This window comes from Variovorax raffinosi (genome assembly GCF_051216615.1).
In the GTDB taxonomy this organism is placed as follows: Bacteria; Pseudomonadota; Gammaproteobacteria; order Burkholderiales; family Burkholderiaceae_C; genus Variovorax.
Window position 1 is genome coordinate 168,559 of the sequence record NZ_JBPJZR010000002.1, and the last position, 54,896, is coordinate 223,454.

Annotated in this window: 53 protein-coding genes (2 of these 53 only partly in view); 27 read left to right on the forward strand and 26 right to left on the reverse strand. The window is 67.1% G+C overall.

Annotation, left to right across the window (positions count from 1 at the left end; all coding sequences use genetic code 11):
* The 7 genes in view from ACSFB7_RS06860 to ACSFB7_RS06890 are tightly spaced (at most 52 nt apart) and all read right to left on the reverse strand, a layout consistent with a single transcriptional unit that may run on beyond the window.
* Positions 1-437, reverse strand: the 5' portion of a protein-coding gene (locus ACSFB7_RS06860; protein WP_435468377.1) for an acetyl-CoA C-acyltransferase. The gene continues 766 nt to the left of window position 1, outside the view; 437 of the gene's 1,203 nt are visible here — the first part of the coding sequence; it begins with the start codon at positions 435-437; its stop codon lies off the left edge, out of view.
* Positions 430-1,512, reverse strand: a complete 1,083-nt coding sequence (locus ACSFB7_RS06865) for an acyl-CoA dehydrogenase family protein (RefSeq protein ID WP_435468379.1) — start codon at positions 1,510-1,512, stop codon at positions 430-432. The genes ACSFB7_RS06860 and ACSFB7_RS06865 overlap by 8 nt, the downstream gene beginning before the upstream one ends.
* Before the next feature lie 10 nt (positions 1,513-1,522).
* A complete protein-coding gene (locus ACSFB7_RS06870) occupies positions 1,523-2,689 on the reverse strand; it encodes an acyl-CoA dehydrogenase family protein (RefSeq protein WP_435468381.1) in 1,167 nt (388 codons plus the stop codon).
* Between the two features lie 8 nt (positions 2,690-2,697).
* Entirely contained in the window at positions 2,698-3,492 is a 795-nt protein-coding gene (locus ACSFB7_RS06875; protein ID WP_435468383.1) for an enoyl-CoA hydratase family protein, read from the reverse strand.
* Positions 3,489-4,580, reverse strand: a complete 1,092-nt coding sequence (locus tag ACSFB7_RS06880; RefSeq protein ID WP_435468385.1) for an NAD(P)H-dependent flavin oxidoreductase — start codon at positions 4,578-4,580, stop codon at positions 3,489-3,491. Before ACSFB7_RS06880 ends, ACSFB7_RS06875 begins: the two co-directional genes overlap by 4 nt.
* A gap of 52 nt (positions 4,581-4,632) precedes the next feature.
* On the reverse strand, positions 4,633-5,442 hold the full coding sequence (locus ACSFB7_RS06885; protein WP_435468387.1) for a CoA-transferase subunit beta: 810 nt from the start codon (positions 5,440-5,442) through the stop codon (positions 4,633-4,635).
* A 20-nt stretch (positions 5,443-5,462) separates the two neighbouring features.
* Positions 5,463-6,341, reverse strand: coding sequence for a CoA transferase subunit A (locus ACSFB7_RS06890; protein ID WP_435468389.1), 879 nt, complete (start codon positions 6,339-6,341; stop codon positions 5,463-5,465).
* A gap of 181 nt (positions 6,342-6,522) precedes the next feature.
* On the opposite strand from ACSFB7_RS06890, the gene ACSFB7_RS06895 reads away from it, so the two are divergent.
* From ACSFB7_RS06895 to ACSFB7_RS06955, 13 genes are all read left to right on the forward strand, one after another.
* The gene (locus tag ACSFB7_RS06895; protein WP_435468390.1) at positions 6,523-7,146 is read left to right on the forward strand and encodes a nuclear transport factor 2 family protein; all 624 of its coding nucleotides are present in this window, start codon (positions 6,523-6,525) and stop codon (positions 7,144-7,146) included.
* Positions 7,147-7,163: 17 nt separating this feature from the next.
* Positions 7,164-8,237 (forward strand): alkene reductase, encoded by a 1,074-nt coding sequence (locus ACSFB7_RS06900; RefSeq protein ID WP_435468393.1) that lies wholly within the window; start codon positions 7,164-7,166, stop codon positions 8,235-8,237.
* A 183-nt stretch (positions 8,238-8,420) separates the two neighbouring features.
* The gene (locus ACSFB7_RS06905; protein WP_435468395.1) at positions 8,421-10,001 is read left to right on the forward strand and encodes a FadD3 family acyl-CoA ligase; all 1,581 of its coding nucleotides are present in this window, start codon (positions 8,421-8,423) and stop codon (positions 9,999-10,001) included.
* 77 nt (positions 10,002-10,078) lie between these two features.
* The gene (locus ACSFB7_RS06910) at positions 10,079-10,852 is read left to right on the forward strand and encodes an SDR family NAD(P)-dependent oxidoreductase (protein ID WP_435468397.1); all 774 of its coding nucleotides are present in this window, start codon (positions 10,079-10,081) and stop codon (positions 10,850-10,852) included.
* Between the two features lie 67 nt (positions 10,853-10,919).
* Positions 10,920-11,699, forward strand: a complete 780-nt coding sequence (locus ACSFB7_RS06915; RefSeq protein ID WP_435468399.1) for an SDR family oxidoreductase — start codon at positions 10,920-10,922, stop codon at positions 11,697-11,699.
* 240 nt (positions 11,700-11,939) lie between these two features.
* Positions 11,940-13,094: an acetyl-CoA C-acetyltransferase gene (locus ACSFB7_RS06920; protein WP_435468401.1), complete on the forward strand. Its 1,155-nt coding sequence runs from the start codon at positions 11,940-11,942 to the stop codon at positions 13,092-13,094.
* A 13-nt stretch (positions 13,095-13,107) separates the two neighbouring features.
* Positions 13,108-13,992, forward strand: a complete 885-nt coding sequence (locus ACSFB7_RS06925; RefSeq protein ID WP_435468403.1) for an SDR family oxidoreductase — start codon at positions 13,108-13,110, stop codon at positions 13,990-13,992.
* A gap of 61 nt (positions 13,993-14,053) precedes the next feature.
* Positions 14,054-15,226: an acyl-CoA dehydrogenase family protein gene (locus ACSFB7_RS06930; protein WP_435468405.1), complete on the forward strand. Its 1,173-nt coding sequence runs from the start codon at positions 14,054-14,056 to the stop codon at positions 15,224-15,226.
* Positions 15,223-16,413 (forward strand): acyl-CoA dehydrogenase family protein, encoded by a 1,191-nt coding sequence (locus ACSFB7_RS06935; RefSeq protein ID WP_435468407.1) that lies wholly within the window; start codon positions 15,223-15,225, stop codon positions 16,411-16,413. The genes ACSFB7_RS06930 and ACSFB7_RS06935 overlap by 4 nt, the downstream gene beginning before the upstream one ends.
* Before the next feature lie 73 nt (positions 16,414-16,486).
* Complete coding sequence (locus tag ACSFB7_RS06940) at positions 16,487-17,281, forward strand: SDR family oxidoreductase (protein WP_435468409.1); 795 nt, start codon at positions 16,487-16,489, stop codon at positions 17,279-17,281.
* On the forward strand, positions 17,274-17,771 hold the full coding sequence (locus ACSFB7_RS06945; RefSeq protein WP_435468411.1) for a MaoC family dehydratase: 498 nt from the start codon (positions 17,274-17,276) through the stop codon (positions 17,769-17,771). Before ACSFB7_RS06940 ends, ACSFB7_RS06945 begins: the two co-directional genes overlap by 8 nt.
* 279 nt (positions 17,772-18,050) lie before the next feature.
* Entirely contained in the window at positions 18,051-19,262 is a 1,212-nt protein-coding gene (locus tag ACSFB7_RS06950; protein ID WP_435468412.1) for a helix-turn-helix transcriptional regulator, read from the forward strand.
* A 238-nt stretch (positions 19,263-19,500) separates the two neighbouring features.
* Positions 19,501-19,914, forward strand: coding sequence for a hypothetical protein (locus tag ACSFB7_RS06955; RefSeq protein WP_435468414.1), 414 nt, complete (start codon positions 19,501-19,503; stop codon positions 19,912-19,914).
* A gap of 264 nt (positions 19,915-20,178) precedes the next feature.
* Here ACSFB7_RS06955 and ACSFB7_RS06960 read toward each other — a convergent pair whose 3' ends face one another.
* Positions 20,179-20,778 carry a TetR/AcrR family transcriptional regulator gene (locus tag ACSFB7_RS06960; protein WP_435468416.1) on the reverse strand — a complete coding sequence of 200 codons (600 nt, stop codon included), beginning with the start codon at positions 20,776-20,778 and terminating at the stop codon, positions 20,179-20,181.
* A gap of 126 nt (positions 20,779-20,904) precedes the next feature.
* Here ACSFB7_RS06960 and ACSFB7_RS06965 point away from each other — a divergent pair, with 126 nt between their 5' ends.
* Positions 20,905-22,641 carry a CocE/NonD family hydrolase gene (locus tag ACSFB7_RS06965; RefSeq protein ID WP_435468418.1) on the forward strand — a complete coding sequence of 579 codons (1,737 nt, stop codon included), beginning with the start codon at positions 20,905-20,907 and terminating at the stop codon, positions 22,639-22,641.
* Between the two features lie 713 nt (positions 22,642-23,354).
* Here the strand turns inward: ACSFB7_RS06965 and ACSFB7_RS06970 are convergent.
* Positions 23,355-23,537: a hypothetical protein gene (locus ACSFB7_RS06970; protein WP_435468420.1), complete on the reverse strand. Its 183-nt coding sequence runs from the start codon at positions 23,535-23,537 to the stop codon at positions 23,355-23,357.
* Here ACSFB7_RS06970 and tuf point away from each other — a divergent pair.
* Positions 23,517-24,713 (forward strand): elongation factor Tu, encoded by a 1,197-nt coding sequence (gene tuf / locus ACSFB7_RS06975; protein ID WP_435468422.1) that lies wholly within the window; start codon positions 23,517-23,519, stop codon positions 24,711-24,713. The genes ACSFB7_RS06970 and tuf overlap by 21 nt on opposite strands.
* Before the next feature lie 300 nt (positions 24,714-25,013).
* On the opposite strand, the gene glmS is transcribed toward tuf, so the two are convergent.
* The gene (glmS, locus tag ACSFB7_RS06980) at positions 25,014-26,894 is read right to left on the reverse strand and encodes a glutamine--fructose-6-phosphate transaminase (isomerizing) (RefSeq protein WP_435468424.1); all 1,881 of its coding nucleotides are present in this window, start codon (positions 26,892-26,894) and stop codon (positions 25,014-25,016) included.
* A 137-nt stretch (positions 26,895-27,031) separates the two neighbouring features.
* Here glmS and ACSFB7_RS06985 point away from each other — a divergent pair, with 137 nt between their 5' ends.
* Positions 27,032-27,514, forward strand: a complete 483-nt coding sequence (locus ACSFB7_RS06985) for an Lrp/AsnC family transcriptional regulator (RefSeq protein ID WP_435468426.1) — start codon at positions 27,032-27,034, stop codon at positions 27,512-27,514.
* Between the two features lie 242 nt (positions 27,515-27,756).
* On the opposite strand, the gene glmU is transcribed toward ACSFB7_RS06985, so the two are convergent.
* Positions 27,757-29,184: a bifunctional UDP-N-acetylglucosamine diphosphorylase/glucosamine-1-phosphate N-acetyltransferase GlmU gene (gene glmU, locus ACSFB7_RS06990; protein WP_435468428.1), complete on the reverse strand. Its 1,428-nt coding sequence runs from the start codon at positions 29,182-29,184 to the stop codon at positions 27,757-27,759.
* On the opposite strand from glmU, the gene ACSFB7_RS06995 reads away from it, so the two are divergent.
* Positions 29,183-30,070 (forward strand): DUF6279 family lipoprotein, encoded by an 888-nt coding sequence (locus ACSFB7_RS06995; protein ID WP_435468430.1) that lies wholly within the window; start codon positions 29,183-29,185, stop codon positions 30,068-30,070. The two genes, glmU and ACSFB7_RS06995, sit on opposite strands and share 2 nt — an antisense overlap.
* Before the next feature lie 18 nt (positions 30,071-30,088).
* On the opposite strand, the gene ACSFB7_RS07000 is transcribed toward ACSFB7_RS06995, so the two are convergent.
* On the reverse strand, positions 30,089-30,832 hold the full coding sequence (locus tag ACSFB7_RS07000) for a Crp/Fnr family transcriptional regulator (RefSeq protein WP_435469937.1): 744 nt from the start codon (positions 30,830-30,832) through the stop codon (positions 30,089-30,091).
* A 119-nt stretch (positions 30,833-30,951) separates the two neighbouring features.
* Here ACSFB7_RS07000 and ACSFB7_RS07005 point away from each other — a divergent pair, with 119 nt between their 5' ends.
* Positions 30,952-31,359, forward strand: a complete 408-nt coding sequence (locus ACSFB7_RS07005; RefSeq protein WP_435468432.1) for a BLUF domain-containing protein — start codon at positions 30,952-30,954, stop codon at positions 31,357-31,359.
* Between the two features lie 54 nt (positions 31,360-31,413).
* Here the strand turns inward: ACSFB7_RS07005 and ACSFB7_RS07010 are convergent, their stop codons facing one another.
* Positions 31,414-31,734, reverse strand: coding sequence for a DUF2917 domain-containing protein (locus ACSFB7_RS07010; protein WP_093245110.1), 321 nt, complete (start codon positions 31,732-31,734; stop codon positions 31,414-31,416).
* 175 nt (positions 31,735-31,909) lie between these two features.
* Here ACSFB7_RS07010 and ACSFB7_RS07015 point away from each other — a divergent pair, with 175 nt between their 5' ends.
* Positions 31,910-32,893, forward strand: coding sequence for a LysR substrate-binding domain-containing protein (locus ACSFB7_RS07015; protein WP_435468434.1), 984 nt, complete (start codon positions 31,910-31,912; stop codon positions 32,891-32,893).
* A gap of 88 nt (positions 32,894-32,981) precedes the next feature.
* Here the strand turns inward: ACSFB7_RS07015 and ACSFB7_RS07020 are convergent, their stop codons facing one another.
* Positions 32,982-33,599, reverse strand: a complete 618-nt coding sequence (locus ACSFB7_RS07020; RefSeq protein WP_435468436.1) for a 5-formyltetrahydrofolate cyclo-ligase — start codon at positions 33,597-33,599, stop codon at positions 32,982-32,984.
* A gap of 9 nt (positions 33,600-33,608) precedes the next feature.
* Here ACSFB7_RS07020 and ACSFB7_RS07025 point away from each other — a divergent pair, with 9 nt between their 5' ends.
* The 3 genes from ACSFB7_RS07025 (at position 33,609) to ACSFB7_RS07035 (ending at position 37,027) form a co-directional block, all read left to right on the forward strand.
* Positions 33,609-35,639: a lytic transglycosylase domain-containing protein gene (locus ACSFB7_RS07025; protein ID WP_435468438.1), complete on the forward strand. Its 2,031-nt coding sequence runs from the start codon at positions 33,609-33,611 to the stop codon at positions 35,637-35,639.
* A gap of 14 nt (positions 35,640-35,653) precedes the next feature.
* Complete coding sequence (locus ACSFB7_RS07030) at positions 35,654-36,229, forward strand: MgtC/SapB family protein (RefSeq protein ID WP_435468440.1); 576 nt, start codon at positions 35,654-35,656, stop codon at positions 36,227-36,229.
* Positions 36,230-36,343: 114 nt separating this feature from the next.
* Positions 36,344-37,027: a glutathione S-transferase family protein gene (locus tag ACSFB7_RS07035; RefSeq protein ID WP_435468442.1), complete on the forward strand. Its 684-nt coding sequence runs from the start codon at positions 36,344-36,346 to the stop codon at positions 37,025-37,027.
* A 48-nt stretch (positions 37,028-37,075) separates the two neighbouring features.
* On the opposite strand, the gene ACSFB7_RS07040 is transcribed toward ACSFB7_RS07035, so the two are convergent.
* Positions 37,076-37,801 (reverse strand): OmpW/AlkL family protein, encoded by a 726-nt coding sequence (locus ACSFB7_RS07040; RefSeq protein ID WP_435468444.1) that lies wholly within the window; start codon positions 37,799-37,801, stop codon positions 37,076-37,078.
* Positions 37,802-38,000: 199 nt separating this feature from the next.
* On the opposite strand from ACSFB7_RS07040, the gene ACSFB7_RS07045 reads away from it, so the two are divergent.
* The 4 genes from ACSFB7_RS07045 to otsA all read left to right on the forward strand — a co-directional run bounded on the left by ACSFB7_RS07045 (position 38,001) and on the right by otsA (position 43,371).
* Complete coding sequence (locus tag ACSFB7_RS07045) at positions 38,001-39,170, forward strand: multifunctional CCA addition/repair protein (protein WP_435468446.1); 1,170 nt, start codon at positions 38,001-38,003, stop codon at positions 39,168-39,170.
* Between the two features lie 102 nt (positions 39,171-39,272).
* Positions 39,273-40,070, forward strand: coding sequence for a trehalose-phosphatase (otsB, locus tag ACSFB7_RS07050; RefSeq protein ID WP_435468448.1), 798 nt, complete (start codon positions 39,273-39,275; stop codon positions 40,068-40,070).
* On the forward strand, positions 40,067-41,989 hold the full coding sequence (locus ACSFB7_RS07055; RefSeq protein WP_435468450.1) for a glycoside hydrolase family 15 protein: 1,923 nt from the start codon (positions 40,067-40,069) through the stop codon (positions 41,987-41,989). The genes otsB and ACSFB7_RS07055 overlap by 4 nt, the downstream gene beginning before the upstream one ends.
* Positions 41,986-43,371 carry an alpha,alpha-trehalose-phosphate synthase (UDP-forming) gene (gene otsA / locus ACSFB7_RS07060; RefSeq protein ID WP_435468451.1) on the forward strand — a complete coding sequence of 462 codons (1,386 nt, stop codon included), beginning with the start codon at positions 41,986-41,988 and terminating at the stop codon, positions 43,369-43,371. Before ACSFB7_RS07055 ends, otsA begins: the two co-directional genes overlap by 4 nt.
* Positions 43,372-43,683: 312 nt before the next feature.
* On the opposite strand, the gene ACSFB7_RS07065 is transcribed toward otsA, so the two are convergent.
* Positions 43,684-44,019 carry a hypothetical protein gene (locus tag ACSFB7_RS07065; protein WP_435468453.1) on the reverse strand — a complete coding sequence of 112 codons (336 nt, stop codon included), beginning with the start codon at positions 44,017-44,019 and terminating at the stop codon, positions 43,684-43,686.
* Positions 44,020-44,190: 171 nt separating this feature from the next.
* Here ACSFB7_RS07065 and ACSFB7_RS07070 point away from each other — a divergent pair, with 171 nt between their 5' ends.
* Positions 44,191-45,648 carry an aminotransferase-like domain-containing protein gene (locus ACSFB7_RS07070; protein WP_435468455.1) on the forward strand — a complete coding sequence of 486 codons (1,458 nt, stop codon included), beginning with the start codon at positions 44,191-44,193 and terminating at the stop codon, positions 45,646-45,648.
* 13 nt (positions 45,649-45,661) lie between these two features.
* On the opposite strand, the gene ACSFB7_RS07075 is transcribed toward ACSFB7_RS07070, so the two are convergent.
* From ACSFB7_RS07075 to ACSFB7_RS07120, 10 genes are all read right to left on the reverse strand, one after another.
* Entirely contained in the window at positions 45,662-46,108 is a 447-nt protein-coding gene (locus ACSFB7_RS07075; protein WP_435468457.1) for a DUF1877 family protein, read from the reverse strand.
* The gene (locus ACSFB7_RS07080; protein ID WP_435468459.1) at positions 46,105-47,301 is read right to left on the reverse strand and encodes a tetratricopeptide repeat protein; all 1,197 of its coding nucleotides are present in this window, start codon (positions 47,299-47,301) and stop codon (positions 46,105-46,107) included. The genes ACSFB7_RS07075 and ACSFB7_RS07080 overlap by 4 nt, the downstream gene beginning before the upstream one ends.
* 36 nt (positions 47,302-47,337) lie before the next feature.
* The gene (locus ACSFB7_RS07085) at positions 47,338-48,264 is read right to left on the reverse strand and encodes an ROK family protein (protein WP_435468461.1); all 927 of its coding nucleotides are present in this window, start codon (positions 48,262-48,264) and stop codon (positions 47,338-47,340) included.
* 37 nt (positions 48,265-48,301) lie between these two features.
* Positions 48,302-48,496, reverse strand: coding sequence for a DUF2905 domain-containing protein (locus ACSFB7_RS07090; protein ID WP_093245072.1), 195 nt, complete (start codon positions 48,494-48,496; stop codon positions 48,302-48,304).
* Between the two features lie 9 nt (positions 48,497-48,505).
* A complete protein-coding gene (gene hisN / locus ACSFB7_RS07095) occupies positions 48,506-49,282 on the reverse strand; it encodes a histidinol-phosphatase (protein ID WP_435468463.1) in 777 nt (258 codons plus the stop codon).
* Between the two features lie 94 nt (positions 49,283-49,376).
* Complete coding sequence (locus ACSFB7_RS07100; protein ID WP_435468465.1) at positions 49,377-50,246, reverse strand: ABC transporter permease; 870 nt, start codon at positions 50,244-50,246, stop codon at positions 49,377-49,379.
* A 121-nt stretch (positions 50,247-50,367) separates the two neighbouring features.
* Positions 50,368-51,240: an ABC transporter ATP-binding protein gene (locus ACSFB7_RS07105; RefSeq protein WP_435468467.1), complete on the reverse strand. Its 873-nt coding sequence runs from the start codon at positions 51,238-51,240 to the stop codon at positions 50,368-50,370.
* Positions 51,241-51,303: 63 nt separating this feature from the next.
* A complete protein-coding gene (locus tag ACSFB7_RS07110; protein WP_435468468.1) occupies positions 51,304-52,323 on the reverse strand; it encodes an ABC transporter substrate-binding protein in 1,020 nt (339 codons plus the stop codon).
* Between the two features lie 32 nt (positions 52,324-52,355).
* On the reverse strand, positions 52,356-53,252 hold the full coding sequence (locus tag ACSFB7_RS07115; protein WP_435468470.1) for a TauD/TfdA dioxygenase family protein: 897 nt from the start codon (positions 53,250-53,252) through the stop codon (positions 52,356-52,358).
* A 708-nt stretch (positions 53,253-53,960) separates the two neighbouring features.
* Positions 53,961-54,896: the 3' portion of a class I SAM-dependent methyltransferase gene (locus ACSFB7_RS07120; protein ID WP_435468472.1), read on the reverse strand. Its footprint extends 177 nt past the window's final position; only the last 936 of its 1,113 coding nucleotides appear in the window; its start codon lies beyond the right edge, outside the window — the gene reads right to left on this strand; it ends in the stop codon at positions 53,961-53,963.

Here is a 54,896-nt window from a genome sequence, read left to right on the forward strand (position 1 = left end):
TAGGCCTCGGGCACCACGGCGCGCACGGCCTGCGACTGTGCGCGAAAGCTGTTCTTGTGCGCGTTCTGCGTGAGCGAGATCGACTCCAGTCCGCCGGCCACGGCGATGTCCAGCTCGCCGCACATCACGCCCTTGGCGGCGGTGGCGATGCTCATGAGGCCGGAGCCGCACATGCGCTCGATGGCCATGCCCGGCACGCTCAACGGCAGGCCGCCGGTGTAGGCGCACAGGCGGCCCAGGTTGTACGACTGCGTGCCCTGTTGCGCCGCAGCGCCCATCAGCACGTCGTCGACCTCGCCCGGCTCGATGCCGGCACGCGCGACCACGGCGCGCACCACATGGCCGCCGAGCACCGGTGCCTCGGTGTCGTTGAAGGCGCCCCGGAAGGCCTTGCCGATGGCGGTCCGGGCGGTGGCAACTATCACTGCTTCATGCATGTCTTGCTTGCTCCGTCGATTCAGAAAAGGTGTGGCCGGGTCCGAGCGCCGCATCGGGATCGAACACGAACTGCGCGACGCGGGCCTTGTGCAGGGCCTCGTCGCCCCATGTCGCGTCGAGTGCCCAGACGCGCTTGGCAAAGATCTGCAGGTCCATCTCCCACGTGTAGCCCATGGCGCCATGAACCTGGATGCCGTTGCGGCAGGCCAGGCGTGCCGCATCGGCCGCCACCAGCTTGGCGTGGGACACATGCACGTCGCGCAGGTCTTCTCGTTCGGCCTGCGCATAGGCGGCGCGGTAGGTCACCGGCTTGGCGAACTCCAGCTCGACCGCCACGTTGGCGATCAGGTGCTTGACGGCCTGGAAGCTGCCCACCGGCTTGCCGAACTGCTTGCGCTGCGCGGTGTAGTCGACCGACAGGTCGATCAGGCGCTGCGTCAATCCGTTCATCTGCCCGGCCACGGCCAGCGCGCCGCGATTCAGGGTGTCGGCCCACAGGCGCTGGCCGAGTTCGGCATCCGCAATGCGGCTGGCGCGGCTGGGCGTCCACTCGATGCGAAACAGGCGGCGCGAGGCGTCGATGCTGCGGCGCGGGCTCATGCGCACATCCTCGCGGCGCACCGCATGGACCTCGTCTTCGTGCGCCAGCAGCAGCAGGTCGGCCACGTGCGCATCGGCCACCAGCGGATTGACCGGATGCCCGATCGCCACGCGGGCCTCGCCCGCCGCGATGCGCGGGAGCCAGAGCGCGCGCTCGGGCGAATCGGGCCCCAGCGCATCGATCAGCGAGGCGGCCAGCCAGGCGGTCTCGAACAATCCGTCGGAGCCGCCGTAGTAGCCGATGACCTGCGTCATCAGCGACCAGGCATCGTCGCGGCAGCCCAGCCCGCCGAAAGCTTCGGGCACGGACATGCCCAGCATGCCCTGCGCGGTCACGCTCGCCCACATCTCGGACGAGCGCCCGGTCGGCGTGTCCCACAGCTCGCGCGCCAGCTCGGGCGTGGCCTCTTTCATGAAGAAGCTGCACATGGCTTCGCCGAACTCGCGCTGGTCATCGGTGAAATGAAAGTACATCGCTGTGTCCTCAGGAGCGCGGCATGCCGAGCATGCGTTCGGCAATGATGTTTCGCTGGATTTCGTTGGCGCCCGCGTAGATCGTTCCGGCCTGCGAATGCAGGAAGCCGTTGAGCCAGTGGCCCACCACGCCGGGCTCGGGCGCCGGCGGCAGCAGTTCGGCCTCGGGGCCGAGGATGCGCATGGCGGTCTCGTACATCCGCAGGTCCAGCTCGGACCAGAAGATCTTGTTGGTGCTCGACTCGGGGCCGATGCTGCCGCCGTTGTCCAGCCGGCTGGCGGTGCGGTAGGTCGCCAGCGTGTAGGCCTCGGCATCCATCCAGGCGCGCAGCACGGCATTGCGGATCGCCGGGTCGCGGTCGGCCGACGCGCGGTGGCGCTGGTACAGCGCCACCAGCGCGCGCGCCGTTGCCTGGAAGCGCGCCGGCGAGCGCAGCATCAGCCCGCGCTCGAAGCCCGCCGTGGCCATGGCCACATGCCAGCCCGCGCCCTCTTCCGCGATGCGGTTGGCCACCGGCACCTTGACGTTGTCGAAGAACACTTCGGCAAAGCCGGCTTCGCCGTTGAGCTGGCGGATCGGCTGCACGGTCACGCCCGGTGCGTTCAGCGGCAGCAGCAAAAAGCTCAGCCCGTGGTGCCGCTGCGAATCGGGGTCGCTTCGGAACAGGCCGAACAGCCAGTCGGCCCAGACCGCGCGGGACGACCAGGTCTTCTGGCCGTTGACGACATAGAAGTCGCCTTCGCGCACGGCGCTGGCCTTGATGGCGGCCATGTCCGAACCGGCGTTGGGCTCGGACCAGCCCTGCGCCCAGATGTCGTCGCCGGCGGCCATGCGCGGCAAAAAGCGCGCCTTCTGCTCGGCGCTGCCGAAGTCCATCAGCGTGGGGCCGAGCAGGAAGATGCCGTTCTGGTTGACGCGCAGGGGCGCCTGCGCGCGCCAGTACTCCTCCTCGAAGATCAGCCACTCGATGAGGTCGCAGCCCCGCCCGCCCAGCTCGACCGGCCAGGTCACCATGCTCCAGCGGCCCGAGTTGAGCGTGCGCTCCCAGGCGCGGTGCTGCTCGAAGCCTTCGGCCGTGTCGAAGCTGGCCAGCGGTTCCTTCGGGACGTGGGCGGCCAGCCAGGCGCGGACCTCGGCGCGGAAGCGGCGCTGCTTTTCGGTGTAGTGCAGATGCATGGAACGCCTCAGGCCTTCGCGTTGACGTTTGCGTTCGCGTCGAAGTTCGCATCGCGCTTGGCGACGAAGGCCTCGCGGCCTTCCTGCGAATCCGGGCTCATGTAGGCCTCGAAGGTGAAGCCCTGCTCCCAGCGGTACTTGTCCTCGAGGTTGCCGTCCTCGATGCCGTTGAGCGACTCCTTGGCCAGGCGGACCATGGTGGTGCTCTTGGCCGCGATCTTGCGGCCGATGTCCAGCGCCGCCTGCCGCAGTTGCGCGCGCGGCACCACGCGCTCGACGGCGCCCAGGCGAAAGGCTTCCGCTGCGTCGATGGCATCGCCGGTGAAGTACATGTGGCGCACCTTCTGCACCGGGAACAGGCGCTGCAGGTGGGCACCGCCGCCCATCGCGCCGCGGTCCACCTCGGGCACGCCGAAGGTGGCGCAGTCCGAGGCGACGACGATGTCCGCCGCCCCCGAAATGCCGATGCCGCCACCCAGCACGAAGCCGTGCACCGCCACGATCACCGGCACCCGACAGCGATGGATGGCGCGAAAGGTCGCGTAGTTGCCGGCGTTGACGGAGACGATGCGCGCGGGGTGTGCCGCCAGTTCCTTGATGTCCACGCCGGCGCAGAAGCCGCGCCCTTCGGCGCGCAGCACGATCACGCGGACCTCGGGGTCATTGCCCAGGCGGTCGATGCGCGCGGCCAGCGCGTGCCAGCCCGCGCTGGGCAGGGCGTTGACCGGCGGGTGGTCGATCACCAGTTCCGCCACGCCCGCGTCGACGGTGCTTTTCAAAGAGTTTTCGATGTCGTTCGTCATGAGAGGGTCTCTTGCGTTCTTGTCAGCGCGGCGAGTGCATCCAGCCGCGCATGGGCCTGGGCGACCAGTTCGTCGATCACCTCGGCGCAGCTCTTGAGTTCGCCGATCGCGGCGGCCACCTGGCCGCTGGGCAGCACGCCTTCGTCGGGCCGCCCGTCCACGATGGAGCGCTGGATCAGCACGGGTGCGTTGGCCGCCATCAGCGTCTGCGCCACGCTCATGCCGTCCTCGCGTAGCGCGCTTGCCGCGGTGCGCAGCATGTGGCCGGTGCTCATGCCGGTGCGGGCCTTCCATTTCCAGGCGCACTGCAGCGCCACCAGCACGCGCCTGAGCCCGCTGTCGGCTTCGAGCCGCAACAGGTAGGCGTTGTCGATGTGGCGCTGCGGCATGCCGTCCACCGCGTGCGACACGCGGATGTGGGCCACGTCGTTCACCGCCAGGTAGTGCTGCTTCGTCGCCTCGGGCACCGGCGAGTCGCGGGTCATCAGGAAGCGCGTGCCCATGGCGATGCCGACCGCGCCATAGCCCAGCGCCGCCGCCAGGCCCCGTCCGTCATGAAACCCGCCGGCCGCGACCACGGGCACACGGACCGCATCGAGCACCTGCGGCAGCAGGATGGAGGTCGGCACATTGCCGGTATGGCCGCCGCCCTCGCCGCCCTGGATGGTGACGATGTCGGCGCCCAGCTCGACGGCCTTCAGCGCATGCTTGAGCGCGCCCACGGTCGGCATGCACAGCACGCCCGCGTCCTTGAAGCGGCGGATGGTCGCCTTGTCCGGCCCGCGCCCGTAGCTCACGGCGCGGATGCGTTGGCTGTACTTGACCACGAGGTCGATGACCTGGGCGGCGTTGGGTTGCCACATGTGGAAGTTCAGGCCGAAGGTCCGCTCGGTCAGTGCCATGACCTTGCGGATTTCATCCTCCAGCTTGTCGGGCTCGATGGTGGCGCCGGCCAGGAAGCCGAAGCCGCCGGCGTTGCAGGTCGCGGCGACCAGCCGCGCATCGGCCACCCAGCCCATCGCGGTCTGCACGATCGGGTAGCGGCAATCGAGCAGGTCGCACAGTTCGGTCTTGAGGGCCCGGCTCATGCCACCGCTCCGGTGCCGGCGGCCCGCGATGCCGCGCGCGGAAAGACGACGCTCATGCACGCACTCCGGGCGGGTTGTCCTTGAGAACGCCGGCGCGCAGGTCGTGCGGATCGAGTTGGCGGATCAAGGCCATCTGCTCGTCGGTCGGCGCGGGCGTGATGCCCATGCCGTTGGCACGCAGCAAGGGAAAGCCCGTGGCCGCCTGCACCTGCTCGAAGCTCACGCCGGGGTGCAGCGACCTCACCGCGATGGCATGGTCGGGGCCCGAGAAATCCATGACGCACAGGTCGGTGACGATCAAGCGCAGGTCCACCGCATCGCGGTTCATGCCGGGCAGCCAGCGCGCGGGGTTGTAGCCGACGCTGCCGACCACATCGACCTCGCCGGCGACGAAGACGCGGGTGCTGTGCACCGGCACGAACATCGAGTTGGCGTGGTTGATGCTGTTGCCCGGAAAGCCGCGCGAGCCCAGCATCTGCACCTTGGGCTTGTGGAAATCGCCCAGGCATGAAATGTTGGCCTGGCCCCAGCGATCGATCTGGGTCGGGCCGACCAGCGCATGGCGCTTGCCGCTCCAGACGCAGTCGAAGACCCGCGCATAGGTCATCGTGCCGGAGAAGCGGGGCTTCCAGTCGCCGCGCGGACCGAGCGGAATGGGCTCCTCGACCAGGTAGGCCTCGCCGTCGGTCATCAGCAGTTCCGGCGAATGGGTGAGCTTGGCCACGCCCAGCGCGATGCGCGGCAGCGTGCCGATGCCCGAGCCGAGCAGTTCGCCGTCGCCGCGCCAGGCTTCGGAGGCCGCGCCGATCATCAATTCGGCCAAGGTGAAAGAGGAAGAAGAAGAAGAAGAAATCTGGCTCATCTCGAAGTCCTGTCCTCGCATCAGAAAACCGGCATCGGCAACGCGCCGATACGTTGCACGCCACCCACGGCCGACTGGTAGGCGGCCTCGTCGCCGCGCAGGAACTGTTCGCCGTAGGTGCTCCAGCCGTCGGCCTGGCTCGCGCTGGCGGCGTACTGCTTCAGGTGGCCCAGGTCCCAGCCGTAGCGCGGCGCGCAGGAGGTGGGGTGCGCACCGAAGGGCGCGTGGATGACATGGGTGACGAGGTTGCGCTCGAAGAGGTTGGCCTTGGCGTCCTCGGGGCGGGCGATGTCCAGCCGGTCGTGGATCTCCTCGCAACTGACGATGGTCTTTCTTGCCGCCCGCGCGAACAGGTCGTCGAAGAAGGGGTCTGGTCCGTGGATGTGGGTGTTGCCCAGGCGGTCGGCGGTGTCGACGTGCAGCAGCGCCAGGTCCAGCGCGAGCGCGGGCATGGCCAGCAGCACCTCGCCGTCGGCATAGGGCGACTGGACCGTCTTGAAGGACGGGTTGTAGGTCAGGATGTCGCTGCCCAGACCCACGCGCGTCGGCAGGAAAGGCACCCGCATGCCGGCGGCGCGCAGGCCCCAGTGCAGCAGGCCTTCGTCCAGCTCGCAGACCTCCAGCGCACCCGCCTCGCGGGCCTTGCGAAAGTACGGCTCCAGCGGAATCGCATCGAGCGTCACGAAGCCGTAGACCAGCTTGCGGACCTTGCCGGCGGCGCACAGCATGCCGACCTCCGGGCCGCCATAGGCCACGACCGTCAGGTCCTTGACCGGTGACTTCAACAACTCGCGCACCACCGCCATCGGCTTGCGGCGCGGTCCCCATCCGCCGATGCCCACCGTCATGCCGTCTTGCAGATGCGAAGCGACCGCATCCAGCCCCAACTGCTTGTTCATCCTTGGCTCCTTGAATCTGTGCGTCGATTCTGTGGAGCCCCTCTTGAGGGCACATCGTCCGATGAGACTAAGCGCGTGCGCAAAGTCCTTCGGGCCTTAGTCCCATCGGACGATGCCCGCCGTGCGGGGCGAAACCAGAATCGGCGCCGTTCATTGACAGACTGACGGAGAGACCCGGTTCATGACGGAAGCGCTTCTTGCACGTGTCGATCGGCTGGAATCCATCGAGGAGATTCGATTCCTCGTGTCCAAGTATTCGTTGTCCCTGGACATGCGCGACGTGGATGCCCACGTCGGACTGTTCGCACCGGACGTTCGCGTGAGCCGCGACAAGGTGGGCCGCGCGCACCTGAAGGCCTGGGTCGACCAGACGCTGCGCCAGCAGTTCAGCGGCACCTCGCACCACCTGGGCGGACATGTGATCGAGTTCACCAGTCCCGATCGCGCGCACGGTGTCGTGTACTCGAAGAACGAGCACGAGGCCGGCGGCGACTGGGTCATCATGCAGATGCTGTACTGGGACGACTACGAACGCATCGACGGCCGCTGGCTGTTTCGCCGGCGCCTGCCTTGCTACTGGTACGCCACCGACCTCAACAAGCCGCCCATCGGCGAACGCAAGATGCGCTGGCCGGGGCGCGAGCCCTATGAAGGAAGCTGGCACGCGCTGTGGCCGAGCTGGAAAGACTTCTGGGCCCAGCCTCCGGATGCCGATATGGCCGACGTGGCACCGCCCGCGCCGCTGGAGCAATTCCTGGCGACCATGCGCCGCGGCGCAGCGGAACCGAAGATCCGCGTGCGCTAGCCAGCAGGACAAGCACCATGACGCCCGCCTCCGATCCATTGTTCGAACCTCTTCAGTTGGGCGCCATCGCGCTGTCCAACCGCATCGTCATGGCGCCCATGACGCGCAGCCGTGCGGCCGAGGGCGACGTGCCGACGGACCTGCATGTCGCGTACTACCGCCAGCGCGCCACGGCGGGCCTCATCGTCACCGAAGGCACACAGCCCAGCGCCGCCGGCAAGGGCTATTGCCGCACGCCGGGACTGCACACGCCGCAGCAGGCCACGGCCTGGCGTCGCGTGACTTCGGCGGTGCATGCCGAAGGCGGGCGCATCGTGGCCCAGCTCATGCACGTCGGCCGCATCGCCAGCCACCACAACAAGCAGGCCGAGGCCGAAACCGTGGCGCCGTCGGCGGTGCGCGCGAGCGGCAGGATCTTCACCGACGCGGTCGGCCCGGCCGGCTTCGACATGCCGCGCCCGCTGCGCCTGGACGAAATTGCCGGAGTGATCCGCGAGTACGCACAGGCGGCCGCGCTGGCACTGGAGGCAGGCTTCGACGGCGTGGAGCTGCACGGCACCAGCGGCTACCTGCCGATGCAGTTCCTGGCCACCAACACCAACCTGCGCGAGGACGCCTACGGCGGCAGCGCCCAGAACCGCCGCCGCTTCATGATCGAAGTGCTGCAGGCCATGTCCCGGGCCATCGGCGCGGACCGCGTCGGGCTGCGCATCCGCCCGGCGAGCCCCTACAACGACGTGACGGATGACGCGCCCCTTGAAACCTGCAGCGGCCTGCTGGATGCGGTCTCGCCGCTGAAGCTGGCCTACCTGCACATCATGCGTTCGCCGCTGCCCACGCTGGATGCCTTCGCGATGGCACGCCGGCATTTCGCCGGGCCGCTGATCCTCAACGACGGCTTCGATGGTGCCGACGCGCGCCAGGCCTTGCGGGCAGAGCAAGGCGAGGCGGTCTCGTTCGGGCGGCACTTCATCGGCAACCCGGACCTGGTGCGCCGCCTGCGCGAGAACGCCGCACTGGCGGACTTCGATCCGAAGACCCTCTACACGCCCGGCGCGGCTGGCTATACGGACTATCCCTTGCTGCCTTGAACCAGCGGGCAACCGGGGGCGCGCCGCGCTGAAAAAAGCCGCGAATCCTAGTCCGATTGAACGATGTTGCAGCAGGGGCGCTCGCCACAATGGAGCCATCCTGCGAGGGTCTGTTGCAGGGCTTCACGCGCCCTGCGTCCTCGCGATTGCGCGCGTTTCTCCAAGACATTCTTCCTCTTCATCATGTCCCTGCTGCCAACGATTCCCACCATCCCACGTGCCTTCGCGCAGACCGTCTCGCGCCATCCGGATCACAGCGCCATCGAAGAGCGGGGCGTGCGCACCAGCTATGCCGAACTGGACCGCATGGTGCTGGCCGCCAGCCGCGCCCTGATGGCCTGGGGCATCGCGCCCGGCGAGCGCGTGGCCATCTGGGCGCCCAATTGCCGCGAGTGGATCGTCGCCGCGCTGGGCATCCTCGGCGTGGGCGCGGTGGTGGTGCCGGTGAACACCCGCATGAAAGGCCTGGAGGTCGGCTATGTGCTGGAGAAAAGCGGTGCGCGCCTGCTGCTGTCCACGGGCGACTTCCTCGGCGTTCACTACCCCGACCTGCTGACGGGCCACCTGCCGGCGTCGCTGGAGAAGATCCTGGTCATTCACGGCGCGAGAGACAACGACACCGGCTGGCAGGACTTCATTGCCCAAGGCGAGTCGGTGAGCGAGGCCACCGCGCGGGAACGCGCCCTGTCGGTCACGCCGGAGATGGTCTCCGACGTGATCTTCACCTCGGGCACCACCGGCCATCCGAAGGGCGTCAAGTGCGGGCACGGGCAGAACCTGCGCACCATGGACGACTGGTCGCAGGTCATGGGCCTGGTGCCGCAGGACCGCTACCTGATGGTCAACCCCTTCTTCCATTCGATGGGCTACAAGTCCGGCTGGATGGTCGGCATCATGAACGGCCTGACGCTGATGCCGATTGCCGTGTTCGATGCGGGCGAGGTGCTGCGCACGGTCGCGCGCGACAAGGTCAGCGTGCTGCCCGGTCCGCCGACGATCTACTACAGCATGCTGGCCCATCCGGACTTCGCGGCCACCGACCTGTCCAGCCTGCGTGCCGCCATCACCGGCTCCACGTCCACGCCGCCCTCGCTGATCGAGTCGATGCGGCGTGACTTCGGCTTCAAGACCGTGCTGACCGGCTACGGCCTGAGCGAGTGCTGCGGCACCGCCGCGCTGAGCGCCCCCAGCGACGACGCGCAGACCGTGGCCACCACGGCGGGACGCGCCATCCGCGACGTCGAGATCAGGATCGTCGACACCGACGGCCGGACCCAGCCGCCGGGCCAGCCGGGCGAGGTGCTGATCCGCGGCTACAACGTGATGCTGGGTTACCTTGACGACGAGAGCGCCACGCAGCAGGCCATCGATGCGGATGGCTGGCTGCATTCGGGCGACATCGGCACGCTCGATGCGCACGGCTACCTGCGCATCACCGACCGGGTCAAGGACGTCTACATTGCCGGCGGCTTCAACTGCTACCCCGCCGAGATCGAGCGCCTGGCCAGCCGGCATCCGGCGGTGTCGCAGATCGCGGTGATCGGCGTGCCCGACGAACGCATGGGCGAAGTCGGCCGCGCCTTCGTCGTCAGAAAGCCCGGCGTGCCACTGGACAGCGGCGAGTTCGTCGCCTGGTGCCGCGCCCACATGGCCAACTACAAGGTGCCGCAGTTCATCGACTTCGTCGAGACGCTGCCGACCAACGCCAGCGGCAAGGTGCTCAAGCGCGAACTGCGCAAGCTGCCGGTGGCAAGCGGCCGCTGAAACGCCTTCGGCGGATTGGTGTTCCGACGCGACATGAGCCCCCGGGACCGCCCGCTTTCTCCTTCCCGAGCACCTTCATGACAACCTCTGCATTTCCCTTGGGCGCCACCCTGGTCATCGGCGGCAGCGGCGGCATCGGCCGCAGCATCTGCCGCGAATTCGCGCGCGCCGGCAGCGATGTCGCCCTGACCTATTTCTCGCGCGAGGCGGCGGCGCAACAGACCGCCGACGAGGTGCGGGCGCATGGCCGCAGCGCCAGCGTGCACCCGCTGGACACGGCCGATGGCGCGGCCATCGCGGCGCTGATCGACACGGTCGCGCAGCAGCACGGCCGCATCCACACCATCGTCTTCAGCGCTGCGGTGGTGACCGAGCAGGTCTACATCTCCCGCATCACGCACGACCAGTGGCAGCGCGCCCTGACGGAAGAGGTGTCGGGCTTCTTCAACACCGTGCAGGCGGCACTGCCGCGCTTTCGGGCCTGGGGCGGCGGCTCCTTCGTGCACATCGGCTCGGCCGGCGAAGTGGTCTGGCCGGCGCGCGACGGCCTGTCGGTCATTCCCAAGGCGGCGAACGAAGCGGTGGTGCGCGGCGTGGCGCGTGAAGAAGGGCGCTTCAACATCCGCGCAAACTCGGTGCTGGTCGGCGTCATCGATGCGGGCATGCACCTGGAGCTGCAACGGCGCGGCGTCTTCGATGCACAGTGGGAGCGCAACACCATCGATGCGGTGCCACTCAAGCGCATCGGCAAGGCCGAGGACATTGCCCATGCGGCGGTGTTCCTGGCCTCGGACCGCGCCAGCTACATCACCGGCCACCAGCTCCCGGTGGCCGGCGGCTTCGGCGTCTGAACATGCGCACGGCCGGGGCATCCATCGAACCACATCACAACGAAGAGACAGAGAGAGCGAGCACGACATGAATCCGAATCAAGAGCTTTCGGGCAAGGTGGTCCTGGTCACCGGCGGCGCACAGGGCGTGGGCCGGGGCATCAGCCAGCGCTTCATGGACGCGGGTGCCACCGTGATCGTCTGCGGCCGCAAGACGCCCGCCTCGCTGCCGCAGTCGGCGGGCCGCAGCGCACAGTTCCACACCTGCGACGTGATCGACACCGATGCCACGGCGGCGCTGGTCGCGGCCATCGTCGCGGACCACGGGCGGCTCGACGTGCTGGTGAACAACGCGGGCGGCACGCCCTTTGCCTATGCCAGCGATGGTTCGCCGCGTTTTCACCAATCCATCCTGCGGCTGAACCTGATGGCGCCGCTGACGCTGGCGATCCAGGCCAATGCCGTGATGCAGCAACAGGCCGAAGGCGGCGTCATCGAGTTCATCGGCAGCATCGCCGCCACGCGTGCGCAGCCGGGCACCGCGACCTATGCCGCGGCCAAGGCCGGCATCCTGAGCCTGACCAGTTCGCTGGCCATCGAATGGGCGCCCAAGGTGCGGGTCGTGGCGGTCAGCCCCGGGCTGGTGGAGACCGAGCAATCGGCACTGCACTACGGCGATGCCGCCGGCATTGCGGCCGTTGCGGCGACCATTCCGGCGCAGCGGCTGGCGCAACCGCAGGACATCGGCGACGCCTGCGTCTTCCTTGCCGGCCCGCGCGCCAGCTATGTCTCGGGCACCAGCCTCCTGGTGCATGGCGGCGGCGAACGGCCGGGCTTCCTGACGGTGGCCAACGTCAACCAGGGCTGAGCGAGCCCGCGTCGACTTCACGCACCGCGGGCGGTCGATGGCTGCCTGCGGTGCGTGAAGCGGCGCATGCATGAACGAGCCCTGCGGCCGTTGCATCTTTGCGCTTTTGCGCCCTTGCGTCTTTGTGCGTGCACGTCGTTCACCACCAGTCACTCCTAGTCCCGATGGACGATGCATGCACCGGTTGCGCCCGGAAGAATGGCCCGCACAAGCCATCAACCTGTACGTGACGGAGACCCAGTGACTGAAGCCTATCTTGTCGACGCCTTGCGCACCCCCACGGGCAAACGCCGTGGCGCGCTGTCCGGTGTTCACCCCGCCGACCTCGGCGCCCATGTCCTCAAGGCGCTGGTCGAGCGCAATGCAGTGCCGGCGGAAGACTACGAGGACGTGATCTTCGGCTGCGTCGATGCGGTCGGGCCCAATGCCGGCGTCATCAGCCGCACCTCGTGGCTGGCCGCCGGCCTGCCGATGCATGTGCCCGGCACCGTGATCGACCGGGCCTGCGGCTCGTCGCAGCAGGCGCTGCATTTCGCCGCGCAGGCGGTGATGAGCGGCACGCAGGACGTGATTGCCGTCGGCGGCGTGCAGAACATGAGCATGGTGCCGATTGCCTACGCCATGAGCGCGGGCCAGGCGCTCGGCTACCCCGACCCCTTCTCGGGCAGCCAGGGCTGGACGGCCCGCTTCGGCAACCAGCCGGTCAACCAGTTCTATGCGGCGCAGATCATTGCCGACAAGTGGAAGTGCTCGCGCCAGGACATGGAGGTCTACGCGCTGGAAAGCCACGCGCGCGCGCGCCGCGCCATCGCCGAAGGCCGCTTCACGCGCGAGATCGTGCCGCTCGCCGGCCTCGCCATGGACGAGACGGCGCGGGAGACCTCGCTCGAAAAGATGGCGACGCTGGAGCCGGTCGCGCCCGAGTACCCGGGCATCACCGCCGGCGTGTCGAGCCAGACCTGCGACGGCGCGGCGGCCCTGCTGGTCGTGTCCGAGCGCGCGCTGAAGCGCTACGGCCTCACGCCGCGCGCGCGCATCCACCACATGAGCGTGCTGGCCGACGACCCGATCTGGCACCTCACCGCGCCCATTCCCGCAACGGCCGCGGCGATGAAGAAGTCCGGCCTGCGGCTGGAGGACATCGACCGCGTCGAGATCAACGAAGCCTTCGCGTCGGTGGTCATGGCCTGGCACAAGGAGACCGGCTACCCGGCGGAACGCACCAACGTGAACGGCGGCGCCATCGCGCTGGGCCACCCGCTGGGCGCGACCGGCGCCAAGCTGATGACCACGCTGCTGCACGAACTCGAGCGCAGCGGCGGCCGCTACGGACTGCAGGTCATGTGCGAAGGCGGCGGGCAGGCCAACGTCACCATCATCGAACGCCTGGGTTGAGGAGCCGCCTGCCATGAAGATTTGCGAACAGCGAACCGTCGTCATCACCGGCGCCGGCGGCGGCCTGGGCCGTGCCTATGCACTGGCCTTTGCCGAAGCCGGCGCACAGGTCGTGGTCAACGACATCCGCCTCGATGCGGCACAGGAGGTCGCCGACACCATCGCGGCGGCCGGCGGCCAGGCATTGGCCAACAGCGACGACATCACCACGATGCGGGGCGCGCAGGACATCGTTGCGCAGGCCATCGCGCGTTTCGGCGACGTGCACGTTCTCGTCAACAACGCAGGCAACCTGCGCGACCGCATGTTCGTCAGCATGAGCGACGAAGACTGGGACGAGGTCATGCGCGTGCACCTGCGCGGCCACTTCTGCCTGTCCAACACGCTGGCGCGCCACTGGCGAGACCGCAAGAAGGCCGGTGCATCCGTGGACGCACGCATCATCAACACCAGCTCGGGCGCGGGCCTGCAGGGCTCGGTGGGCCAATCGAACTACAGCTGCGCCAAGGCCGGCATTGCGGCGCTGACGCTGGTGCAGGCGGCGGAGCTGCGGCGCTACGACATCAGCGTCAACGCCCTGGCACCGGCGGCCCGCACCGCCATGACCCAGAGCACGCAGGAGATGGCCGCCAGGGTGCGGGTGCCCACCGACGACAGCTTCGACTTCTGGGACCCGGCCAACGTCGCCTCGCTGGTGGTGTTCCTGGGCAGCCCGCTGTCCGCGCACATCACGGGACGCGTCTTCGAGGCTTCGGGCGGGCAGGTGTCGCTGTCCGACGGCTGGCGCGTGGGCGCGCTGCGCGACAAGGGCGCGCGTTGGGACCCGGCCGAGCTGGGGCCGGTGATCGATGCGCTGATCGCCGAGGCGGCAACGCCGCAACCGGTGTACGGCGCATGAGCGCCGCGCCGGGCCGCCCCAAGCAAGCTCGCACCGCAGTGCGAAGCACGGAGGTATACCAATGAGCGGTTATGTCGACTTCAGCCTGAGCGCGGACCAGCGGATGATCCGCGACGCGGCCGCCGACTTCCTGGCGGCGCAAAGCCCGTCGGGTGCCGTGCGCCAGGCCATGGAATCCGAACGCGGCTTCGATCCCGCGCTGTGGACGCGCATGGGCGTGGAAATGGGCTGGTGCGCCCTGCCGATCGCCGAAGACTGCGGCGGCCTGGCGCTGTCCTGGGTCGAGGTGGCGCTGCTGCTCGAACAGATGGGCCGCCGCCTGGTCTGCTCGCCGTACTTCGCCACCGTGTGCCTGGCCGCAACCGCATTGCAGCAAAGCGGCAACCCCACCGCCTGCGCGGCCTGGCTGCCGCGCATCGCGGACGGCACCCTGCGCGCCACGCTGGCCTTCGGCGAAACCGGCATCGGCTGGGACCCTGCGCGCGTGACCGCCGTCGCCCGGCGCACGGACAGCGGCTTCGTGCTGGAGGGGAGCTTTCGCCACGTGCCCGACGGTGCGCAGGCCGAGCTGCTGCTGGTCGCGGCCCTGCTCGACCAGGCACCCGCGCTGTTCGCAGTGCCGGCCGGCACGCCCGGCCTGCGCGCCACGGAACACCGGGGCATGGACCTCACGCGCCGCACCGCCGAGGTGGTGCTGCCCGAAGTCCAGTTGCCGCCCGAGGCGCTGGTCGCCGAGGGGGCCCGGGCCACCACGGCGCTGCAGCGCACCGAGGCGCTGGCGGCCATCGCGCTGGCCGCAGAGCAACTGGGCGGCGCGCAGCAGTGCCTGGACCTCACGCTGGCCTATGTCGCCGAACGCGTTCAGTTCGGCCGCACGCTCGCCTCGTTCCAGGCCGTCAAGCACCGCTGCGCCGAGATGATGGTGCGCATCGAGTCGACCCGCTCGGCCGTGACCGGCGCGGCGCGCGCGGCCTGCGAAACGGACGTGACGACCGCCGCACTGCTGCTGGAAGCGGCATGCGCCAAGTCCTTTGCTTCCGACGCGTTTTTCTTCTGCGCGCAGGAAGCCATCCAGTTGCACGGCGGCGTCGGCTTCACCTGGGAATATGACCCGCAGCTTTACTTCAAGCGCGCACAGGCCGGCACCCAGTGGCTGGGCACCCCCGACCTCCTGCGCGAACGCGCGGCCGCCGCCTTGCTGGGCGATGCCCGAAACATTTCTTGCACACCATGACCCTTGCAACGCCTGACACCGACGAGGCTTTCCGCGCCGAAGTCGCGCAATGGATGCGGACCCATCTCGTGGGCCGCTTCGAGTGCCTGCGCCATCGCGGCGGGCCCGGCGACGAAGACGCCTATCCCCAGCTGCGCAAAGCGTGGGAACAACTGCTGGCCGCCGGCCGCTGGACCTGCATCGGCTGGCCGCGCGCGCATGGCGGGCGCGAACTCTCCGTGGCGCGCCAGATCATCTTTCATGAAGAGTACGCACGCGCCGGCGGCCCCGGCCGCATGGGCCACCTCGGCGAAACCTTGCTGGGGCCGACGCTCATCGCCCATGGCAGCGCCGAGCAGCAGCGCCGCTTCCTGCCCGGCATCGTGGCCGGCACCGACTACTGGTGCCAGGGCTATTCCGAACCCGGCGCGGGGTCGGACCTGGCCAATGTGCAGACCCGCGCCCGGCTGGACGCCGACACCGGCGAGTGGGTGATCGACGGGCAGAAGGTCTGGACTTCGCTGGCGCAGGACTCGCAATGGATCTTCGTGCTGGCCCGCTGCGAGGCCGGCTCGCGCGGGCACTCGGGCCTGGCGTTCCTGCTGGTCGCACTGGACCAGCCGGGCATCGAAGTCCGCCCGATACGGCAGATCACCGGCACGTGCGAATTCAACGAAGTGTTCTTCGACGGTGCGCGCACACCGGCGGCGCACGCCGTGGGCGCACCGGGCGAGGGCTGGAAGGTGGCGATGGCCTTGCTGGGCTTCGAGCGCGGCCTGTCGTGGATCGACCAGCAGATGCACTTCGAGCACCAGCTGGCCCTGGTGTGCGACGCGGCCCGCGCCAACGGTGCCGACCAGGAACCCGCGCTGCGCGCGCGCATCGGCCACGCGGCGCTGGGCCTGAAGGTGATGCACTACAACACGCTGCGCACGATGTCCGCGCAACTGAGCGGCGAGCTCTCGCGCGAGGCCTACATCAACAAGCACTACTGGTCGCACTGGCACCGCGACCTCGGCAAGCTGGCCATGGACGTGCTCGGCCTGGAAGGCGACATCCTGCTGGACGACTTCTCGCGCACGCGCCTGCAGCAGATCTTTCTGTTCAGCCGCTCGGACACCATCGTCGCGGGCACCAGCGAGATCCAGCTCAACATCATTGCCGAACGCGCACTGGGCATGCCCAAGGAACAGCGCCCGGTGCGCTGAGGCCTTCTCCTCCCCCGGTTTCCGGTTTCAGCACTCCTCCCCGTTCATGCCCTCATCCACAGCAGGAGCCTCCGTGGTCCCCCTCTCACCTCCCCCCTACCCCACCACAGCGCACGGCCTGGCCAAAGGCAAGTCCGTGCTGGTCACCGCCGCGGCCGGCGCCGGCATCGGCTACGCGGCAGCGCGCCGCTTCGCCGAGGAAGGCTGCCGCGCGCTGATGATCTCGGACATCCATCCGCGCCGACTCGAAGAAGCCGCCGAAAAATTGCGTGCCGAAACCGGCCACGGCCACATCCACACCCGGTTGTGCGACGTGACGCAGGAAGACCAGGTGCAGGCCCTTGTCGCGGCGGCCGAAGACAAGCTCGGCGGCACCGATGTGCTGATCAACAACGCTGGCCTGGGCGGCTCCCGCCGCGTGGCCGACATGAGCGACCCCGAATGGCTGCAGGTGCTGGACGTCACGCTGACCGGCACCTTCCGCATGACCCGCGCCATGCTCGGGCCCATGCAGGCCCGCCGCGCCGGTGCCATCGTCAACAACGCCTCGGTGGTCGGCTGGCGTGCGCAGAAAGAACAGGCGCACTACGCAGCCGCCAAGGCCGGCGTGATGGCGCTCACCCGCTGCAGCGCGCTGGAGGCGGCCGAGTACGGCGTGCGCATCAACGCCATCGCGCCGAGCATCGCCATGCATGATTTCCTGCGCAAGGTGGCACCGGCGGACATGCTCCAGAGGCTGGCGCAGAACGAAGCGTTCGGCCGCCCGGCGGAGGTCTGGGAGATGGCCAACATCATGGTCTTCCTGGCCAGCGACTACGCCAGCTACCTGGTCGGCGAAGTCCTCTCCGCGAGCAGCCAGCATGCATGAAGCCCAAGGCCAGAGCCCTTCCGACGAGGCACCGCCACGCCCCGTCTTCGCCTGTGCACAGGCGCTGGCCGAAGCGGCGGGCTGCTCCTTGGGGCGCAGCGACTGGCTGCGCATCACGCAGGAGCGCATCGACCAGTTCGCCGTTGCCACCGGCGATCACCAGTGGATTCACGTCGATCCGCAGCGGGCCGCCGCCGGACCGTATGGCGCCACCATCGCGCACGGCTACCTGACCCTGTCGCTGGCGAACCTCTTCATGCCGCAGATCCTGCAGGTCGACATGCGCATGGGCCTGAACTACGGCAGCGACCGCGTGCGCTTTCCGGCGCCGGTGCGGGTCGGCTCGCGCCTGCGCGGCAGCGGGCGGATGCTCAGCGTCACGCCGCTCGGGGATGGTGGCGTGCAGTGCGTCATTCAGGTCACGGTCGAACTCGAAGGCAGCGAGCGGCCGGCCTGCGTCGTGGACAGCCTCAACCGGTACTACTTCTGAGGCCTGTCAGCCCATGACCGCGTCCGGCGTTCACAAGGAAACAGGGTGGCGCCGCCGGACCAACCCCGGCGCCGGAAATGCCCCGTGGCCGAACGGCCGCAGCCGGTTCCGAACCTTCAGAGACGGTAGATCCAGGCCCCCATGAACACCCTCCACGAACAAGCCCTGCCCCTGCCGGACGACCATTTGGGCGAAAACTTTCAACTTACATTTACAAGGCAGGCGCCTGTAAAATTTCCACCTTCGCTCGCCCTGATTCGTACCAACCGAGGCTTGAAAGTGGAAGCAAACGACAAGCCCGTGCAGGCACCGGTGGACGCGGGCACGGCCATTCCTCTTTCCCTGCCGGAGTTCAGCGAACTGGTGCGGCTGGTCTATCACGGCTCTACCGAAACCGTGCCCTGGCAGAGCCTGCTCAGCGAGGTCGGGCGCCTGCTGGACGCCAACTGGGTCACTTTGGTCCTGCGCCGGCCGGTCATCGACCGCTATGGGCTGGTGCTGGTGTGGAAGCAGGGTTTTCCGGTGCGCATCGCCACCGCCTACGACCAGTACGCCTGCGCCATCGACCCCTTCGTGAACCTGCCGCTGGACCGCGTGCTCAGCCTCGATGAAGTCATCAACGAGGCCGAGCTCAAGGCCTGCGAGTTCTACAAGCAGTTCCTGGAGCCGGAGAACATCGGCCAGATGCTGGGCTTCGACTTTCACGCCAGCGGGCATGCCTTGCCTCACACGCCGCCGCACGACGGCGGCATCCTGGACTGCCATTTCCGGATCTGCCGTCCGGACACGCAGGCGCGCTTCTCCAACACCGACCGCGAACTGCTCAAGATCCTGCTGCCGCACCTGAAGCTCGCGGTGCATCTGCATTCGCAGGGCGATGTGCTGGAGACCGAGCGCGAGCTTTACGCGGGCACCGTGGACCGCATGCAACTGGGCATGGTGATCCTGGACGAGGCCGGCAAGCTCCTGAAGATGACGACGATCGCCCAGGAGATCCTCAAGGAGAACGACGGCATCGGCATGTCGCAGGGCGCCATCAAGGCCGACTACCGCCAGGGAGACCGCGAGCTGCAGCAACTGATCACCGAGGCGCTGTCGACCGCGACCAAGTGGAAGCCCGCCGTGGCCGCGGCCCTGGCCATCACCCGGCCGTCCGGACGCGCCAAGCTCGGCGTGATCGTGCGCGCGATCCCGTTGAACGCGTGGTCCGAAGGCAAGCGCCGCCCCTCGGTCGCGGTGATGATCCGCGACCCGGAGCGCAAGTCCGAGGCCTCGCACGAGGTCATGCGCAACCTCTTCGACCTCACGCCGGCCGAGGCCGCGCTGGCCATGCAACTGGCCAACGGCCTGACGCTGGAAGAGGCGTCCGAAGAGCTCGGCATCCGCAAGAACACCGCGCGTGCGCACCTGCGCTCCATCTTCTCGAAGACCGGCGTGACCCGCCAGACCATGCTGGTGCGGTTGATTCTCAGCAGCCTGTCGATGGGGTGAATGCCGTGATGAGGGCGGGTGTTTTTAAAGTCTGAAACACCGTCGCTGGATCCGCCAAGCCGTCGATGCCTGTGCGAAACGCCGCTGAGCTTTCGGCGCCCTGCCAGTGACTACAAACCAAATGGCAGAATGCCGCCGCTCCCGTCGATGGTCACGGCCGCATTCGGCCAAGAGGGGTCCCAGGTGGATGAGGCCCGCTTCATCCAGGGCACGGCGCGATGGGAGCCAGGAACAACCCATGACTTACCGATTCGCTGGATTCTTTGTCGCACAACGTATCGAGTGTCCCGGGTCTCTTCCAGGAGGGGCCGCCTGGCGAGAGATTTCAAAACCCTTCATCGGAACGGGTGTCCGTCTACCTGAATTCCTGGGCAAATCACCAAGCGCAGAGGAGGTGTCTGCCGCAGCTGAAAAACTCGGCCTGGGCAGGAGCGATGCATGGCTCTACCTGACCTACGATTGTTGGGGAGGGCAGATCGATTTCGTCTACGGCCTGGGCTCAAAGAACAGCATCCCGTTTGGCCCTGTAGAGGAGGACTCTCGGGAGAGAGTCGTCGATACGTACTGCGCGCTTATGCAAGAACTGGGCGTATCTCGGCTGGACGCCTTGAACTTCGAACCCTTTGAACGGGGTTTTTGGGGTGAGAGCTAACGCCCCTGTCTGCCGTAGTCATTGAGTGACTGCTTTGTGCGAGCGTCCACGTCCACTTCGGGCCCGAAGCGGTCTCTCGCTTCTCTACAAACCAGTCGTTCGTTATGGCGAGATTTCCTCGATCCTGCGAAGTCAATTCCTGCACCCCATGCCTACCTCGCGCGTGAGCACCATCGCTTCCGGACCTTCGCGCCGAGCCAGCGACCAGATAGGGCCAGAAGCCGCAGATCTCTACTTCTGAATGCTCCCGATTCGGGCGCAGGGTCACTTACAGGTGGCAGGAAGAACCGCATCCACAAGCCGCTTCAGATGCGTGGCGGTGACGGGTTCCCGCAGATGCAGGACGCGCAGATATATGGCACCGACGAGGCTTTCGATGATGTCTTGCGAGTTCTTGCCAGCGGGCCATTCCCCTCGCACGCTGGCACGGTCGAACACCTCGCGCACCGAGGCGAAGCGCTTGGCCCACAGTTGCCGCACCTCTTGCGTCATCTCGCTCTCGCGCGGCAACGCCATCGTGAACTGCGTTGCAGCCCAGCCGAGCGGGCTGCTGAGCTGCCGCACGGCACCCGACAGCAGGTTGACCAGGTCCTCGCGCAGGCTTCCGCGATCCGGAATGGGGATGTCCTGCGCGAACAGCGCGAATGTGGCCTCGAGGATCAGGCCATCGCGTGACTTCCAGCGACGGTAGATCGAGGTCTCGTGCACGCCCGAGCGCGCGGCGACCGCGGCGACGGAAAAACCGTCGTAACCGTGCTCCTTCAGCTCGTCCATCGTGGCCCCGAGCACCGCGGTGTGCACACGCGCGCTGCGGCCGCCGGTGCGGCGCCGTGGCTCCGGCACGTCTTCTGGCTGTTTCTTCATGATTGCCGATGGTAGTGAAAAGAAAGGCGCCTGTTAACGCAGGTCCACTTGCTTTAACAGGGAAACCACTAATGCAAGTTTACTTGCGTTAAATATGATCCGCAGACCATCACGCAAGGAGCAGTCATGCAGATCGATTGGGATGTCGAGATCCCCATGGACGACGGGTCGGTCGTTCGCGCGGACGTCTTTCGGCCGGCAGGCGAAGGGCGTCACCCCGTGCTCATGTCCTATGGGCCGTATGCGAAAGGGCTTCCGTTCCAGGACGGTTATCCAGTCCAATGGCACTCGCTGGTCGCGGCGCACCCGGAAATCCTGAAAGGAAGCTCCGGCCGCTATGCGAACTGGGAAACGGCAGACCCCGAGCGCTGGGTGCCGCTGGGCTACATCTGCATCCGCGTGGATTCACGCGGTGCGGGCCGCTCACCCGGCGTGATCGACTCCTTCTCTCCACGCGAGGCAAAAGACTTTCACGATTGCATCGAGTGGGCGGCCGGTCAGCCCTGGAGCAACGGAAAGATCGGCCTGGCCGGCGTGTCGTACTACGCCGCCACCCAGTGGATGGTGGCAGCCACGCGGCCTGCGCATCTCGCAGCCATCTGTCCTTTCGAAGGCTTCTCGGACTACTACCGGGATGCCTGCAGGCACGGCGGCATCCTCAACACCTTCCTGAAGGTCTGGTATCCGCAACAGGTGGAAAACGTGCAGCACGGCCTGGGCTCGCGGGGCCGCATCAACCCCAACACGGGCGTGCCGATCTCCGGCCCCGCGGAACTCGGCGACGAAGAGATGCGCGCCAACCGCGTCGACATCTCGGCCTTGCACCTGCGCTCGGAACGCATCACGGACAGCTACTACGAAGGGCGCCGCGCGGACCTGGCGGCGATCGAAGTGCCAGTGCTCTCTTGCGGCAACTGGGGCGGCCACGGCCTGCACCTGCGCGGCAACGTCGAAGGCTACCTGGGCGCGGGTTCGGCGCAGAAGTGGCTCGAGCTGCATGGCCTGGAGCACTGGACCGAGTTCTATACGGACTACGGCGTTGCGCTGCAGAAGCGGTTCTTCGACCACTTCCTCAAGGGCGAAGACAACGGCTGGGACCGCGAGCCTCCGCTGAAGCTCCAGATTCGGCATGTCGACAGGTTCGTCGAGCGCGCTGAGCACGAATGGCCACTGGCCCGCACCGAGTGGACGCGGCTGTATCTGGATGCCGGTCAGCGGGCCTTGCAGCCCGTGCCCGCATCCACGGCATCGCATGCTGCGTTCGACGGGATGAAGGGCACGGTGAGCTTCAGCACCGCGCCCTTCGAGCACGACGTGGAAATGACCGGCCCGCTGGCCGCCACGCTCCATATCTCTACGACCGCACGGGACGCGGACCTGTTCCTGACCGTGCGCGCATTCGCACCCGACGGCAAGGAACATCTCATCGTGGGCGCGGTGGACCCCCGCGCACCCTTGGCGCAAGGCTGGCTGCGCGCATCGCATCGCAAGCTCGATCCGCAGGCATCCAAGCCATACCGGCCGGTGCACGCGCACGAAACCATCGAAATGCTGGAGCCGGGCAGCGTGTACGAACTGCAGGTGGAAATCTGGCCGCTGTGCTTTGTCTTCCGCAAGGGCTATCGGCTGGTGCTGACGGTGGGCAGCTCGGATTTCGAACACGACCTGCCCGGCCCACATCCGCAGATCTACGGCAAGGAAATGCGCGGCTGCTCCGTGCTGCTGCACGACCATCCCGACGATCGCACCGCCGAACGCTTCGCGGGGCAGACGACGCTGCACACGGGTGGCGAGGGGCACGCATCGTTCCTGCTGCTGCCGGTCATTCCTGCAACGCGCCAGGCGGCCAATACGGCCGGGTAGAGCCTCCGCTTGTCCGCCGCTTTGGAGGTCTGCTCTTGGCCGACTGCAGTCGCATGAGATGTCGGCGCAAAGGGCCCATTGCTGCCGTTCTCGACGCCGCGGTTTCCGCGAAAAACCGATCGCTCAGCCTGCCATCATCCGCAAACTGAAGGAGGCGTTGCCCCATGAGCCTGGTGCCTCCCTGGCGCGAAGCCGAAGGAGCCGACGTGCTTCTGCATCGATCTGTACAGCGCCGCCGCGAACGCGACTTGCCGACATTTGCGACGAAGCGCCGAACACTGTTGCTGCGTGCGTGCAACGCCCCTGTTGCCGGATCGCCATGGCGGTGTTAGCCTCCGCTCCCCTCAAAGATCAACCATCGCACTGCGGCTCAACAGCCGGCCGCACGAGAGACCCATGAAGCAGTTCCCGACCACGCAAGAAGCATCGAAGACCCGCACAGTTGCGGCGATTTCGCTGCGCGCTTTTTTCGCTGAATTGCTTTCCTAGAGCCTTGCACCTGGAGGCTCGGCCTCCTCGTTTCACAAAACCCGGTAGGCCTCAAGCCACCGGGTTTTTTGTTTTCTGCTTGCCCCATTGGAGATTTGGACATGTGCCCCGAACGAGAACTTCTTCTTTCCGCCGCACGCGCTGCCAGCGCAGTGCTGCGCGTCAACTCCGTGGAGTGGTTCGTGTAGAGCCTCCAGGCCCTCGTGCGCCTGGAGGTCCATCCTTCAGGCAAGAAAAAAGCCTGTCGGGTGGTCCACCCGGCAGGCTTTTTTTTCGCCCGCATGGCGGGCATCGCGAGTTTGGTGCGCGCGCACCGACAACCCGCCGACCGTTTCGCCTGGCCAGCAAATCGGATCGGTTTTTTTACTCTCAAACTGGAGAAAGAAATGATGAACAACAAGGTTCATGTGAATGTCGGAACCATCGGTCACGTCGACCATGGCAAGACGACGCTGACGGCTGCTCTGACCTTCGTGCAGGCCGCGCGCTTTGGCGGCGATGCGCTGTCCTATGGACAGATCGACAACGCGAAGGAAGAGCGCGAGCGCGGCATCACGATCAACACCTCGCACGTCGAGTACGAGTCGGACAGCCGTCACTACGCACACATCGACTGCCCAGGACATGCCGACTACATCAAGAACATGATCACCGGCGCCTCGCAGATGGACGGCGCGATCCTGCTGGTGGACGGCACCGAAGGCGCCGCACGGCAGACCATCGAGCATGTGCTGCTGGCGCGCCAGGTGAATGTCGGCCACATGGTGGTGTTCGTGAACAAGATGGACCTCGTCGCGGACAGTGACCGTGCGGAGATCGAGCAGCTGATCGAAATGGAAATCGGCGCGCTGCTGGCTGCGCACGGGTACCACGATGCCCGCTTCGTTTTCGGCAGCGCGCTGAAGGCCTTGGCCGCCGCCGAACGCGGCGACCTCGAAGGGCCTGACGTGCAATGCATCGTCGAGCTCGTGAACGCGCTGGACTCGCGCATTCCTGATCCGGTGCGCGACTACGACGCGCCGTTCATGATGCCCGTCGAAGGCGTTCACACCATCACGGGCCGCGGCACCGTGATCAGCGGCCGTGTCGAGCGCGGTGTGATCCGTGTCGGCGACAGCCTGGAGATCATCGGGCTCAGCTCGGCCGGTGACGGGCAGGTGATCGTCACCGGCGTGCAGTCCTTTCACAAGGACGTCGCCGAGGCGCGTGCCGGCATGAACGTCGGCCTGCTGCTGCGCGGGGTCAAGCGCGACGATGTCGTGCGAGGCCAGGTTGTGGTGAAGCCCGGTGCGCTGAAGCCGTACCGGACGGGGCGTGCGCAGATCTTCGTGCTCAGCAAGGACGAAGGCGGTCGCCATACCCCGTTCGGCTCCGGCTACCAGCCGCAGTTCTTCTTCGGCACGACCGACGTGACGGGTGTCATTCGCGTCGACACCGAGACCGGTGTGGTCGAGCCGGGCGCACAGGCGCAGATCAGCTTCGAGCTGAACAAGCCTGTGGCCATCGAGAACGGCATGCGGTTCGCCATGCGCGAAGGCGGCAAGACCGTCGGCGCAGGCATCGTGACCGAGGTGCTCGGCTGAAAGGCTGATGCGCCACTTGCCCCTGTCGTCTGCTTGTCGGGCGGCAGGGGCTTTTTTTATCCGAACACAATCCCGCGGAAGGTTGGACCCACTGAAGAGTGGGCGACGTCAGGGATCAGGGGCGCAGTGGTGGATTGCGACCGTTCAGCCACCTCGGCCTTGAACGACGGACCCGGAATTACGCAGGTTGATCTGGACTGGCGCCGTCGCCTTCGCTCTTTTCGTCGAGCTTCTCCTTCACGAGCTCGACTCCCTTGTAGCCCGCCACAGCGGCAGCCGCAAGGGAAGACAAGCTCGAACTCACTCCACCGTCACGCTCTTCGCAAGATTGCGCGGCTTGTCCACATCCGTCCCGCGCGCACACGCCGTGTGATACGCCAGCAACTGCAACGGCACCACGTGCAGGATCGGCGACAGCGCGCCGTAGTGCTCGGGCATGCGGATCACGTGCAGGCCTTCGCTGCTCTTGATCTTCGTGTCGCCATCGGCCAGCACGTAGAGCACGCCGCCGCGCGCGCGCACTTCCTGCAGATTGCTCTTGAGCTTTTCGAGCAGCGCATCGTTCGGCGCCACCGCCACCACGGGCATCTCGCTCGTGACCAGCGCGAGCGGGCCGTGCTTGAGTTCACCGGCCGCATAGGCCTCGGCGTGGATGTAGGTCACTTCCTTGAGCTTGAGCGCGCCTTCGAGCGCGATCGGGTAGTGCAGCCCGCGGCCGAGGAACAGCGCGTTGTCCTTGCGCGCGAAGTCTTCGGCCCAGCCGATGATCTGCGGCTCCAGCGCCAGCACCGATTGCAGCGCGACAGGCAGGTGGCGCATTTCCTTCAGGTAGCGTGCTTCGTCGGCATCGCTCAGGCGGCCCTTGGCCTGCGCGATGGCGAGCGTGAGCAGGAACAGCCCGGCCAGTTGCGTGGTGAAGGCCTTGGTCGATGCCACGCCGATCTCGACACCGGCGCGCGTGATGTACGCCAGCTTGCACTCGCGCACCATCGCGCTGGTGGCGACGTTGCAGATGGTCAGGGTCTGTTCCATGCCGAGCGAGCGCGCATGCTTGAGCGCGGCGAGCGTGTCGGCTGTCTCGCCCGACTGGCTGATGGTGACGACCAGCGTCTTCGGATCGGGCACGGAGTCGCGGTAGCGGTATTCGCTCGCGATCTCTACCTGCGTGGAAATCTTCGCGATGCCTTCGAGCCAGTACTTGGCGGTGCAGCCGCTGTAATAGCTGGTGCCGCAGGCAAGGATGAGGATCTTGTCGATGTCCTGGAACACGCGGTGCGCGCTGGCGCCTGTCGCGCCGTCTTGCCCCACGCCGTCGAACAGCTCGGGCACGATGCCTTCCACCCCTTCGAGCGTGTCGCCGATGGCGCGCGGCTGCTCGAAGATTTCCTTTTGCATGTAGTGGCGGTAGGGGCCGAGTTCGGCCGCGCCGCTGTGCGCGAGCACGGTGCGCACCTGGCGGGTGACGGGCTTGTGGTTCTTGTCGACGATCCAGTACTTGCCGGGTTGCAGGTCGACCACATCGCCTTCTTCCAGATAGATGATCTGGTCGGTCACGCCGGCCAGCGCCATCGCGTCGCTGGCAAGGAAGTTCTCGGCGCCGTCCTTGCCCGCGCCCAGGATCAGCGGCGAGCCGGCGCGCGCGCCGACCACGCGCTGCGGCTCGTCGCGGCAGATTACGGCGATGGCGTAGGCGCCGTGCAGTTGCAGCACCGCGGCCTTCACGGCTTCGAACAGGTCGCCGTCGTAAAGGCTGTCGACGAGGTGGGCGATGACCTCGGTATCGGTCTGGCTCTCGAACACGTAGCCCTTGGCTTCGAGCGCGGCGCGCAGCGTTTCGTGGTTTTCGATGATGCCGTTGTGCACGAGCGCGATGCGGCCGGGGCGCGAGCCTTGCGCATCGGCGCCGGGGCCGTGGCTGAAGTGCGGATGCGCGTTGTGCACGACCGGTGCGCCGTGCGTGGCCCAGCGCGTATGGGCGATGCCGGTGAGGCCTTCGACCTTGTCGTCGCGCACCTGTGCCACCAGGTCCGCCACGCGGGAGGTGGTGCGCGCGCGTGTCAGGCCGCCCGCATGCACAGCCACGCCGCACGAGTCATAGCCGCGGTATTCGAGCCGCTGAAGGCCCTGGACCAGGACCGGAACGATGTTGCGATGGGACGCTGCCCCGACGATGCCGCACATGGTGATCTGCCTTTGAATGAAGAAGGTCTCGATGGTAGGAAGGCATCAAAGAAATATGTATTCAAAATTCCAGACAATTTGGACTTTTATTCCTTGAATTTGGTAGTTTGGATTTTTCTTCCATAATTTAGTTAAATATGGAATCAATTTCCCTCGATGCAATAGACCTTCGCCTGCTGGATGCACTCCAGCGCGATGCCTCGCAGACCAACCAGCGCCTGGCCGCGGAGGTGGGCATTTCTCCACCCACGTGCCTGCGACGGGTGCAGCGCTTGCGCGAAGAAGGGCTGATCGAGCGACAGGTCGCGCTGCTCTCGCCCGACCGGCTTGCCGCGGTGCTGGGTCACGGCTTGCAGGCGGTGGTCGAAATCTCGCTGGACCGGCAGGACGCCGGCTCGCTCGACGCCTTCGAGGCGCGCGTGATCGCCGACGATGCGGTGCAGCAGTGCTGGCGCGTGTCGCCGGGGCCGGACTTCGTGTTGGTGGTGGCCGCGCGCGACATGCCGGACTACGCCGCTTTGACGCAACGACTGTTCACGGCCGATGCCAATGTGCGCAACGTCAAGGCGTTCTTCAGCCTCAAGCGTGCGAAGTTCGAGCCTCGGGTGCCGCTGAGTTGAAGTGTTTGGGGGCTGCTGCTCTGTTGGGCGCTGCTGCTGTTCAGGGCGATCGTTGATCGCAGGATCAATAGCGGCGTGCCCATGTGCGAATGACGCCGGGTGCTCCCCGCAGCGAAATAAAGGAGGAGGGGCGCGCAGCGCCCCGGGGGACATTCGCGGAGGGGAGCACCCGGTGTCATTCGCACTCGCCCTGAATGAACCCGATCCCGAGCCCGATCCCGCCCCGAACAACAGCGCGCTTCTCAGGCCTTGGGCTTCTTCTGCGGCCGCTTCCAGTTGGGAAAGCTCACCGGCTTGCTGCGCGCCACAGTCAGCGCCCCAGGCTCAGTCGACTTGTTGATCGTCGAGCCACCACCGATGGTGCCGCCCGCACCCAAGGTGATCGGTGCCACCAACACGCAGTTGCTGCCCACGTGCACGTCGGCCTCGATCACCGTGCGGTGCTTGTTCGCGCCGTCGTAGTTGGCCGTGATGCTGCCCGCGCCGTAGTTCACGCGTTCGCCCACGGTGGCGTCGCCCAGATAGGCCAGGTGGTTGGCCTTGGCACCGGCCGCGAGGGTCGAGTTCTTGACCTCGACGAAGTTGCCGATGTGCACCTCGGCACCGAGTTGCGCACCGGGCCGCAGCCGCGCGAAAGGGCCGATCAACGCCCGCTCACCCACCGTCACGCCAGCCTTCTCGCCTTCGATGTGAGTGAACGGATGAATCACCGCACCAGCCTCGATGCGCGCATTGGCAATCACGCAGTTGGCGCCGATGCGCACGCCCTCACCCAGCGACACCACGCCCTCGAACACGCAATTGACGTCGATCTCCACATCCGCCCCGCAGGCCAGCGTGCCGCGCAGGTCGAAACGCGCCGGATCGGCCAGGCGCACACCCTGCTCCATCAGCGCATTCGCCTGCCGCAATTGCCATGCGCGTTCGAGCGCCGCAAGCTGGGCCGGGCTGTTGATGCCGGCCACCTGCAGCGCATCGGTCGTGATGTGCGCGACCACGGGCACGCCGTCGGCCGAGGCCAGCTTGACGACGTCGGTCAGGTAGTACTCGCCCTGCGCATTGCGGTTGTCCAGCCGCGCGAGCCAACCCTTGAGCAGGCGTGCCGGCACGGCCATCACGCCACTGTAGATCTCGCGCACGGCGCGCTGTGCTTCGGTCGCGTCCTTGTGCTCGACGACTGCCGTCACTTCGCCCTGCCCCGTCGCGCGGATCACACGGCCGTAGCCGGTCGGGTCGTCGAATTCGATGGTCAGCAGCGCGAGGCGCTGGCCGGCGCTGGCGGCGATCAGGGCGCGCAGGGTGTCTTCACCGATCAGCGGCACGTCGCCCGACAGCACGACCACCGTGCCGTCGTCCGGCAGCAGTGGCGCGGCCTGCTGCACCGCGTGGCCAGTGCCGAGCTGCGGCTCCTGCCGCGCAAAGCGCAGCGTCGAACCCTCGATGCCACCGGCCATGGCCGCCTCGACCTCGGCCGCACCGTGGCCCGTCACCATCACCACATGCCGTGCGCCGATGCGCGCGGCGGTGGCGGCCACATGCGCCAGCAGTGCGCGGCCGCCCAATCGATGCAACACTTTGGGCAATTTGCTCTTCATGCGTGTGCCCTTGCCGGCCGCCATGATGACGACGTCGACCGGCCCCAGGTTGTCTTGTTGCGGAGTCTGATTCATGCGTTTTTCTTCCCGAATGCGTTGCGCGGAACTGGCGCGGATTATCGGCGTGCTGCTGTTGGCCGCTTCCCTCGGGGCCTGCAGCGCGATCAAGCTGGCCTACAACAACCTGCCCGAGCTGAGCTACTGGTGGCTCGACGGCTACCTCGATTTCGATGGCACGCAGACGCCCAAGGTGCGCGACGAGCTGGCGCAACTGCTGGTCTGGCACCGCCAGAACGAGCTGCCCCGCGTCGCCTCGCTGCTACAGGAAGCGCAGGCGCTGGCGCCCGGCGAGGTGACGCCGGCACAAGCCTGCGCGATGGCCGATCAGGTCCGCGAACGCCTGCTGGCCGTGACCGAGCGCGCGGAGCCGGCCGGCACCGAACTCGCGCTGAGCCTGACCGACGCGCAATTGCAGCAACTGGAGCGCAAGTACGCAAAGAACAACGCCACCTACCGCAAGGAGTGGCTGGACCGCACGCCAGCGCAGGTTCAGGAAAAGCGCTACGACCAATTCCTCGACCGCGCCGAAGACTTCTATGGCCGATTGACGGCGGAGCAGCGCGAGCTTTTGAAGCAGCAGGTCGCGCAGTCGGTGTTCAACCCACAGCTGGCGGACGCCGAGCGCCGCAAGCGCCAGCAGGAGGCGCTGGTGCTCTTGCGCGGCTTCAGCGCCAACAAGCCGTCGCCGGCCGAGGCACGCGCCGCGCTTCATGCGTACATCCAGCGCATCGCCGATCCACCGCCCGGCCCCTGGCGCGACCAGCAGCAGGCGCTGCTTCAGGAAGGCTGCCGCAACACGGCGGTGATGCACAACGGCACCAGTGCCAGCCAGCGCGAACAGGCGGTGCGCCGGCTGCAGGCCTATCAGAACGACCTGCGCCAGTTGATGGCCGCGCGCTGACTGACGCCGGGCATCGGATCAGATCAACGGCGTCGGGCGCAGGGGGCGCTCGAAGTAGTCGCCCAGCGTTTCGAGCGCATGCGGCTCCAGGATGCGCAGCCAGCCCGCATCGAGCTTGTAGAGCCCCAGGCGCTGCAGCCGGCGCAGCGTCTTGTTGGTGTGCACCAGCGAGAGCCCGAGCGCATCGGCGATGTGCTGCTGGTTGAACGGAAACTCGACCCAGCCGTCGCGCACCATGCCCACGCGGTCGGCGCGCCGGTACAGGTGCATCAGCAGCATGGCCACGCGCTCGCCGGCGTTGCGACGGCCGGTGGTGACGAGGTTGTCGTCCACCATCTTTTCTTCGCGGGCGGCGAGCCAGGTGATGTCGTAGCCGAGCTTGGGCTGGGCATGGAACAGCGGCCAGAGCCGGTCGCGCGGAAAGGCGCACAGCGTGGCGTCTGTCACCGCCTCGACGCCGTGCGTCTGGCCTTCGGCGAATTCGTCCTGCAGGCCGATGAAATCGCCGGGCAGCAGGAAGCTGAGTATCTGCCGCCGGCCGTCGCTCAGGGTCTTGTAGCGAAAGGCCCATCCCGCGTAGAGCGTGAAAAGCTGCGTGCTCGGCCGGTGCTCGTCGACGATCGATCCACCCGCCTCGACACGCCGGATGCCGGCACGAAACGCCTGGATGGTCTTGAGCTCTTCATCGGACGCCGGAAGAAAGGCGTCGAGCCGGCGCAATGCGCAGCCGTCGCAGGGATTGATGCCCTGCGGAGGGGACATGGCCACGGGATAGTCCTCGAATTTCACGCGCCACTATAGGCTTTCCGCCTGTGTCTTTTGACATTTCGCCGGGGCCCGCGGCTGCCTAGACTTCGCACCGTTTCTCCCCTCCAAGACGCATGACAGAAGAATCCACGCCGCTCTACGAAGTCCTTTATTGCAGCACGCTCGCACAGGACCTGCCCCCGACCACCGTGGGCACCATCGCCAGCCAGGCCCGGGGGCGCAACGCCGAACTGGGCATCACGGGGCTGCTGGTCTTCGACGGCATGCGTTTCTGCCAGCACCTGGAAGGCCCGCGTGGCGCCGTCGATGCGCTGATGCAGCGCATCGAACAAGACCCCCGGCATGTCGGCGTGCGCGTGGTCTACGAAGCCCCGCTGGCAAGCCGCCGCTACACCGGCTTCGGCATGGGCCTGGCCGAAAGCGAGGGGCCCGATCTGATGGCCGGGGTGCATGCGCTGGACGGGGAAGTCGCCCTGAGGCATTTCCTGGCCCTGCTGCCCAGCTTCGACATCAACGGCTGAAAAAGCGAAAAAGCGGCCGAAGCCGCTTTTTTTGCCGTGGGAGGGATCAGGCGATCAGACCTGGTCCCAGGCGTAGGTCGCGCCGTAGCCGTCCCACGCTTCCATCACGATGCGCTGGCCGGCGGCCACCGTGAGCGATTCGCCGGGTGCGAGCACCAGGTCTTCGCTGGGGTTCTTCAGGGTTGCATCGGGCGTGACCCACACCCGGCCCTGCTTGACCCGCAGTACGCTGTTCGTGCGCGCCTTCAGGCTCATCGCCTCGCCGGGCGCGATCTGCCATGCACCGCGACGAACGGCCGGCGGAATGGCGGCGGTGGTACGGGCGGAAACGGGCAGGGAAGCGAGCGATGGGGTGGTGCAGACGGCGGTGGACATGATGAGGACTCCTGGGCTTGACCGAAGCGCATGACAAACAGAAGGCAATGGCGCGGTTCGGGAATGAATGATCGTTTCTATGGCGTTGGCAGTCCAATGAAAAGGAGGTAGCCTACTGATGCGGGTTCAGCATCAATCGATCCAAATGCCGAGCCGCCGCCCTTTGGTCATGTCCATGCAACATTCACAAACCCATTTGCGCTCCCGTCCGATCTCGGCGGGCCACCTGCGCGCCTTCGAGGCCGTGGCCCGGCACCTGAACTTCCGCGCCGCGGCGGAAGAAATGGCGCTGACCCAGTCAGCCGTGAGCCGCCAGATCCAGTCGCTGGAAGAAGAAGTGGGCGTGGGCCTGTTCCTGCGCCACACGCGGGCCGTGGAGTTGACGAGCGCGGGGGCGCAGTTGCTGCTCGCGGTGCAGCAGTCGCTGCCGCGCATCGACAACGCCGTGCGCCAGATCCGCCAGAGCGCGGGGCGCAAGAGCGTGACGCTGACCACTTTTGCCTCTTTCGCCTCGATGTGGCTGATTCCGCGGCTGGAAGCCTTCCAGCGCGACAACCCCGAGATCGACATCCGCATCGACGCCAGCGATGTGGCGGTCGACCTCGAAGTCGCCGACGTGGACATCGCCCTGCGCTACGGCCCGCCCGAGGTCATGCCGCCCACCGCCGTGCGCCTTTTCGGCGAAACGCTGACGCCGGTGGCCAGCCCCTGGCTCCTTAAGAGCAACCCGCCCATCAAGACGCCCGCCGACATCACCCGCTTCACGCTGATCGAGGCCGGCGATGCCCACCGCACGCACCTGGAATGGCTGACCTGGCGCCGCTGGTTCGAGGTGAACGGGCTGGAGCGCGCGCAGCCCAAGCGCTGGCTCTACTTCAACTACGCCTACCAGATGGTGCAGGCGGCCCTCACCGGACAGGGCGTGACGCTGGCGCGCAGCTCGCTGATTGCCGAAAGCCTGGCCAACGGCGACCTGGTCGAGGTGCTGCCGCAGCACCGCATGGATTCACCGATGGCCTACTGGCTCATCGCCGGGCCGCGCAACGCGCTGCGGCCCGAGATCAAGGCTTTTTGGGACTGGCTGCAGGCGCAGGCCATCACCACACGCGAGACCATTGGCGAGGTGCCAGACCCGGACACCGTCGACAACATCGACTAGAGCTGGTCAGCGGCCGCCGCCGGGCCGCCCCAAGGCGGGCCGCTCCTCCCCCTTGGGGGGAGTTACACGAAGTGAAAAGCCGGGGGGCTCAGGACGTCGGCCAGACGACGCCGTTGTCGTTGAGGATGGCGTCCAGCGGCAGGTCGTGCGCCTCGGGCTCGAAGTCGTCGAGAAAGCCGTTGGTGAAGCCCAGCCCCACCGTGAAAGGCCGAGGCTCCAGCGCCGCCAGCGTGCGGTCGTAGAAGCCGCCGCCGTAGCCCAGCCGGTAGCCACCCGCGCTGTAGCCCACGCAGGGCACGAACAGCAGGGTGGGCACGATCAGCTCGGTGTCCTTGGGCTTGGGAATGCCGTAGGCGTCTTCTTCCATCTGGCAGCCCGGATACCAGGCATGGAAGGTCAGGGTCTTGTGAACTTTGTTGATCACCGGCAGTCCGATGCGACGGCGCTGCGGTTCGTCGATGAGCTCGCCGTCTTCCTTCCAGCGATGCAGGGCCGGCAACGGATCGAACTCGCCCTTGATCGGCCAGTAGGCGCCGATCACGGTGTCGGGCCGGTTGACCAGCCAGATCCGCATGACACGCTGCAGCAGGTCGGCGCGTGTCAGCCGGTCGGGCATGGCCAGGCGTTGTTCGACCAATGCCTTGCGCAGTTGATCCTTCAGAAAACTCGCCGTCGCCGAAGTGTCGGCACCCTTTGACTTGTCCATAATCCCCCGATGCAGTTCCCAAGCATTTTGGCATCCACGCGCCGTCGCCCGCGCAGCGCAACACCCGCTTTGGTTTTTTCCGCTGTCCTGGCCCTCGCCGCGTTGCTTTCGCAGCAACCCGCCGCCGCCCAGAACAACACCAACGACGACGTGCTGGTCCAGATGAAACAGGCCTTCCAGCGCGGCGACAAGGCCCGCCTGACGGCCCTGCTGCCGCAAGCGCGCGGTCATGCCCTCGAACCTTGGGCCGCCTACTGGGAACTCAAGGCGCGCCTGCAGGAGGCCGACCCGAGCGAGGTGCAGAACTTCTTCGCCCGCTACCCCGGCACTTATCAAGAAGACCGCCTGCGCAACGACTGGCTGCTGCTGCTCGGCCAGCGCCGCGACTGGGACGGTTTCTCCGCATCGATCGCGGGCTTTCGCATGGGCGACGACGCGCAGGTGCGCTGCTACGCCACGCTGGTCGACACGCTGCGCTCCGGCACCGCCACGCAGGCGCAGGCCGACGAGGTGCGCCGCAACTGGTTCGCGCAGAAAGACTCCGACGACGGCTGCCTGACCGCCGCCGACCGCATGGTCGCGGCCCGCCTGATGTCGCCCAACGACGCCTGGAAAAAGGCCCGCCTGGCAATCGAGGCCAACCGCCCGCAGGCCGCGCGCGGCGCCGTCACCATCGCCGCGCCCGACGCGCTGCCGCTGTTCGAGGAACTCAACGCCAGCTCGGCCAAGTTCCTCGCAGGCCGCGCCTTCGTGGCCGTCAAGTCGCGCAAGGAACTGGTGGTGCTGGCGCTCATCAAGGTCGCCATTGCCGACCCCGAACTGGCCGCCTCGCAGCTCGACAGCAAATGGGGCCCGATGCTCTCGGCGGAAGAGCGCAACTGGATCTGGGGCACCATCGGCCGCCAGGCCGCCACCAAGCTCTGGCCGCAGGCCGGCACCTATTTCGCCAACGTCACCAAGAACAGTGACCTGTCGGACGACATGCTCGGCTGGCGCGTGCGCGCCGCGCTGCGCGCCGGCCAATGGAAAGAGGTGGCGCCCGCCATCAACGCCATGAGCGAAGCCTCGCAGCAAGACCCCACCTGGGTCTACTGGAAGGCCCGCGCACTGGCGGGTGCCGGCGGCGACGAACGCCGCGCCCAGGCCCGCGACCTCTATCAGGGCATTGCCGGCTCGCGCGGCTTCTACGAAATGCTGGCGCTCGAAGAGCTGGGTCAGCGCACGGTCGCGCCCACGCGCCCGGCGCCGCTCACGCCTGAAGAAAAGGCCGCGGCACGCAGCAACCCCGCGCTCAACCGTGGCCTCTACGCCATCGCGATCGGCCTGCGCTCCGAAGGCACGCGCGAGTGGAACTACGCCACCAACCTGCACGACAAGGGCGGCATGGACGACCGCGCGCTGCTGGCCGCCGCCGACTTCGCCTGCCAGCGCGAGGTGTGGGACCGCTGCATCAACACCAGCGAGCGCACCAAGGGCGTGGTCGACGTCGACCAGCGCTTCCCGATGCCCTTCCACGACACCGTGCTGCGCAAGGCCCAGGACATCGGCCTGGACCCCGCCTACGTCTACGGCCTGATCCGCCAGGAAAGCCGCTTCATCATGGACGCACGTTCGGGCGTCGGCGCCTCGGGCCTGATGCAGGTCATGCCCGCCACCGCACGCTGGACCGCCCGCAAGATCGGCATGACCGACTTCACGCCCGGCCAGATCAACGACCGCGAAACCAACATCACCATCGGCACCAACTACCTGAAGCTGGCGCTCGACGACTTCGACGGCTCCATGGCGCTGGCTGCCGCCGCCTACAACGCCGGCCCCGGCCGTCCGCGCAACTGGCGCAACGGCCCGGTGATCGAAGCCGCCATCTGGGCCGAGAACGTGCCCTTCAGCGAAACCCGCGACTATGTGAAGAAGGTGCTGGCCAACACCACCAACTACGCCGCCATCATCAGCGGCCGTCCGCAATCGCTGAAGGAGCGCCTTGGCCGCGTGGGCCCGCGCGACGCTGCAGAGCCCGAGCCCAACAAAGACCTGCCCTGAGTTCCGCTGCTGAAATGAGCTGGCGCGACGAAGTCCTGAACACCATTGCGTCCGAGTTCTCGGACGTGACGGACGTCGCACAGCTCACGCGCATCGTGCTGCGCCTCACGCTCGCAGCGGTGCTGGGCTTCGTGCTCGGCTTCGAGCGCGAACAGCAGGGCAAGGCGGCAGGCGTGCGCACCCACATGCTGGTGGCCATCGGCTCGGCGATGTTCGTGCTGATTCCACAGCAGACCGGCATCGTGCCGGCCGACATGAGCCGCGTGATCCAGGGGCTGGTGGCGGGCGTGGGCTTTCTGTGCGCCGGCACCATCCTCAAGCAGGGCAAGGACGAATCCCATGTGCAGGGCCTGACCACCGCCGCGGGCCTGTGGATGACGGCCGCGATCGGCATGGCCTGCGGGCTTGGGCGTGAAGCCACCGCCGTGCTGAGCGCCCTGCTGGCGCTGGCGGTGCTGTCGCTGGTGCCGCGCCTCGTGAACGGAGTCGAACGCGTGATCGGCCCGTCGCGCGCCAACGGGAACGGCAATGGCGAAGCGCAGGCTGCGCCGCGCGTGATCGCCTCGCCGGACGACACGCCCCGCACCTGACACCGGCGGCTCGCAAGACAGCGAGCATCAATTCGCGCCGCGTTGGGCATCAATTGCGGCGCGCGGCCGGGCTAGCATCGAAGGTTTGAATTCGCAACGAACCAGAGGCCCCTGATGCGCAAGCTCTATATCGGCAACAAGAATTACTCGTCGTGGTCCATGCGCCCCTGGGTGCTCATGAAGCAGGCCGGCATCGCCTTCGACGAGGTGATGGTGCGCTTCGATTCCTTCGAGGCCACATCGAAGTTCAAGAACACCATCGGCTCGCTGAACCCGGTGGCCAAGGTGCCTGTGCTGGTGGATGGCGACCTGGTGATCTGGGACACCCTCGCCATCGCCGAGTACCTGGCCGAGACCTTCCCCGACAAGCAGCTGTGGCCTGCGAAGGCGGCCGATCGCGCCCGCGCACGCAGCGTCTGCGCCGAGATGCATTCGGGTTTCGGTGGCCTGCGCGGCCACTGCGGCATGAACATCGAGGCTTCGCTGCCCGAGGTCGGCGCGAAGCTGTTGCGCGAGCAGCCCGAAGTGGCCAGCGACCTGGAACGCATCGTGCAGATGTGGAGCGGCCTGCTCGACGCGCACGGCGGCCCGATGCTGTTCGGCGAGTTCGGCATTGCCGACGCCTACTTCGCGCCCGTCGGCACGCGCATCAAGACTTATGGATTGCCGGTGCCGGCCGCCATCACGGCCTACATCGAGCGCGTGCAAGCACTGCCGGGCATCAAGGCCTGGATCGACGATGGACTGGCGGAAAAAGACTTCCTGCAGTTCGAAGAGCCTTACCGCCAGTCACGCTGAGCGCGGTCAACGCGACATGTGCGGCAAGGCTTTCGGAGCAGGGCCGGATCAGAACCGGTAGGTTGCCGACACGTAGGTGACGATCGGGTTCAGCTTCAGGCTGGCTTCGCTGTTGGCAACCGGGAAGCCGGTGATCGAGGTCGTCGTCAGCTTGGCCTTGGTCTTCAGCGGGATGTAGGACACCGAGAACGAGATGCCCCAGTGCTTGTCGAACTGGTAGGCCGCACCGACGTTGATCACGGGCGCGAACGAGCTGTCGAGCTTGGCGGTGGTGTTCACCGAATACGGCGACTGGTGGAACTGGCTGGCCAGCGCACCTTGCAGGTTCGAGGTCAGGTTCACGTTGCTGTACCAGACGTAGGTGGCGCCCAGGCCCACGAACGGACGGAAAGCGGCGTTGCCGTCATTGAAGAAGTACTTGCCCAGGATGGTCGGGCTCCACTGGCGGGCCTCGCCGAGCTGGCCCACACGGCCCAGCGTGCCGGTGCCGTTGAGCTTGAACTTCGGCGGCACGCCGAACACGCCTTCCACCGCCCAATGGCTGTCCAGGAAATAGGTCGCATTGAGGCCCAGGGTGTCTGAATCGCTCACGCTGGCGCCCGAACCGGGCAGCACGCTCTGCACCGGCGCGGTCACGGTCAGCGGCTTGCTCGAATCCTGTGGCGACAGATGAAACCAGCCCGCGCCGATCACCAGGTCGCCGGCCTGTTGCGCAAACGCGCTGCCGGACGCCAAGGCACCCAGAGCCGCCAGCGCAAACATTGTTTTCTTCATGATGTGAATGCTCCTTTGGTTGAAAAATCCCGTCGACACAGCGCGAGGCCGTGGCTGGCGCTGCGTTCGAAAAAACAGAACGAACGTTCGTTCTGTTTGCGGCCGATATTATCGAACGCTCGTTCTATTTAGCGGTTGGGGGTATCCCTATCGCTCATCCCCGGCTAATTCCTCGGCGCCCCATCCCTACACTGCGACCATGAAAATCTTTCTCGTCGGCGGCGCCGTTCGCGACCGGCTGCTCGGGCGGCCCGTGTCCGACCACGACTGGCTGGTGGTGGGCGCCACGCCCGAAGAAATGGTGGCCCGCGGCTACCTGCCCGTGGGCCGCGACTTTCCGGTGTTCCTGCACCCCGAGACGCGCGAGGAATACGCGCTGGCCCGCACCGAGCGCAAGAGCGCGCCCGGCTATCGCGGCTTCACCGTGCATGCCGCGCCCGATGTCACGCTCGAAGAAGACCTCGCACGCCGCGACCTGACCGTCAATGCCATCTCCCTGCCGGCCGAGCTGGTAGGCGCCGACGGCCAATTCGAACCCGACCCCGAAAAACTGGCCGACCCCTTCCACGGCCAACGCGACCTGCGCGACAAGGTGCTGCGCCACGTGACCGACGCCTTCCGCGAAGACCCGGTGCGCATCCTGCGCGTGGCGCGCTTTGCCGCGCGCTTCGACGACTTCACGGTCGCGCCCGACACGATGGCGCTGATGCGCGAGATGGTCGAGGCCGGCGAAGCCGATGCGCTGGTGCCCGAGCGCGTGTGGCAGGAGCTGTCGCGCGGCCTGATGGAAACGCGCCCGTCGCGCATGTTCGAGGTGCTGCGCGAATGCGGTGCGCTGGCGGTGCTGCTGCCGGAAGTCGAGGCCAGCGCGCAACGCATGCGGACCGTCGACACGGCCGCCCGGCTGCAGGCGTCGCTGGCGGTGCGCTTCGCGTGCCTGGTGCATGACCTCGGCGACGAGAAGCAGAGCGTCGCGCTGCTGCAGAAGGTGTGCGACCGCTGGCGCATACCGGTGGACATTCGCGAACTCGCCGAGGTGGTGGCGCGCGAGCACGGCCACATCCACCGCAGCGCCGAACTCGACGCAGCCCCATTGGTGAGGCTGCTGGAGCGCTGCGATGCCTTTCGCAAGCCCGCGCGCTTTGCCGAGGCACTGTTGGCCTGCGAGTCGATTGCGCGGGGCCTGCCCGGCCTCGAGGACGCGCCCTACCCGCCGCGCGCGCGGCTGCTCGCGGTGCTGGCGACCGCGGCCGCCGTTGCCACCGACGTCGTCGCGCGCCAGGCCCAGCAGGCCGGCGCGGCAGGTCCGCAGATCGGCGAAGCGATCCACCTCGCCCGCGTCGAAGCGGTTGCCGCATCGCTGGCCTGAAGACACCCCGCTGCCCGGCGTCCACATCGCGGCCCCCGCCGCGAAAGACCTTCGACTTTGGCCGACACGCGCGCCGCGCAGCCCGTGTTAAGGTTTTTCGCAATGCCAAAGTCCTCTTCCGGCAACGCTCAGTTGCCTCCTCCGCCGGGCCGGGACACCGCCCTTTTCCTCGACTTCGACGGCACGCTGGTCGGGCTCGCGCCCACCCCCGAGGCCATCGAGATTCCACCCGCCCTCGTTCCCCTGCTCAGTGATCTGCGCGACCTGCTCGGCGGCGCGCTGGCCGTGGTGTCGGGCCGGCAGATCGATGCCATCGACCGCTTTCTCGCGCCGCTGCGGCTGCCCGTGGCCGGCGAGCACGGCGTGCAACGCCGCAATGCCGAAGGCCACATGCAGGAGCAGGGCGCGCCCGACCTGTTGCCCGTTCTCGACATCGCCAACGAACTGGCACGCGTGCACGAAGGCCTGCTGGTGGAGCGCAAGCACGCCGCCATCGCGCTGCACTACCGGCTCGCGCCGCAGCTCGAAGCCGTGTGCCGCGACGCCATGTCGCGCGCCATCCAGGGCCATCCGGCGCTCGAACTCATGCACGGCAAGTTCGTGTTCGAGGTCAAGCCCGCGGGCATCAACAAGGGCATTGCCATCGATGCCTTCATGAACGAGGCGCCCTTCGCGGGCCGCACGCCGTTCTTTGCGGGCGACGACACCACCGACGAGAGCGGCTTTGCCGTGGTGCAGCCGCGCGGCGGCATCGCCATCAAGGTCGGCACCGGGCCCAGCCTGGCGCTGCACCGCCTCGAATCGCCGCGCGCCGTCTACGAATGGCTGGTGCAGGCACGCGACGTGCTGGCTGCGCCCCACACCCCGACCACCGAAGAATCCCCGAGGAGCCCTGGATGAGCGAACAACAACTGCCGAAGGCCCCTGAAGACCGTGCCAACCAAGCCATGGCCGGTGCGGCCGGCCCCGACGACCGCGCGCCGGTCGATGTGCAGGCCGCCGCGGCCCCCGGACCGCGCGGCTTTGCGCCGCCGGCCGAGCCGTCGCTCAACGTCGGCGTGATCGGCAACTGCGCCTACAGCGCGCTCATCGATGCACGCGGCCGCGCCGTCTGGTGCTGCCTGCCGCGCTTCGACGGCGATCCGGTGTTCAACGCCCTGCTGCATCCCGGCGAAGGTGCCGGCGCGTGGAGCATCGACATCGAAGATTTTGCGGAAGCCAAGCAGTGGTACGAGCCGAACACCGCCGTGCTGCGCACGCAGCTCTTCGACAGTGCCGGCCAGGGCATCGAGATCACCGACTTCGCGCCGCGCTTTCACAGCCGCTCACGCTACTTTCGCCCGCTGATGATGGTGCGCCGCGTGCGGCCGATTGCCGGTGCGCCGCGCATCCGCGTGTCGCTCGATCCGCGCTTCCAGTGGGGCGCGTCCGAGCCGGTGGAGGTGACGCGCGGCAGCAACCACATCCGTTACGTCGGGCCCGACCTGACGCTGCGCCTGAACACCGACGCATCGATCTCGCACATCCTCGCGCGCCAGCCCTTCGTGATCTCGCGCGAATACAACTTCATGTTCGGCGTGGACGAGACGCTGCTCGACGGCATCGCCGACACGGCGCGCCGCTTCGAGCAGGAGACCATCGCCTACTGGCGCACCTGGAGCAAGCGCCTGGCCATTCCCTTCGAGTACCAGGACGCAGTGATACGCGCGGCCATCACGCTCAAGCTCTCGCTGTACGAAGACACCGGCGCCATCGTCGCCGCCATGACCACCAGCATTCCCGAGGCGCCGGGCAGCCAGCGCAACTGGGACTACCGCTACTGCTGGCTGCGCGATGCATTTTTCGTGGTGCGCGCGCTCAACTCGCTGAGCGAAGTGGGCACGATGGAAGACTACCTGCGCTGGCTGGGCAACGTGGTGATCGGCTCGCATGGCGAGCACATCCAGCCGCTGTACGGCATCGGGCTTGAGCGCGAGCTGCCCGAGTCTTTTGTCGAAGGGCTCGACGGCTACCGGGGCATGGGCCCGGTGCGCGTGGGCAACCAGGCGCAAGAGCACTTCCAGCACGACGTGTACGGCAACATCGTGCTCGGTGCAGCGCAGGCTTTTCATGACCATCGCCTCTTGAGCCGCGCGGGCGTGGCGGAGTTTCCGCACCTCGAAGCAGTCGGTGAACAGGCGGTGCGCGTCTACGGCACGCCCGACGCCGGCATGTGGGAGCTGCGCACGCGCGCCCGAGTGCACACCAGCTCGGCACTGATGAGCTGGGCCGCCTGCGACCGGCTGGCCAAGATCGCGCGCACGCTGGAGCTGCCCGATCGCGCCGCCTACTGGCACGGCCATGCCTCGCGCATGAAGGAAGAGATCCTCACCAAGTCGTGGTGCGAAGAACGCCAGGCCTTCGCCGAGAGCTTCGGCGGCCACGAACTCGACGCGAGCATCCTGCTGATGGTCGAGGTCGGCCTGATCGATGCGCGCGACCCGCGCTTCATCTCCACCGTCGACGCCATGGAAAAGTCGCTGTGCGACGGCCCCTACATGCGCCGCTACGAAGCGGCCGACGACTTCGGCAAGCCCGAGACCGCCTTCAACATCTGCACCTTCTGGCGCATCGACGCGCTCGCCAAGATCGGCCGCAAGGCCGAGGCGCGCCAGATCTTCGAGACCATGCTGGCGGCGCGCAATCCGCTGGGGCTGCTGTCGGAAGACACGCACCCGGTCACGGGCGAGATGTGGGGCAACTTTCCGCAGACCTATTCGATGGTCGGCATCATCAACGCGGCCGTGCGCCTGTCCACGCCCTGGGATTCGTGCATATGAGTCGGCTCGTCGTCATTTCCAACCGCGTGGCCGACCCGCGCAAGCCGGCCGCCGGCGGGCTGGCCGTCGCGCTCGGCGAGAGCCTGCAGCAAAGCGGCGGCCTGTGGTTCGGCTGGAGCGGACAGATCGTCGAAGGCGGCCCCACGGGCGAAGGCGAGATGCACAGGCAGCAGGCCGGCAAGGTCACGCTCGCCACGCTCGACCTGAGCCGCGAGGACCACGACAGCTACTACCTGGGCTACAGCAACGACGTGTTGTGGCCGGTGTTCCACAACCGCCTGGACCTCGCGCACTTCGATGCCGGCTTCATCGGCGGCTACCGGCGCGTGAACCAGTTGTTCGCGCGCAAGCTGCTGCCGCTGCTGAAAGACGACGACATCATCTGGATCCACGACTACCACCTGATGCCGCTGGCCGCCGAGCTGCGCGCCATGGGTTGCAGGCAGCGCATCGGTTTCTTCCTGCACATTCCGCTGCCGCCGCAGATCATCATCGCGGCCATTCCTCAGCATGAGTGGCTGATGCGTTCGCTGTTCTCGTACGACCTGATCGGCTTTCAGGCGCAGCAGGACGTGCAGCACTTCGAGCACTACGTGCGCAACGAGGCCCACGGCCAGTACCTGGGCAACGACATGTACCGCGCCTACGGGCAGACGGTGCGCTGCAGCGCCTTCCCGATCGGCATCGACGTGGACGAGTTCGCCGCGCTCACGCACGCGAAGGAAGCGCGCGACATGTACGAGACCATGAAGCGCGAGTATTCGAGCCGCCGGCTGCTGCTGGGCATCGACCGGCTCGACTATTCCAAGGGCATTCCGCAGCGCGTACGCGCGTTCCGCGAGCTGTTGGCCAACTACCCGGAGAACCGGCGCAGCGCCACGCTGATCCAGATCGCCTCGCCCACGCGAGAGACGGTCGATGCGTATGCCGACATCCGGCGCGAACTCGAATCACTGTGCGGTGCCATCAACGGCGACTACGGCGAACTCGATTGGATGCCGGTGCGCTACATCCACCGCATGGTGGCGCGCAAGCGCGTGCCGGGGCTGTGCCGCGCGGCTGCGGTCGGGCTGGTGACGCCGCTGCGCGACGGCATGAACCTGGTAGCCAAGGAATACATCGCGGCGCAGGACCCGGCGGATCCTGGGGTTCTTGTGTTGTCGCGTTTTGCCGGTGCTGCGGAGCAACTGAAAGAAGCGCTGCTGGTGAATCCGTACGACACGCACGGCACTGCGGAAACTGTGCAGCAGGCGCTGCAGATGCCGCTGGAAGAGCGGCGTGAACGACACCAGAAGTTGCTGTCGCGCATTCGCGAGCAGGACGTACATTGGTGGCGGCGCAGCTTTCTTGATGCGCTTCGCGAGGCTGCCAGCGAGCGCTGAGTCTTGTTTGTTCAGTGCTGCTGTTCAGGGCGGCACTCACGCCGACACGGTGCTCTTTTTCGCGAATGTCCCCCGCTTCGCTCCTCCTTTATTTCGCGAAAAAGAGCCCCGTATCGACGTGAGCGCTCAGAGCAGTCGTTGATCGGCCGCAAACGCAGAGCGTGTCCATGTGCGAATGACACCAGGTGCTCCCCGCAGCGAAATAAAGGAGGAGCGAAGCGGGGGACATTCGCGGAGGGGAGCTCCTGGTGTCATTCGCACTCGCCCTGAATGAACACGAGCCCGAACCCGCCCCCAAACAGCAGCGAGCAATCACCACCCGGTCAGCAGCCGCACGAACCGCATCACAGGCCGCGCCTCCACCGAAGCCACAGCAGGCGGCCTCGCCACCGGCGCGTGCAACCGCAGATGCGCTGGCGTCAGCGCGCACACCTCGATCCAGCCGCCGTGCGTCAGGCGATGCACGTCGCCTTCATCGAGCAAGGTCTCGGTCATGAACACCGTCTCGCCGAACCAGCCGGGCGGCGACACCACACGGGCGCGGCCCTCGGCCACCTGAAGCCAGGCCCCGGCATCGACCGACGTGCGCAGGGACTGTCCGGGTTCGAGAACGATGGAATCGGGCGCTTGGGAGAGGGTGGTGATCATGGCGAACCTCGGGTGAATGAGGGTCCATCGTAGGAATTCCCTCGCCTGAAAAACAGGCACACGCGATGGCTATTGCGACCGGAACAGCCAAGGCTGAAGCCCATCTGTTATGGTCGTTTTCCCCGGCAACTGCATCTGTTTTTGAATGCAGGACAGAGGGAACATCGACCCATGGACTCGCTACCGCTCTACCGCCAGCTCTCTGCGCACTACGTCGACGCGATCCACACCGGCTCGCTCAAGCAGGGCGACAAGCTGCCCTCGCTGCGCAGCCTGATGCGGCTGCACGACATCAGCCTCTCGACAGCGCTGCAGGTCTGCCGTGCCATGGAGAGCGACGGCTGGGTCGAGGCACGCGACCGCTCGGGCTACTTCGTGCGCCGGCCGCAGCGCCTGGCCATCGCGCCGATGGAAGAGCCCCTGGCCGACGTGCCGCCCGATCCGGCGCAGTTGGTCAGCATGCGCGCGCGCATGGCCAACTTCATGGCGCGTGGACGGCACACGGGCGTGAAGCTCAACTTCGCCATTGCGCGTGCGGCCCCCGAGCTGTATCCCGCCGAGGCGCTGCGCAATTCCATGACGCGCGCGCTGCGCCAGCGGCCCGAGTTGCTGACCACCGCTTCTTCGCAAAAAGGCCACGAGCAGTTTCGCGAGGCGCTGGCGCAACGCAATCTGCGCATCGGCATGACGGTGGCGCCCGATGAAGTGCTGGTCACCAACGGCTGTATCGAGGCGCTGAACCTCGCGCTGCGCGCCATCGCCAAGCCCGGCGACACGGTGGCGGTGGAGTCGCCCACCTTCTACGGCCTGCTGCAGGTGCTCGAAAGCCTGGGGCTGCGCGCACTGGAGATTCCGACCAGTCCGCAGACCGGCATTTCCATCGAGGCGCTCGACCTCGCCATCCACACCTACGACGACATCAAGGCCGTGGTGGTGGTGCCGCATCTGCAGAACCCGATCGGCAGCGTCATGCCCGATGCCCACAAGCAACGGCTGGTGCATCTGTGCGAGAGCCACGGCATCGCGCTGGTCGAGGACGACACCTACAGCGACCTGGTCGAGTCCGACGTGCCGCTGCGCGCGGCCAAGTCATGGGACCGCACGGGCAACGTGATCTATTGCGCCTCGCTGCACAAGGTGCTGGCGCCGGGGCTGCGGCTGGGGTGGATCACCGCGGGACGCTGGCATGCGCAGGTCGAAATGCTCAAGTACGCGCAGACCCGCAACAACGAGGCGCTGGCGCAGATCGCCGCGGGCGAGTTCATCGCCAGCGGCGGCTACGACCGCCACCTGCGCCGCCTGCGCGAACGCCTGCACGTGCAGCGCGACCAGACGGCGGATGCCATCGCCAGGTACTTTCCGGCGGGCACGCGGCTGAACCTGCCGCGCGGCGGCCTGCAGTTGTGGGTGGAGCTGCCCGAGCAGCGTTCGTCGGTCAGCGTGTTCGATGCGGCACTGCGCGAACACATGCTGGTGGCGCCGGGCGCGCAGTTCTCGAACTCGGGGCGCTTCGACAACTACCTGCGCATCAACTGCGGCTGGCCGTATTCGAAGGCCGTGGATGCGGGGCTGCAGCGGTTGGGGGAGATCGTGTCGAAGGTTCGGCCTTCGCCGCCGCTGGCCCGGTAGCGCGAGCGCCTGCTTACGCGATGAAGAAGACCACCGCGTCGCGGCGCGCGGCCGCATCGGCAAAGAAGCGCTGCACACCCTGCATGAAAGCCAGCAGCCCTTGCGCGTTCTCTTGCCAGAACGTCGCCCAGTAGAGCTGGGCAAAGCCGTCCGGATCGCTGGCGAAGTCCTGCACCAGTGCCTGCACGTCGAGCCGGGCAATGCGCTCGGCGCTGCGCTCCACGTGGCTGGCCGTGAGGTAGACACAGCCCATGCCGTCGGTGCCTTCGAGAAACTCGCCGTCCACTGCTGCGGGCAGCAGCGTGCGCACCACGTCCCAGGCCTGCTCGACGGTCTGGCGGGCATGCGGGCCTTCCTGTTCGGCGGGGGTGCGCAGAAAGCCCGAGACGGTGGTCGGATCGATGACCAGACCGCGCAGCCGGTAGCGGTCGATGGCGAAGAAGCTGGCGGCGATGCTCATGCGTTGCGCTCCACGCGCGCGGCGTAGGTCATGGCGTCGAGCGTGGCGCTCACGCCGTCAACGTTGCGTTGCGCATTGGCGATGTTCTTCAGATGGTCCGGCGCGCAGATCTGGTTGAGCAGCAGCGTGCGCCTGAAGTGCACCAGCGCCTGGCGCAGGTCGCCCAGCTCCTGCGCGATCAGGCCGAGGTCGTTGTGCGCGTTGGCGGCCACGGTCGAGATGCCTCTGCAACTGCGCTCCTGGATGGCCAGGGAGCGTTCGTACAAGGGCTTGGCCTTGGCGAAGTCCCGCCGCGCCGCCAGCAGGTCCGCAAAATTGTTCAGCATGTTGGAGTACAGCTCGGCATCGCCCTCGCCTTCACCGGTGCCGGCCGGGAGCTTGTCCAGGTGCGTCATCGCCCGGGCGTAGCAAAGCTCGGCCTTCAGCGGCTGCCCGGTCGTGGCGTGAAGAAACGCGAGGTTGTTGAGCGCACGCACCACCGCGTCGGTCGAGCCGCCTTTGGCCTCGGTGATCGCGAGGGCGATGGTTTTCTTGTACAGGGCTTCGGCCTCGTCGGGCCTGCCGGTCGCGGCATAGACCAGCGCCAGCGTGTTGGTCGGGCGCAGCCGCCAGCTGTCGGGCAGACGCAGTTGCCCGATCATGTTCATGCACTCGTCCAGCGCCGCGATGGCCTTGTCATTGCGCTGCAGTTGCCGGCGGATCTCGGCCAGGTTCACGAGGTGGGACACCACCGCTTCGCCGGGGCCGCCGCACAGCCGGCGGGCCAGCTCGACCGCTTCGGTGCACAGCGCTTCGGCACGCTGCAAGTCACCCTGGTGGAAGGCCTCCATGTAGCGGTGCTCCTGGTTCTTCAGCCGGGTCGCGGGCGTGTCGCTGGCGGCCGGTCGGGCGGCTTCGGCCGGCGCAATGGCCGCGGCGCGCTTGAGGACGGGTCGGTCCGAGTCTTCCTGCACCGCCTCTGGCGCTTCCATCTGCCGGTGCACCCAGTAGATATCGGCCAGCAGCCACAGCAGCAGGATGACCAGGCCGAACTTCGCCCCCGGCAGGCTGGTGCTCACGCCCACGAGCAACAGCAGCAGTTGCGCGGCGCCGCTGCGGTAGCGCCCCAGGTAGAAACGGTGTGCGCCCAGAAAGCCGCCCACCAGCAACAGCAGGTAGGCCAACGATTTGCGGCGGGGAGACGACGCGCTCATGGTTGGCCTGCTGCGCCTGTTCTTGAAACCCGCCGCTCAGTCGAGCAGCGCCAGGGCCGCGTAATCGCCCACCTTCTCGCCGAGCCCCGCGGGCACCAGTTGCACGCCGCGCGTGAGCGGCGGCAGCTTGCCGTCGATCTGCGCCTGCAGGCGCGGCAACAGAAAGTCGCGGTGGTGCCAGAACACGCTACCGCCCAAGCTGATGCGCTGCAGGTCGAGCGTGATGACCAGGTTGTAGAGCATGCGGCCCATCACGCGGCACAACGCATCCACGATCTCCAGCGCATGCGGCTCGCCGGCGGAAGCGGCCGAGAACAGGTCGGGCGGAGGTTGCCCGAAGCGGCGGGCGATCGAGTTGCCGGCCACCAGCGCCTCGACGTCGCCGAGGTTGCCGCAGCCGCACAGCGCGCCGCTGGCATCGTCGACCACAAAGCTGTGGCCCGCATGGCCCGCGTTGCCGTTCTTGCCGCGCAGCGCACGGCCATCGACACACAGGCCGACACCGACGCCGGTGCTCCAGGTGACGTACGCGCAGTGGTCCAGCCCCTGCAGCGCGCCCCAGTGGCGCTCGGCTTCCAGGCCCGCCACGGCGTCGTTCTCCACGCGCACGCGGCCGAAGCGCCGGGCCAATGGCGCTTCGATGATGGCTGTCATCCAGGTGTTGGGCAGGCCGCGCGCCGGGCCGGCGATGCCGCCGCAGATGTTCGGCGTGGCCAGCTCGACCATGCCGTCGCGCAATTCGAATGGTCCGGCCGACGACACGCCCACGCGGTCGATGGTGGCGGCATCGATGCCCTGTTCGGCGCAGACCTCGTCGATCATCCGCATGATCTGCACGGCCACCGCGTCGTTGTCGCCGGTCTTGGCGGTCGGCTCGCTGCGGCGGCCGATCAGCGGCGCCTCGCTCGCAGCGGAAAGGCTCACGGCCACCTTGGTGCCACCGATGTCTACGCAGGCTCTCATTGCGGGGTTCTTCTCTCAGGTCAGGGGCGCCGTCTCGCTACAGCAGGCGGGCGACCAGCGCCGCGATCATGCTGAGCAGCACGGTGCTCGCAATCGGCAACTGCCAGTCGCGGCCAAAGGCGCGAAACTCGAAATCGCCGGGCAGGCGTCCGAAGCCGAAGCGGCGCAGCCAGGCGGTCAGGCCGCTCATGAGCACCAGGGCAAGGACAACGACGATCAGCCAGCGGAACATGGCAACAGTCTAGGCGGCAAGGATCGCCATGGCTTGTCGGTGAAGTTCGGGCGTTGCTGCGGCTATCACCCTACCGTCGGACTTCAGGCCCAGCGGCTGGCCCTGCCAGTCGGTGATGACGCCGCCCGCGGCTTCGATCAGGCCGGCCGGGCCGAGGTAGTCGTAGGGCTGCAGGCTGGTCTCGACCACCAGGTCGATGGTGCCGCCCGCGAGCTGCGCGTAGCCGTAGCAGTCGCCGCCGAAACGGCGCATGGCGCACTGGCGGCTGAGCCGGTCGAACGCCGTCCAGTCGGCCGGCGCGAAGATGTCGGGCGAGGTGGTGACGATGCGGGCCTTGGCCACTTCGGTGCAGTTGCTCACGCGCACCGGCTGGCCGTCGCGCGTGGCGCCCTGGCCGGCCTGGCCGATCCAGCGCTCTTTCAGCACCGGCATGTCGACCATGCCGAGCACCACGCGCCCTCCCTGCAGCACGCCGATCAGCGTGCCCCACAGCGGCGAGCCGGTGATGAAGCTGCGGGTGCCGTCGATCGGGTCGAGCACCCAGACGCGTTCGGCATCGAGCCGCTCGGGGCCGTGTTCTTCGCCGTAGATGCCGTCGGCCGGCACGCGGGCGCCGAGGATCTGGCGCATCGCCGTCTCGGCGGCGCGGTCGGCCAGCGTGACCGGGCTTTCGTCGGCCTTGGTGATGATGTCCAGCGGCGTGCGGAAGTAATGCATCGACTGCGCGGCGGCGGCATCGGCCAGCGCTTGGGCAATCGGCGAGAGGTCGGGAGTGGAGGAGCTCATGAGAGGGAAAACACGTGCCAAAACCTGCGATTAGACCCGAGCCGGCGCGGGTTCGACGCGAAAGGGGCGGCGGCCCCCAGCGCCGCTGCTTTTGCTAGCGCTGCTGGCCCCAGCGCCGCACAGTCAGCCGCTCCAGCGTCTTGAAGCCCAGGCTTTCCACCAGCAGGCCGATCAACACCACCATGACGAGCCCCGCGAACACGCGGTCGGTGTAGAGCTCGTTGCGGTTCTGGAAGATGTACCAGCCCAAACCGCCCTTGCCCGAGGAGGCACCGAACACCAGTTCGGCCGCGATCAGCGTGCGCCAGGCAAAGGCCCAGCCGATCTTCAGCCCCGAAAGAATCGACGGCAGCGCGGCCGGCACCAGGATCTGCAGCACGTAGCGCAGGCCCTTCAGCCCGTAGTTGCGCCCAGCCATGCGCAGCGTCTCGGGCACGCCCTGGAAGCCCGCGTAGGTGTTGAGCGCCAGCGGCCACAGCACCGAATGGATCAGCACGAATACGAGGCTGCCGCGCCCGAGGCCGAACCACAGCAGTGCGAGCGGCAGCAGCGCGATGGCGGGCAGCGGGTTGAACATGGATGTCAGCGTGTCCAGCAGGTCGCGGCCGATCTGCGTCGACACCGCGAGCGTGGTCAGCGCGAAGGCCAGCAGCACGCCGGCGATGTAGCCCTGCAAGAGCACAGCCAGCGAGATGCGCACCTTCTCGACCAGCTCGCCGCTGGCCAGCCCTTCGACCAGCGCGCGTGCGGTGGCGGTGAAGGTGGGCAGCAGCAGGTCGTTGTCTTGCCAGCGGGCGGCCAACTCCCAGAGCACGGCGATGACCGCGAGGATCAGGCCCTTGCGCAGCCAGGCCTGCGACCAGAGGCGCGTGCCCAGCGGCAGCGTGCGTTCGACGGGGAGTTCGGTGAACGGTTCGAGCGTGCGTTCGTACTCGGGGCGAATGGGGGGTGTGAGAGTGCTCATGGTGTATTGCTCCTTCCCCCTTTGGGGGAAGGTTGGGATGGGGGCAGGCAGAGCGCTCGATGGATGCGCCGCTTGCCCCCACCCCTGCCCTCCCCCGGTAGGGGAGGGAGAAAGACCGGGGTCATGGGGTTGCGGCGGCCGGCTGTTCTTCCTCGAACAGCATGTCGTGAATGCGCTGCGCGGTGCTCTGAAACTCCGCACCACCCAGGCTCGCCAGCGAGAACCCATGGCTGTTGATCTCCGCCCGCATCCGCCCCGGATGCGGCGACAGCAGCGCGATGCGGTTGCCCACCACCAGCGCCTCTTCGATCGAGTGCGTGACGAAGAGCAGCGTGAAGCGCACCTCCTCCCACAGCTCGAGCAGCTCCTGCTGCATCTTGCGGCGCGTGAGCGCATCGAGCGCGGCAAAGGGCTCGTCCATCAGCAGCACGCGCGGCTGCATCGCCAACGCACGCGCAATCGCCACGCGCTGCTTCATGCCGCCCGAGAGCTGGTGCGGATGCACGTCGGCGAACTTGGAAAGGCCCACCTTGTCGAGATAGTGCAGCGCGCGTTCGGCTGCCTCCTTCTTGCCGAGCGTGCGCGAAGCCAGCAGCGGAAACATCACGTTCTGCTTGACCGTCTTCCACGGCGGCAACTGGTCGAACTCCTGGAACACGACGATGCGGTCGGGACCGGGCCGCGTCACGCGCTGGCCGTCGAGGCGGATTTCGCCTTCGACCGGTGGGATGAAGCCACCGACCGCCTTCAGCAGCGTGGACTTGCCGCAGCCCGAGGGGCCGAGCAGCACGAAGCGGTCGGCGGCGTGAACATCGAAGCTCACGCGGTGCGTGGCGCGGACCACGCGTTCGGGGGTGCGGTATTCAAGGCTGACACCGTCAACCTGCAGCAGCGGCGCTGCGTCTTGGCTCCAGTCTTCCTCCCTCCCCTCCCGGGGGAGGGCCGGGGTGGGGGCAGACGGCGTCGGCTTCGTCACCGCCCTGCCCGCCCCCATCCCAACCTTCCCCCAGAGGGGGAAGGAGTCAACGCCCGAAGAGACCTTCGCCGAGCTCACCGATCAGTTCCCCGAACTGTTCTGCGCATCGTCAAAGAAATAGTCCTTCACCGAAGCCGGCTTGTTCTTGATCGCGCCCACCCGGTGCATGAACTCCGCCAGCGGATAGGTGTTCTGCGGCGTGGTCTTGAACTGCACTTCGGGGTTCTTGATGATCTTCAGCAGCAGCTCGCGGTCGAGCTTCGCGTTGCTCACCTTCAGGTAGATGTCGGCCGCCTTCTCCGGATTCGCCGTGACGAACTTCGCAGCCTCGTCGAGCGCATCGACAAACGCCTTGTAGGTCTTCGGGTTCTCGCTGCGGAATTTCTCGGTGGCGTAGAGCACCGTGGCCGACGACGGTCCGCCCAGTACCTGGTACGAATTGAGCACGATGTGCGCGTTCGGATTGCCCGCCAGTTCCTGCTCCTGGAACGGCGGATTGCCGAAGTGGCCCGTGATCTCCGTGCCACCCTTGATGATGGCCGCTGCCGCGTCGGGGTGCGGCAACGCCACGCTGATCTTGTCGAGCCGGTTGAACTCCTTGTCGCCCCACAGCTTGGCCGAGGCGAACTGCAGCACGCGCGACTGCACCGACACGCCCACGGCGGGCAGCGCGATGCGGTCCTTGTCGGTGAAGTCCGCAATGGTCTTCACGTTCGGGTTGTTGCTCACCAGGTAGTACGGAAAGTTGCCCAGCGACGCCACGCCCTTCACGTTCTGCTTGCCCTTGGTGCGGTCCCACAGCGTGAGCAGCGGGCCCACGCCAGCACCCGCGATCTCGATGTTGCCGGACAGCAGCGCATCGTTGACGGCCGAGCCGCCCGACAGCTTGATCCACTCGACCTTGGCATCGACACCCGCCGCCTTCGCGTGCTTCTCGATCAGCTTCTGGTCTTGCGCCACGTTGAGCAGCAGATAGACGATGCCGAACTGCTCGGCGATGCGGATCTGGCCTTCGGCATGCGCCAGGCTGGCAGAGAGGCTGCCGGCGAGAAGGCCGAGGCCGGTGACGAGCGCGGCGGCCCTGCGGGTGAAGCGGTTCATTGAAATCGATCCGGGGAGAAGAGAAGAAAGAATCAGAAAGGCGTGTCGCCGACGATGGTGGTGCGGTTCAGGCGGCGGCGCAGATGGTCCGGCGTGCCAGCCGCCAGATGCATCAGCGAGCGGTTGTCCCAGAACACCAGGTCGTGCGGCGCCCACGTGTGGCGATACACGAACTCGGGCTTGACGCTGTGCGCGAACAGCTCGGCCAGCAACGCATCGCTTTCGTCCTGCGGCAGGCCGACGATGCGCGTCGTGAAATGCTCGCTGACGAACAGCGCCTTGTGGCCCGTTTCAGGATGCGTGCGCACCACCGGCTGCACGGCGGGCGCGACCTGGTCGATCTGCACCTGCGAGAGCTTCGGGCGCCACGGGTTCTTGGCGCGCAGTTCTTCGTACTTGGCGAGGTAGCTGTGCTCGGCCTTGAGCGGCAGGATGCGCTGCTGCAAGTCGGCCGGCAACGCTTCCCACGCAAGGTGCTGGTCGGCAAAGAGCGTGTCGCCACCTTCGCTCGGCAGTTCCTGCGCGTGCAGCAGGGAGCCGAGGCTGGGATGTGGCTTGTACGAAATGTCCGAGTGCCAGTACACGCCCGCATCACCGAGGCCGATGGGCTCGCCGTTCTCCTTGATGTTGGAGACGATCAGGATCTCGGGATGGTTCTTGAGCTGGAACTGGTGCAGCACATGGATCTCGAGCGGCCCGAAGCGGCGGCTGAACTCGATGTGCTCGGCAGGGGTGATCTGCTGGTCGCGAAACACGACCACATGGTGATCGAGGTGGGCGCGGTGGATGCGTGCGAAGTCTTCGGCGTTGATCGGTTTCGAGATGTCGAGGCCGACGATTTCGGCGCCGACCGGGGCGGCGAAGGGGCGCACTTCGAAATGCTGCGCTGCGGCTTTTGGGGCGTGGGCGTGGGGAGAAACGGCGGTCATGCCGCGAATGTAGGGCGCGGGGCGTTGTTTCTCAACGAACTCTTCGTTGCTAGCTTATGCCTTACTCCCTTTCTTTCTTGGGGGGCGCGTCCTTGTGCTTGTTGCGCTCCTTGCGGAGGGTGGAGGCCGGGTCTCGCCCCGGCAGGCGACCTACTTTTCTTTGCTTCGCCAAAGAAACGTAGGCAAAAGAAAGGCGACCCTGCTGTCTGCGACCCTTCGCTTCGCTACGGGCAACCTACGGTGCTCGACACCGGTGGGGGTCCGCAGAACTCGCTTCGCTCAAACAGCTGCGGCCCTGATCCCACCGGCGTCTGCGCTCCTCGGCGCAGCCAGAAGGGATTGGGGACGGGCCTTCGCTTCGCTCGGCCCGGCAATACCAACAGCCAATACAAATACGAGCCGCAGACGCGCAGCGTCTGCGGCAATCAGGTGGCCGAGCGAAGCAAAGGCCCCTGCGGTTTCCACCCCCCTCTGGCTGCGCCGAGGAGCGGAGCGTTTCGCGGATCAGGGCCGCAGCTGTTTGAGCGAAGCGAGTTCTGCGGACCCCGCGAAACGCGAGCACCGCAGGTTGCCCCGTAGCGCAGCGAAGGGGTCGCAGACAGCGGGGTCGCCTTTTCTTTGCTTACTTTCTTTTGGCGAAGCAAAAGAAAGTGAGTCGCCCGCCGGGGCGAGACCCGGCCTCGGGAAGCAAACGAAGCAGCAAGCAAGTCACAGCGTATGACTGCGATCCCCTTCAGCAAACCCCACCGCATCCCAAGCCTCGCCAACAGCAAACCCCACCACCTTGAACAGCTCCCCCATCTCGTGCTCGTGGATCAGGCGGGCCGCCATTGCGCGTTCCGCGACGGAGCCCTGCTCCATCTTCGCCAGCAACCCGCAATTCAGCAGAAACCGCGCCTGGCTCGTGTAGCCCAGCACTTCGAACCCCGCGTTCTGGCCCGCCAGCGCAATGCCGGTGAAGTCCACATGCGCCGTGATGTCCTTGTAGCCCACGTCGGCCAGCGGATCGCCATCGGCCTGGTGCGCGCGATGGCACATCACGGTGCCCATGTGGCGCTGCGGGTGGTAGTACTCGCTCTCGGGAAAACCGTAGTCGATGAGAAAGGCCGCGCCCTTGTCGAGGCGGTCCGCCAGCGTCGCGATGAAGGCCTGGGCCTGGGGATGGATTTCGGTCAGGTAGTCGTGTTCGCCGATCACCTCGACCGGCGGGCGCAGGTCGGTCACGCGATCGGCCCAGGTCCAGCCGTCGCCCTGCGCGTTGCGCACCACGCCGCGCTCGAACCACTGGCCCGCGACGCGCGCCAGCAGTTGCACCGGCATCGCATCGAGCACTTCGTTGCCGACCACCACGCCCTGCATCGACTCCGGCAGCTCGCCCAGCCATTCGACGCGGTCCGCATAGCGCACCAGCGCCTGCTGCTGCCGTTCGCGCAGGGTGCCCGACAGGTCGACGATGCGGTAGCGCACATCGCTTCGGCCGATCTCGTCGAGCGCATGCAGCAATTGAACCGCGAGCGCGCCGGAGCCGGCGCCGAATTCCCAGACCGTGTCGGTGCCGGTTTTTTCCAGCGCCTGCGCCACCTGCGCCGCGAGCGTCTGGCCGAACATCGGCGTCAGCTCCGGCGCGGTCACGAAGTCGCTGCC

Excerpts from the sequence above, each read along its gene's own strand:
- ACSFB7_RS07030 (WP_435468440.1), top strand. The coding sequence starts at position 35,654 with ATGAGCTGGCGCGACGAAGTCCTGAACACCATTGCGTCCGAGTTCTCG.
- ACSFB7_RS07020 (WP_435468436.1), bottom strand. The coding sequence starts at position 33,599 with ATGGACAAGTCAAAGGGTGCCGACACTTCGGCGACGGCGAGTTTTCTG.
- ACSFB7_RS06930 (WP_435468405.1), top strand. The coding sequence starts at position 14,054 with ATGAGCGGTTATGTCGACTTCAGCCTGAGCGCGGACCAGCGGATGATC.
- ACSFB7_RS07105 (WP_435468467.1), bottom strand. The coding sequence starts at position 51,240 with ATGGGGGCGGGCAGGGCGGTGACGAAGCCGACGCCGTCTGCCCCCACC.
- ACSFB7_RS06965 (WP_435468418.1), top strand. The coding sequence starts at position 20,905 with ATGCAGATCGATTGGGATGTCGAGATCCCCATGGACGACGGGTCGGTC.
- ACSFB7_RS07015 (WP_435468434.1), top strand. The coding sequence starts at position 31,910 with ATGCAACATTCACAAACCCATTTGCGCTCCCGTCCGATCTCGGCGGGC.
- ACSFB7_RS07005 (WP_435468432.1), top strand. The coding sequence starts at position 30,952 with ATGACAGAAGAATCCACGCCGCTCTACGAAGTCCTTTATTGCAGCACG.
- ACSFB7_RS07035 (WP_435468442.1), top strand. The coding sequence starts at position 36,344 with ATGCGCAAGCTCTATATCGGCAACAAGAATTACTCGTCGTGGTCCATG.
- ACSFB7_RS07100 (WP_435468465.1), bottom strand. The coding sequence starts at position 50,246 with ATGAGCACTCTCACACCCCCCATTCGCCCCGAGTACGAACGCACGCTC.
- glmS (WP_435468424.1), bottom strand. The coding sequence starts at position 26,894 with ATGTGCGGCATCGTCGGGGCAGCGTCCCATCGCAACATCGTTCCGGTC.
- ACSFB7_RS06875 (WP_435468383.1), bottom strand. The coding sequence starts at position 3,492 with ATGACGAACGACATCGAAAACTCTTTGAAAAGCACCGTCGACGCGGGC.
- ACSFB7_RS06915 (WP_435468399.1), top strand. The coding sequence starts at position 10,920 with ATGAATCCGAATCAAGAGCTTTCGGGCAAGGTGGTCCTGGTCACCGGC.
- ACSFB7_RS06995 (WP_435468430.1), top strand. The coding sequence starts at position 29,183 with ATGCGTTTTTCTTCCCGAATGCGTTGCGCGGAACTGGCGCGGATTATC.
- ACSFB7_RS07010 (WP_093245110.1), bottom strand. The coding sequence starts at position 31,734 with ATGTCCACCGCCGTCTGCACCACCCCATCGCTCGCTTCCCTGCCCGTT.
- ACSFB7_RS06880 (WP_435468385.1), bottom strand. The coding sequence starts at position 4,580 with ATGAGCCGGGCCCTCAAGACCGAACTGTGCGACCTGCTCGATTGCCGC.
- ACSFB7_RS06955 (WP_435468414.1), top strand. The coding sequence starts at position 19,501 with ATGACTTACCGATTCGCTGGATTCTTTGTCGCACAACGTATCGAGTGT.
- tuf (WP_435468422.1), top strand. The coding sequence starts at position 23,517 with ATGATGAACAACAAGGTTCATGTGAATGTCGGAACCATCGGTCACGTC.
- ACSFB7_RS07025 (WP_435468438.1), top strand. The coding sequence starts at position 33,609 with ATGCAGTTCCCAAGCATTTTGGCATCCACGCGCCGTCGCCCGCGCAGC.
- ACSFB7_RS07055 (WP_435468450.1), top strand. The coding sequence starts at position 40,067 with ATGAGCGAACAACAACTGCCGAAGGCCCCTGAAGACCGTGCCAACCAA.
- ACSFB7_RS07040 (WP_435468444.1), bottom strand. The coding sequence starts at position 37,801 with ATGAAGAAAACAATGTTTGCGCTGGCGGCTCTGGGTGCCTTGGCGTCC.
- otsB (WP_435468448.1), top strand. The coding sequence starts at position 39,273 with ATGCCAAAGTCCTCTTCCGGCAACGCTCAGTTGCCTCCTCCGCCGGGC.
- ACSFB7_RS06945 (WP_435468411.1), top strand. The coding sequence starts at position 17,274 with ATGCATGAAGCCCAAGGCCAGAGCCCTTCCGACGAGGCACCGCCACGC.
- ACSFB7_RS06985 (WP_435468426.1), top strand. The coding sequence starts at position 27,032 with ATGGAATCAATTTCCCTCGATGCAATAGACCTTCGCCTGCTGGATGCA.
- ACSFB7_RS06905 (WP_435468395.1), top strand. The coding sequence starts at position 8,421 with ATGTCCCTGCTGCCAACGATTCCCACCATCCCACGTGCCTTCGCGCAG.
- ACSFB7_RS06935 (WP_435468407.1), top strand. The coding sequence starts at position 15,223 with ATGACCCTTGCAACGCCTGACACCGACGAGGCTTTCCGCGCCGAAGTC.
- ACSFB7_RS07045 (WP_435468446.1), top strand. The coding sequence starts at position 38,001 with ATGAAAATCTTTCTCGTCGGCGGCGCCGTTCGCGACCGGCTGCTCGGG.
- ACSFB7_RS06865 (WP_435468379.1), bottom strand. The coding sequence starts at position 1,512 with ATGTACTTTCATTTCACCGATGACCAGCGCGAGTTCGGCGAAGCCATG.
- ACSFB7_RS07075 (WP_435468457.1), bottom strand. The coding sequence starts at position 46,108 with ATGAGCATCGCCGCCAGCTTCTTCGCCATCGACCGCTACCGGCTGCGC.
- ACSFB7_RS07085 (WP_435468461.1), bottom strand. The coding sequence starts at position 48,264 with ATGAGAGCCTGCGTAGACATCGGTGGCACCAAGGTGGCCGTGAGCCTT.
- ACSFB7_RS07000 (WP_435469937.1), bottom strand. The coding sequence starts at position 30,832 with ATGTCCCCTCCGCAGGGCATCAATCCCTGCGACGGCTGCGCATTGCGC.
- ACSFB7_RS06925 (WP_435468403.1), top strand. The coding sequence starts at position 13,108 with ATGAAGATTTGCGAACAGCGAACCGTCGTCATCACCGGCGCCGGCGGC.
- otsA (WP_435468451.1), top strand. The coding sequence starts at position 41,986 with ATGAGTCGGCTCGTCGTCATTTCCAACCGCGTGGCCGACCCGCGCAAG.
- ACSFB7_RS06885 (WP_435468387.1), bottom strand. The coding sequence starts at position 5,442 with ATGAGCCAGATTTCTTCTTCTTCTTCTTCCTCTTTCACCTTGGCCGAA.
- ACSFB7_RS07110 (WP_435468468.1), bottom strand. The coding sequence starts at position 52,323 with ATGAACCGCTTCACCCGCAGGGCCGCCGCGCTCGTCACCGGCCTCGGC.
- hisN (WP_435468463.1), bottom strand. The coding sequence starts at position 49,282 with ATGAGCTCCTCCACTCCCGACCTCTCGCCGATTGCCCAAGCGCTGGCC.
- ACSFB7_RS07115 (WP_435468470.1), bottom strand. The coding sequence starts at position 53,252 with ATGACCGCCGTTTCTCCCCACGCCCACGCCCCAAAAGCCGCAGCGCAG.
- ACSFB7_RS06960 (WP_435468416.1), bottom strand. The coding sequence starts at position 20,778 with ATGAAGAAACAGCCAGAAGACGTGCCGGAGCCACGGCGCCGCACCGGC.
- glmU (WP_435468428.1), bottom strand. The coding sequence starts at position 29,184 with ATGAATCAGACTCCGCAACAAGACAACCTGGGGCCGGTCGACGTCGTC.
- ACSFB7_RS07090 (WP_093245072.1), bottom strand. The coding sequence starts at position 48,496 with ATGTTCCGCTGGCTGATCGTCGTTGTCCTTGCCCTGGTGCTCATGAGC.
- ACSFB7_RS06970 (WP_435468420.1), bottom strand. The coding sequence starts at position 23,537 with ATGAACCTTGTTGTTCATCATTTCTTTCTCCAGTTTGAGAGTAAAAAA.
- ACSFB7_RS07070 (WP_435468455.1), top strand. The coding sequence starts at position 44,191 with ATGGACTCGCTACCGCTCTACCGCCAGCTCTCTGCGCACTACGTCGAC.
- ACSFB7_RS07065 (WP_435468453.1), bottom strand. The coding sequence starts at position 44,019 with ATGATCACCACCCTCTCCCAAGCGCCCGATTCCATCGTTCTCGAACCC.
- ACSFB7_RS06910 (WP_435468397.1), top strand. The coding sequence starts at position 10,079 with ATGACAACCTCTGCATTTCCCTTGGGCGCCACCCTGGTCATCGGCGGC.
- ACSFB7_RS06900 (WP_435468393.1), top strand. The coding sequence starts at position 7,164 with ATGACGCCCGCCTCCGATCCATTGTTCGAACCTCTTCAGTTGGGCGCC.
- ACSFB7_RS06870 (WP_435468381.1), bottom strand. The coding sequence starts at position 2,689 with ATGCATCTGCACTACACCGAAAAGCAGCGCCGCTTCCGCGCCGAGGTC.
- ACSFB7_RS07080 (WP_435468459.1), bottom strand. The coding sequence starts at position 47,301 with ATGAGCGCGTCGTCTCCCCGCCGCAAATCGTTGGCCTACCTGCTGTTG.
- ACSFB7_RS06895 (WP_435468390.1), top strand. The coding sequence starts at position 6,523 with ATGACGGAAGCGCTTCTTGCACGTGTCGATCGGCTGGAATCCATCGAG.
- ACSFB7_RS06890 (WP_435468389.1), bottom strand. The coding sequence starts at position 6,341 with ATGAACAAGCAGTTGGGGCTGGATGCGGTCGCTTCGCATCTGCAAGAC.